58 protein-coding genes, 1 tRNA gene and 1 pseudogene (1 of these 60 running past the window's edge) are annotated in these 54,092 nt (G+C 68.7%); 33 read left to right on the forward strand and 27 right to left on the reverse strand.

Annotated elements, in window-relative coordinates; translation table 11 throughout:
- Positions 1-65: 65 nt before the first annotated feature.
- The 8 genes from rnr to plsY all read right to left on the reverse strand — a co-directional run bounded on the left by rnr (position 66) and on the right by plsY (position 9,462).
- Complete coding sequence (rnr, locus tag ASD79_RS20270) at positions 66-2,393, reverse strand: ribonuclease R (RefSeq protein WP_056724995.1); 2,328 nt, start codon at positions 2,391-2,393, stop codon at positions 66-68.
- Positions 2,394-2,613: 220 nt separating this feature from the next.
- Positions 2,614-2,979 (reverse strand): hypothetical protein, encoded by a 366-nt coding sequence (locus ASD79_RS20275; protein WP_056724997.1) that lies wholly within the window; start codon positions 2,977-2,979, stop codon positions 2,614-2,616.
- Positions 2,980-3,028: 49 nt separating this feature from the next.
- Positions 3,029-5,701, reverse strand: coding sequence for a type I DNA topoisomerase (topA, locus tag ASD79_RS20280; protein ID WP_056724999.1), 2,673 nt, complete (start codon positions 5,699-5,701; stop codon positions 3,029-3,031).
- 189 nt (positions 5,702-5,890) lie between these two features.
- Positions 5,891-6,805, reverse strand: coding sequence for an alpha/beta hydrolase (locus ASD79_RS20285; protein ID WP_056725001.1), 915 nt, complete (start codon positions 6,803-6,805; stop codon positions 5,891-5,893).
- A gap of 226 nt (positions 6,806-7,031) precedes the next feature.
- A complete protein-coding gene (locus ASD79_RS20290; RefSeq protein WP_056725003.1) occupies positions 7,032-7,439 on the reverse strand; it encodes a DUF2442 domain-containing protein in 408 nt (135 codons plus the stop codon).
- Positions 7,432-7,644, reverse strand: a complete 213-nt coding sequence (locus ASD79_RS20295; protein WP_200952335.1) for a DUF4160 domain-containing protein — start codon at positions 7,642-7,644, stop codon at positions 7,432-7,434. Before ASD79_RS20295 ends, ASD79_RS20290 begins: the two co-directional genes overlap by 8 nt.
- Positions 7,645-7,699: 55 nt before the next feature.
- Positions 7,700-8,803, reverse strand: coding sequence for a DNA-processing protein DprA (gene dprA / locus ASD79_RS20300; protein WP_056725007.1), 1,104 nt, complete (start codon positions 8,801-8,803; stop codon positions 7,700-7,702).
- Positions 8,800-9,462, reverse strand: a complete 663-nt coding sequence (gene plsY / locus ASD79_RS20305) for a glycerol-3-phosphate 1-O-acyltransferase PlsY (protein ID WP_056725009.1) — start codon at positions 9,460-9,462, stop codon at positions 8,800-8,802. The genes dprA and plsY overlap by 4 nt, the downstream gene beginning before the upstream one ends.
- 416 nt (positions 9,463-9,878) lie before the next feature.
- On the opposite strand from plsY, the gene ASD79_RS20310 reads away from it, so the two are divergent.
- Positions 9,879-11,912, forward strand: coding sequence for a TonB-dependent siderophore receptor (locus ASD79_RS20310; protein WP_200952336.1), 2,034 nt, complete (start codon positions 9,879-9,881; stop codon positions 11,910-11,912).
- Positions 11,913-11,934: 22 nt separating this feature from the next.
- On the opposite strand, the gene ASD79_RS20315 is transcribed toward ASD79_RS20310, so the two are convergent.
- From ASD79_RS20315 to ruvX, 8 genes are all read right to left on the reverse strand, one after another.
- A complete protein-coding gene (locus ASD79_RS20315) occupies positions 11,935-12,843 on the reverse strand; it encodes an alpha/beta hydrolase (protein ID WP_056725013.1) in 909 nt (302 codons plus the stop codon).
- Between the two features lie 65 nt (positions 12,844-12,908).
- The gene (locus ASD79_RS20320) at positions 12,909-13,499 is read right to left on the reverse strand and encodes a TetR/AcrR family transcriptional regulator (RefSeq protein WP_056725015.1); all 591 of its coding nucleotides are present in this window, start codon (positions 13,497-13,499) and stop codon (positions 12,909-12,911) included.
- The gene (locus tag ASD79_RS20325; protein WP_082585049.1) at positions 13,499-14,314 is read right to left on the reverse strand and encodes an oxidoreductase; all 816 of its coding nucleotides are present in this window, start codon (positions 14,312-14,314) and stop codon (positions 13,499-13,501) included. The genes ASD79_RS20320 and ASD79_RS20325 overlap by 1 nt, the downstream gene beginning before the upstream one ends.
- 342 nt (positions 14,315-14,656) lie before the next feature.
- Positions 14,657-15,121, reverse strand: a complete 465-nt coding sequence (locus ASD79_RS20330) for a hypothetical protein (RefSeq protein ID WP_156400601.1) — start codon at positions 15,119-15,121, stop codon at positions 14,657-14,659.
- Positions 15,122-15,129: 8 nt separating this feature from the next.
- Positions 15,130-16,431, reverse strand: a complete 1,302-nt coding sequence (pyrC, locus tag ASD79_RS20335; RefSeq protein WP_056725020.1) for a dihydroorotase — start codon at positions 16,429-16,431, stop codon at positions 15,130-15,132.
- Positions 16,428-16,571, reverse strand: coding sequence for a hypothetical protein (locus ASD79_RS24120; RefSeq protein ID WP_156400602.1), 144 nt, complete (start codon positions 16,569-16,571; stop codon positions 16,428-16,430). Before ASD79_RS24120 ends, pyrC begins: the two co-directional genes overlap by 4 nt.
- Positions 16,568-17,575, reverse strand: a complete 1,008-nt coding sequence (locus ASD79_RS20340) for an aspartate carbamoyltransferase catalytic subunit (protein WP_056725022.1) — start codon at positions 17,573-17,575, stop codon at positions 16,568-16,570. The genes ASD79_RS24120 and ASD79_RS20340 overlap by 4 nt, the downstream gene beginning before the upstream one ends.
- A 186-nt stretch (positions 17,576-17,761) precedes the next feature.
- On the reverse strand, positions 17,762-18,256 hold the full coding sequence (ruvX, locus tag ASD79_RS20345; RefSeq protein WP_056725024.1) for a Holliday junction resolvase RuvX: 495 nt from the start codon (positions 18,254-18,256) through the stop codon (positions 17,762-17,764).
- A gap of 101 nt (positions 18,257-18,357) precedes the next feature.
- Here ruvX and gatC point away from each other — a divergent pair, with 101 nt between their 5' ends.
- Together gatC and gatA are read left to right on the forward strand one after the other, a co-directional pair.
- Positions 18,358-18,645 carry an Asp-tRNA(Asn)/Glu-tRNA(Gln) amidotransferase subunit GatC gene (gatC, locus tag ASD79_RS20350; protein ID WP_056725026.1) on the forward strand — a complete coding sequence of 96 codons (288 nt, stop codon included), beginning with the start codon at positions 18,358-18,360 and terminating at the stop codon, positions 18,643-18,645.
- Positions 18,645-20,117: an Asp-tRNA(Asn)/Glu-tRNA(Gln) amidotransferase subunit GatA gene (gene gatA / locus ASD79_RS20355; protein WP_056725028.1), complete on the forward strand. Its 1,473-nt coding sequence runs from the start codon at positions 18,645-18,647 to the stop codon at positions 20,115-20,117. Before gatC ends, gatA begins: the two co-directional genes overlap by 1 nt.
- A 90-nt stretch (positions 20,118-20,207) precedes the next feature.
- On the opposite strand, the gene ASD79_RS20360 is transcribed toward gatA, so the two are convergent.
- A complete protein-coding gene (locus ASD79_RS20360; RefSeq protein ID WP_056725030.1) occupies positions 20,208-20,807 on the reverse strand; it encodes a hypothetical protein in 600 nt (199 codons plus the stop codon).
- A 330-nt stretch (positions 20,808-21,137) separates the two neighbouring features.
- Here ASD79_RS20360 and ASD79_RS23550 point away from each other — a divergent pair, with 330 nt between their 5' ends.
- The 3 genes and pseudogenes from ASD79_RS23550 to ASD79_RS25235 all read left to right on the forward strand — a co-directional run.
- Entirely contained in the window at positions 21,138-21,416 is a 279-nt protein-coding gene (locus tag ASD79_RS23550) for an endonuclease domain-containing protein (RefSeq protein ID WP_235524543.1), read from the forward strand.
- A 30-nt stretch (positions 21,417-21,446) separates the two neighbouring features.
- Positions 21,447-22,946, forward strand: coding sequence for an Asp-tRNA(Asn)/Glu-tRNA(Gln) amidotransferase subunit GatB (gene gatB, locus ASD79_RS20365; RefSeq protein ID WP_056725032.1), 1,500 nt, complete (start codon positions 21,447-21,449; stop codon positions 22,944-22,946).
- Positions 22,947-22,972: 26 nt separating this feature from the next.
- Positions 22,973-23,035, forward strand: a pseudogene (locus tag ASD79_RS25235) (hypothetical protein); the annotation flags it as partial.
- A gap of 90 nt (positions 23,036-23,125) precedes the next feature.
- Here the strand turns inward: ASD79_RS25235 and ASD79_RS20370 are convergent.
- A complete protein-coding gene (locus ASD79_RS20370; protein ID WP_056725034.1) occupies positions 23,126-23,476 on the reverse strand; it encodes a hypothetical protein in 351 nt (116 codons plus the stop codon).
- A gap of 178 nt (positions 23,477-23,654) precedes the next feature.
- Positions 23,655-24,191, reverse strand: coding sequence for an RcnB family protein (locus ASD79_RS20375; protein ID WP_156400603.1), 537 nt, complete (start codon positions 24,189-24,191; stop codon positions 23,655-23,657).
- 191 nt (positions 24,192-24,382) lie between these two features.
- Between ASD79_RS20375 and ASD79_RS20380 the strand changes: the two genes are divergently transcribed.
- The 4 genes from ASD79_RS20380 (at position 24,383) to ASD79_RS20395 (ending at position 26,129) form a co-directional block, all read left to right on the forward strand.
- Positions 24,383-25,108, forward strand: coding sequence for a glutathione S-transferase N-terminal domain-containing protein (locus ASD79_RS20380; RefSeq protein ID WP_056725038.1), 726 nt, complete (start codon positions 24,383-24,385; stop codon positions 25,106-25,108).
- A gap of 188 nt (positions 25,109-25,296) precedes the next feature.
- Positions 25,297-25,575: a sel1 repeat family protein gene (locus ASD79_RS20385; protein ID WP_007670856.1), complete on the forward strand. Its 279-nt coding sequence runs from the start codon at positions 25,297-25,299 to the stop codon at positions 25,573-25,575.
- A 47-nt stretch (positions 25,576-25,622) separates the two neighbouring features.
- Complete coding sequence (locus ASD79_RS20390; RefSeq protein ID WP_056725040.1) at positions 25,623-25,799, forward strand: hypothetical protein; 177 nt, start codon at positions 25,623-25,625, stop codon at positions 25,797-25,799.
- Positions 25,800-25,841: 42 nt separating this feature from the next.
- Positions 25,842-26,129, forward strand: a complete 288-nt coding sequence (locus ASD79_RS20395) for a type II toxin-antitoxin system RelE/ParE family toxin (protein ID WP_056725042.1) — start codon at positions 25,842-25,844, stop codon at positions 26,127-26,129.
- 13 nt (positions 26,130-26,142) lie between these two features.
- Here ASD79_RS20395 and ASD79_RS20400 read toward each other — a convergent pair whose 3' ends face one another.
- Positions 26,143-26,883, reverse strand: a complete 741-nt coding sequence (locus ASD79_RS20400; protein WP_056725044.1) for a polysaccharide biosynthesis/export family protein — start codon at positions 26,881-26,883, stop codon at positions 26,143-26,145.
- Positions 26,884-26,969: 86 nt separating this feature from the next.
- On the opposite strand from ASD79_RS20400, the gene ASD79_RS20405 reads away from it, so the two are divergent.
- From ASD79_RS20405 to ASD79_RS20430, 6 genes are all read left to right on the forward strand, one after another.
- The gene (locus tag ASD79_RS20405) at positions 26,970-28,469 is read left to right on the forward strand and encodes a GumC family protein (RefSeq protein WP_056725045.1); all 1,500 of its coding nucleotides are present in this window, start codon (positions 26,970-26,972) and stop codon (positions 28,467-28,469) included.
- Between the two features lie 237 nt (positions 28,470-28,706).
- Positions 28,707-29,408, forward strand: a complete 702-nt coding sequence (locus ASD79_RS20410; RefSeq protein ID WP_056725047.1) for a hypothetical protein — start codon at positions 28,707-28,709, stop codon at positions 29,406-29,408.
- Entirely contained in the window at positions 29,405-30,667 is a 1,263-nt protein-coding gene (locus tag ASD79_RS20415; RefSeq protein ID WP_056725049.1) for an O-antigen ligase, read from the forward strand. Before ASD79_RS20410 ends, ASD79_RS20415 begins: the two co-directional genes overlap by 4 nt.
- Positions 30,668-30,770: 103 nt before the next feature.
- Complete coding sequence (locus ASD79_RS20420; RefSeq protein ID WP_056725051.1) at positions 30,771-31,130, forward strand: DUF1304 domain-containing protein; 360 nt, start codon at positions 30,771-30,773, stop codon at positions 31,128-31,130.
- A gap of 43 nt (positions 31,131-31,173) precedes the next feature.
- Complete coding sequence (locus ASD79_RS20425; RefSeq protein WP_056725053.1) at positions 31,174-31,587, forward strand: LuxR C-terminal-related transcriptional regulator; 414 nt, start codon at positions 31,174-31,176, stop codon at positions 31,585-31,587.
- 121 nt (positions 31,588-31,708) lie between these two features.
- Positions 31,709-32,242, forward strand: a complete 534-nt coding sequence (locus ASD79_RS20430) for a DUF4199 domain-containing protein (protein WP_056725055.1) — start codon at positions 31,709-31,711, stop codon at positions 32,240-32,242.
- A 685-nt stretch (positions 32,243-32,927) separates the two neighbouring features.
- Here the strand turns inward: ASD79_RS20430 and ASD79_RS20440 are convergent.
- The 4 genes from ASD79_RS20440 to ASD79_RS20455 are packed head-to-tail and all read right to left on the reverse strand — an operon-like array spanning position 32,928 to position 37,645.
- A complete protein-coding gene (locus tag ASD79_RS20440) occupies positions 32,928-33,701 on the reverse strand; it encodes a polysaccharide deacetylase family protein (RefSeq protein WP_056725058.1) in 774 nt (257 codons plus the stop codon).
- A gap of 1 nt (position 33,702) precedes the next feature.
- Positions 33,703-34,662, reverse strand: coding sequence for a glycosyltransferase family A protein (locus ASD79_RS20445; RefSeq protein WP_056725060.1), 960 nt, complete (start codon positions 34,660-34,662; stop codon positions 33,703-33,705).
- Positions 34,659-36,116 (reverse strand): lipopolysaccharide biosynthesis protein, encoded by a 1,458-nt coding sequence (locus ASD79_RS20450; protein WP_056725062.1) that lies wholly within the window; start codon positions 36,114-36,116, stop codon positions 34,659-34,661. Before ASD79_RS20450 ends, ASD79_RS20445 begins: the two co-directional genes overlap by 4 nt.
- 11 nt (positions 36,117-36,127) lie before the next feature.
- Complete coding sequence (locus tag ASD79_RS20455; protein ID WP_056725064.1) at positions 36,128-37,645, reverse strand: exopolysaccharide biosynthesis polyprenyl glycosylphosphotransferase; 1,518 nt, start codon at positions 37,643-37,645, stop codon at positions 36,128-36,130.
- 131 nt (positions 37,646-37,776) lie between these two features.
- On the opposite strand from ASD79_RS20455, the gene ASD79_RS20460 reads away from it, so the two are divergent.
- Both ASD79_RS20460 and ASD79_RS20465 read left to right on the forward strand, forming a co-directional pair.
- Positions 37,777-37,867: transfer RNA gene (locus ASD79_RS20460), tRNA-Ser, on the forward strand.
- 316 nt (positions 37,868-38,183) lie between these two features.
- Complete coding sequence (locus tag ASD79_RS20465; protein WP_156400604.1) at positions 38,184-38,699, forward strand: hypothetical protein; 516 nt, start codon at positions 38,184-38,186, stop codon at positions 38,697-38,699.
- A 132-nt stretch (positions 38,700-38,831) separates the two neighbouring features.
- Here the strand turns inward: ASD79_RS20465 and ASD79_RS20470 are convergent, their stop codons facing one another.
- Complete coding sequence (locus tag ASD79_RS20470; protein WP_056725068.1) at positions 38,832-39,641, reverse strand: hypothetical protein; 810 nt, start codon at positions 39,639-39,641, stop codon at positions 38,832-38,834.
- A 511-nt stretch (positions 39,642-40,152) separates the two neighbouring features.
- On the opposite strand from ASD79_RS20470, the gene ASD79_RS20480 reads away from it, so the two are divergent.
- The 10 genes from ASD79_RS20480 (at position 40,153) to ASD79_RS20525 (ending at position 49,281) form a co-directional block, all read left to right on the forward strand.
- Positions 40,153-40,737 (forward strand): hypothetical protein, encoded by a 585-nt coding sequence (locus ASD79_RS20480; protein WP_056725072.1) that lies wholly within the window; start codon positions 40,153-40,155, stop codon positions 40,735-40,737.
- Entirely contained in the window at positions 40,734-41,561 is an 828-nt protein-coding gene (locus ASD79_RS20485; RefSeq protein WP_056725075.1) for a hypothetical protein, read from the forward strand. The genes ASD79_RS20480 and ASD79_RS20485 overlap by 4 nt, the downstream gene beginning before the upstream one ends.
- Positions 41,558-42,082 carry a hypothetical protein gene (locus tag ASD79_RS20490; protein ID WP_056725076.1) on the forward strand — a complete coding sequence of 175 codons (525 nt, stop codon included), beginning with the start codon at positions 41,558-41,560 and terminating at the stop codon, positions 42,080-42,082. The genes ASD79_RS20485 and ASD79_RS20490 overlap by 4 nt, the downstream gene beginning before the upstream one ends.
- Positions 42,058-42,621 carry a hypothetical protein gene (locus tag ASD79_RS20495; RefSeq protein ID WP_056725078.1) on the forward strand — a complete coding sequence of 188 codons (564 nt, stop codon included), beginning with the start codon at positions 42,058-42,060 and terminating at the stop codon, positions 42,619-42,621. The genes ASD79_RS20490 and ASD79_RS20495 overlap by 25 nt, the downstream gene beginning before the upstream one ends.
- Before the next feature lie 82 nt (positions 42,622-42,703).
- A complete protein-coding gene (gene gspD, locus ASD79_RS20500) occupies positions 42,704-44,590 on the forward strand; it encodes a type II secretion system secretin GspD (protein WP_056725080.1) in 1,887 nt (628 codons plus the stop codon).
- 19 nt (positions 44,591-44,609) lie between these two features.
- On the forward strand, positions 44,610-45,248 hold the full coding sequence (locus tag ASD79_RS20505) for a hypothetical protein (RefSeq protein ID WP_156400605.1): 639 nt from the start codon (positions 44,610-44,612) through the stop codon (positions 45,246-45,248).
- A complete protein-coding gene (gene gspG / locus ASD79_RS20510) occupies positions 45,212-45,658 on the forward strand; it encodes a type II secretion system major pseudopilin GspG (RefSeq protein ID WP_056725085.1) in 447 nt (148 codons plus the stop codon). The genes ASD79_RS20505 and gspG overlap by 37 nt, the downstream gene beginning before the upstream one ends.
- A complete protein-coding gene (locus tag ASD79_RS20515; RefSeq protein WP_056725087.1) occupies positions 45,655-46,392 on the forward strand; it encodes an A24 family peptidase in 738 nt (245 codons plus the stop codon). The genes gspG and ASD79_RS20515 overlap by 4 nt, the downstream gene beginning before the upstream one ends.
- Entirely contained in the window at positions 46,380-48,071 is a 1,692-nt protein-coding gene (locus tag ASD79_RS20520) for a GspE/PulE family protein (RefSeq protein ID WP_235524544.1), read from the forward strand. Before ASD79_RS20515 ends, ASD79_RS20520 begins: the two co-directional genes overlap by 13 nt.
- Positions 48,064-49,281: a type II secretion system F family protein gene (locus tag ASD79_RS20525; RefSeq protein ID WP_056725088.1), complete on the forward strand. Its 1,218-nt coding sequence runs from the start codon at positions 48,064-48,066 to the stop codon at positions 49,279-49,281. Before ASD79_RS20520 ends, ASD79_RS20525 begins: the two co-directional genes overlap by 8 nt.
- A 143-nt stretch (positions 49,282-49,424) precedes the next feature.
- Here the strand turns inward: ASD79_RS20525 and ASD79_RS20530 are convergent, their stop codons facing one another.
- Entirely contained in the window at positions 49,425-50,060 is a 636-nt protein-coding gene (locus ASD79_RS20530) for a TetR/AcrR family transcriptional regulator (RefSeq protein ID WP_056725090.1), read from the reverse strand.
- Positions 50,061-50,161: 101 nt separating this feature from the next.
- A complete protein-coding gene (locus ASD79_RS20535) occupies positions 50,162-50,776 on the reverse strand; it encodes a TetR/AcrR family transcriptional regulator (RefSeq protein WP_056725092.1) in 615 nt (204 codons plus the stop codon).
- A 119-nt stretch (positions 50,777-50,895) separates the two neighbouring features.
- On the opposite strand from ASD79_RS20535, the gene ASD79_RS20540 reads away from it, so the two are divergent.
- The 5 genes from ASD79_RS20540 to ASD79_RS20560 form a co-directional block, all read left to right on the forward strand.
- Positions 50,896-51,666, forward strand: a complete 771-nt coding sequence (locus ASD79_RS20540; RefSeq protein ID WP_056725094.1) for a Coq4 family protein — start codon at positions 50,896-50,898, stop codon at positions 51,664-51,666.
- Positions 51,667-51,683: 17 nt separating this feature from the next.
- The gene (locus ASD79_RS20545) at positions 51,684-52,541 is read left to right on the forward strand and encodes a metal-dependent hydrolase (RefSeq protein WP_056725096.1); all 858 of its coding nucleotides are present in this window, start codon (positions 51,684-51,686) and stop codon (positions 52,539-52,541) included.
- Positions 52,538-52,960, forward strand: a complete 423-nt coding sequence (locus ASD79_RS20550) for a DUF2147 domain-containing protein (RefSeq protein ID WP_056725099.1) — start codon at positions 52,538-52,540, stop codon at positions 52,958-52,960. Before ASD79_RS20545 ends, ASD79_RS20550 begins: the two co-directional genes overlap by 4 nt.
- Positions 52,961-53,130: 170 nt before the next feature.
- Positions 53,131-54,072, forward strand: coding sequence for a VacJ family lipoprotein (locus ASD79_RS20555; RefSeq protein ID WP_056725100.1), 942 nt, complete (start codon positions 53,131-53,133; stop codon positions 54,070-54,072).
- On the forward strand, positions 54,069-54,092 hold the 5' portion of the coding sequence (locus tag ASD79_RS20560; protein WP_056725103.1) for a phospholipid-binding protein MlaC. It continues 648 nt past the right edge of the window; the window shows 24 of its 672 coding nt (coding positions 1-24); it begins with the start codon at positions 54,069-54,071; its stop codon lies beyond the right edge, outside the window. The genes ASD79_RS20555 and ASD79_RS20560 overlap by 4 nt, the downstream gene beginning before the upstream one ends.

The raw sequence follows: 54,092 nt of genomic DNA on the forward strand, positions 1-54,092 counted from the left end.
CCCTCACCCTCCCAACCGCTTCGCGGCCGGGCCCCTCCCTCTCCCGCTGGGAGAGGGTTCTACAACTACCGCCGCTTCCCGCGCCGCACGCCCTTGGGCAGCCCGCCGCGCGGCTTGACCGCCGCCTTCGACCGCGCCCCCAGCCTCGGCCGGGGCGCCTTCGGGTCGGCCGGCAGCGGCTCGCTCAGCATCTCGAACAGCAGGCCGCCGGTCACGGGCGTGGCCTCGCGCAGGCGGATATCCACCGCCAGGCCCAGCGGCCAGCGCTTGCCGGTGCGTTCGCCGACCAGGGCGTGCATGCGGTCGTCGTGGACGAAATATTCCTCGCCCAGGGTCGAGACCGGCACCAGGCCGTCGGCCCCCGTCTCGTCCAGCTTCACGAACAGGCCAAAGCGGGTGACGCCGGTGATCCGGCCGGTGAAGGTCGCGCCCACCCGGTCGGCCAGGAAGGCGGCGATGTAGCGGTCGGTGGCGTCGCGCTCGGCGGCCATGGCCCGGCGCTCGGCGTGGGTGATGACCTCGGCGGTGTCCTTGATCTGCGAGATGTCCTGGTCGGTCAGGCCGTCGTCGCCCAGTTTCAGGGCCCGGATCAGCGCCCTATGGACGATCAGGTCGGCATAGCGGCGGATCGGGCTGGTGAAGTGGGCGTAGCGCGCCAGGTTCAGGCCGAAGTGCCCGAGGTTGTCGCTGGAATAGTGGGCCTGCATCTGGGTGCGCAGGACCACCTCGTTGATGATCGCCTGGTGCGGGCTCTCGCGGGTGTCGTCCAGCAGCTTGTTGAAGCGCGCGGTGGTCGGGGCCTCGCCCTTCGACCACTTCACTTCCAGGGTCTGCAGGAACTCGACCAGGCTCATGACCTTTTCCTGGCTCGGCGTGTCGTGAACCCGGTAGATCAGCGGCGTGCGCTTGGCTTCCAGGCTCTCGGCGGCCGAGACGTTGGCCTGGATCATCATCTCCTCGATCAGCTTGTGGGCCTCGAGGCTGGGGCGGCGGGTGATCGAGGCGATCTCGCCGTCCTGGGTAATGATGATCTTGCGCTCGTCGCTCTCGATGGCCAGGGGCGAGCGGATGTCGCGGCCCTTGCCCATCAGGCGGAAGGCGGCCCACAGGGGCTTCAGGATCGGGTCCAGCAGCGGGCCGGCCTTGTCGGCGTCCTGGCCTTCCGGCGGGGCGACGCCGTCGATGGCGGCCTGGGCCTGCTCGTAGGACAGCTTGGCGGCGCTGCGCATCAGCCCGCGCACGAACCTGTGGCTCTTCTTTCGGCCGGCGTTGTCGAACACCATCCGCACGGCCAGGGTCGCCCGGTTCTCGCCTTCACGCAGCGAGCACAGGCCGTTGGACAGCACTTCGGGCAGCATCGGCTCCACCCGGTCGGGGAAATAGACGCTGTTGCCCTTCTCGCGGGCTTCGCGGTCCAGCGTCGTGCCGGGGCGCACATAGGCGGCGACGTCGGCGATGGCCACCCAGACGATCCAGCCGCCCACATTGCCGGCGTCCGGGTCGGGATGGGCGTAGACGGCGTCGTCGTGGTCGCGGGCGTCCACGGGATCAATGGTCACGAACGGCAGGTCGCGCAGGTCGTCGCGGCCTTCCAGCGTCGGCGGCTTGGCGGCGGCGGCCTCGGCCTCGGCCTCTTCGCTGAAGCCGGTGGGGATGCCGTGGCTGTAGATGGCGATCAGCGAGGCGGCGCGCGGGTGGTCTTCGCGGCCGACCACTTCCAGCACCTTGCCGAACTTGGGACCGTAGCGGCCCGAGGCCGTGCCGACCTGGGCCAGCACCAGGTCGCCGTCCTTGAGGTCCTTGGCCTCCTGCTCGTTGAGCAGCAGGCTTTCCTTGGACTTGCGGTCGACGGGCTCGACGCGGGTCTCGCGGCGGTGCTTGCGGATGACACCCAGCACCTTGTGGGCGCTCTGGCCCAGGCGCTTGATCAGCCGGGCCTCGGTGTCGCCGTTCTCCAGCTGCTCGAAACGGACCAGCAGGCGGTCCCCCATGCCCGGCGCGCCGCCGGCGTTGGCGTCGCCCTTGCCGGGGGCCAGGCGGATCAGCGGCAGGTCCTCGCCGCCCTTGGTCAGGCGAACGAACAGGTCGCCGTCGGCGTCGGTTTCGACCACGTCGGCCACGCCGACGGGGGGCAGGGCGCCGGCTTCGGCGAAGCCACGACGACCGCGTTTGCCCAGGGCGCCTTGGGCCTCAAGTTCGCGCAGCATCTCGCGCAGGGCCCGGCGGTCCGCGCCCTTGAGGCCGAAATGGCGGGCGATGTCGGCCTTAGCCGCCTCGCCGGCGTCGCGCAGGAAGGCGATCAGGGTGTCACGGTCGGGCAGACCCGCGGGGGGCTTCACCGCCTTGGAAGCGGCGGGGAACTTGGATGATTTGGGCGAGCGCGGTTTGGCCATGTCCTTCGTCTAACGCGGGACGGGGGGCGATGGGAAAGGGAAATGGGATCGGGGCCTGCTCGCGCGCACGGTCTGCCCTAAAATCCCTGTCATCCCGGACGAGCGTAGCGAAGATCCGGGACCGACGCCTGAGCGCCGCGCTTCCGGCGGTCCCGGATAACGGCTTCGCCGTTTCCGGGATGACAAGTCTTTGAATTGGGAAACTTATCGCCCTTCGACCTCAGTACAGATCCTCGATCCGCTGCGGGATGGACTGTGGCGGCGGCTCCGGCTTCTTCTCGGCGATCGGGGGAGGCGACGGCGCCGTCTCGATCACCGGGGCGGCCTCGTCGGGCGCCTCGACCACCTCGACCGGCTTGGGCTTGGGCGCTTCCACGGGCGGCGGCGGCGGGGCGATCGCCACCACGGGCTGGGCCTCGCGCACCGGCACGCCCGACACCTCGGCCAGGGGCGCGGTGGAGACGGCCTGGCTCTTGTCGCCCTTGTCCATCGCGCCCTTGAGCCCGAACGCGAAGCCGCCGACCGCGATCGCCGACAGGATCACGACCACGACAGGCAGAGGGAGGGGGCGTTCGAGCGACGTCATGAGCCTAGCCTAACCCCCAATCTTTCACTGACCAAGAGACCGAGGCGCGTCACGCCTCGGCTTTGGCTTTCTTGGCGGCGGGCTTTTTCGCCGCCGGTTTCTTGGCCGCCGGCTTCTTCGCCGCAGTCTTCTTCGCAGGAGCCGCGCCATCCGCCGCGACGGCCTTCGCCTTGGCTGGAGCCTTCTTGGTCGCCGCCTTCTTCGCCGGCTTCTTGCCGCCGCCCTTGGCGACGCGGTCGGCCAGCAGCACCACGGCCTCGTCCATGGTCAGGGCGGCCGGATCGGCGCCCTTGGGGACGTTGGCGTTGGTGTCGCCGTGCTTGATGTAGGGCCCGAAGCGCCCCGACAGCACGCGCACCGGCTTGCCGTCTTCCGGGTGATTGCCCAGCTCGGCCAGCGCCGCAGCCTGGCCGCGCTGCGGACGCCCGCCGCCGGCCCGCTTGTCGGCCAGCAGCACCACGGCGCGGTTCAGGCCGATGTCGAACACCTCCTCGGGGTTTTCCAGGTTGGCGTAGGTGCCGTCGTGCAGCACGAACGGCCCGAAGCGGCCCAGGCCGGCGGTGATGGTCTTGCCGTCGTCCGGATGCTTGCCGACCTCGCGGGGCAGGGACAGCAGGCGCAGGGCCTTTTCCAGGTCCAGCCCGGCCGGCGTCCAGCCCTTGGGCAGGCTGGAGCGCTTGGGCTTGTCGCCGCTGTCGGTCGCCGCTGGTTCCTCGACATAGGGTCCGAAGCGGCCGTTCTTCAGCCACACCGCGCGGCCGGTCGCCGGGTTGATCCCCAGCTCCTTGTCGGCGGCTTCGGCCTCGCCGTCGCCCTCGGACGTCGCCAGCTGGCGGGTGAACCGGCATTCGGGATAGTTCGAACAGCCGATGAAGGCCCCGAACTTGCCCACCTTCAGCGACAGCATCCCTGTGCCGCAGGTCGGGCACAGGCGCGGGTCCGACCCGTCGCCCTTGTCGGGAAAGATGTGCGGGCCCAGCGACTCGTTGAGGGCGTCCAGGACGTTGGTGGTGCGCAGTTCGGCGATCTCGCCGACGGCGGCGTGGAAGTCCTTCCAGAAGTCCCGCAGGAATTCCTTCCAGTCCAGCTTGCCGTCTGACACCAGGTCGAGCTTTTCCTCCAGCGCGGCGGTGAAGTCGTACTCCACGTAGCGGCGGAAGAACTGCTCCAGGAACGCGGTGACCAGGCGGCCCTTGTCCTCGGGAATGAAGCGCTGCTTGTCCATGCGGACATATTCGCGGTCGCGCAACACGGTCAGCACCGAGGCGTAGGTCGAGGGGCGGCCGATGCCCAGCTCTTCCATCTTCTTGACCAGGCTGGCTTCCGAATAGCGCGGGGGCGGCTCGGTGAAGTGCTGGTCGGCGCGGGCGTCCAGCACCTTGGCGGTCGCGCCTTCCTCGATCATCGGCAGGCGGGCGGAATCTTCGTCGCCCTCGTCGTCGCGGCCTTCCTCGTAGACGGCCAGGTAGCCGGGGAACAGCACCACCTGGCCGGTGGCGCGCATCCCCGTCTGGCCGTCGGCGCTCTCCAGGTCGACGGTGGTGCGCTCGATGCGGGCGCTCTCCATCTGCGAGGCGATCATCCGCTTCCAGATCAGTTCGTAGAGGCGGGCCAGGTCCGGCTCCAGCCGCAGCGAGGCCGGGTTGCGGTTCAGGCTGGTCGGGCGGATGGCTTCGTGAGCCTCCTGGGCGTTCTTGGCCTTGGCCTTGTAGTAGCGCGGGGTCTCGGGGACGTAGGGCGCGCCGTAGACGTTGCCGATCACGCTGCGCGCCTCGGCGATGCCCTCGGGTTCCACCGACACGCCGTCGGTCCGCATATAGGTGATCAGGCCGACGGTCTCGCCGCCGATGTCGATGCCTTCATACAGCTTCTGGGCCGCCTGCATGGTGCGCTGGGCCGAGAAGCCCAGCTTGCGCGAGGCTTCCTGCTGCAGGGTCGAGGTGGTGAAGGGCGGGGCGGGCGAGCGCTTGCCCGGCTTCTTCTCGACGGCGGCGACCTTGAAGGTCGCCTTCTCCACCGCGGCCTTGGCGGCCAGGGCCGAGCCCTCGTTGTTGAGGTCGAACTTGGTGAGCTTCTTGTTCTCGTGCTTGACCAGCCGGGCGACGAACGGCTCGGCCCCGGCCGTGACGTCGGCCTCGACGCTCCAGTATTCCTGGGTCTTGAAGCGCTCGATCTCCAGCTCGCGGTCGACGATCAGCCGCAGGCAGACCGACTGCACCCGGCCGGCCGAGCGCGAACCGGGCAGCTTGCGCCACAGCACCGGCGAGAGGGTGAAGCCGACCAGGTAGTCCAGGGCGCGGCGGGCCAGATAGGCCTCGACCAGCTCCATGTCGATGTCGCGCGGATGGGCCATGGCCTCCAGCACCGAGGTCTTGGTGATGGCGTTGAAGGTGACGCGCTGGACGGACTTGTCCTTGATCGCCTTCTTCTTCTGCAGCACTTCCAGCACGTGCCAGCTGATCGCTTCCCCTTCGCGGTCGGGGTCGGTGGCCAGGATCACGCCGTCGGCGCCCTTCATGGCGTCGACGATGTCGCCGATCCGCTTGGCGCCCTTGGCGTCGGCCTCCCAGTGCATCGCGAAGTCGTTGTCGGGCTCCACCGAGCCGTCCTTGGACGGCAGGTCGCGGATGTGGCCGTACGAGGCGAGAACCGTGTAGCCGGAACCCAGGTACTTGTTGATGGTCTTGGCCTTGGCCGGGCTCTCGACGACGACGACGATCATTAGGACTCTGGACCTGGGGAGAAGGGGTCTTGTCCCCAGCGCACCTTGGGGGCGAACCTTGGACGAAGCGCCGGAAAGTGGGGGCGGCGCCAGGGGTCTGTCAACGGCGGCTGTGGCGATCGCCGCATTTGGATCGTGGCTCTCTCTATAAGAGAGAGGATTATTTGGCGCCGGATCGCTGCGGAGCGCCTATCGGGCTGGCGGAGATTTTCGGGCCGCATCGACCACCGACCGGACGGCGTAGACCACGACCTGGGGGGCGTCGTCCTGGATATAGTGCCTGGAATCCGGGACCAATCGGAACTCACCCGTGGTCGAACGCGCCGCCAGCTTGCGGTTCAGGTCGTGCTTGATCGCCGTGCCTTTCTTCCAGTCCTCGGGCTCGCCGGGAGGGGGCGCGGGAAAGGACACCAGCACGATCAAGGGCAGGGCGCCGAAGTCACGTTGCTTGGACCCGGCCTGACGGGAATCGACGCTGTCTCCATCGGCGTCGGCCAACATGCTGCGGATTTCCGAGATATTGGCCGCGATGTAGTTCGCCTTGCCCCAGCGCCGATTGATCTCTTCGTGAAAGGCGGGCTCCTTGCCCGGCGGATCTTCCAGGCAGTCGGCGGGATTGTGGGCCGGTGTCAGATCGGCTTCCCGCGCGGCCTTCAGGCAGAGCTCGCTGTCGGCGAGCGATTTCGCGAAGGCCGTCCTGCCCCGGTCCCACAGCGAACCATAGGCGCGGCCATCGCCCGGCTGGGCCGGATCCATCAGCACCAGGCCCGCCACGCGGTCGGGATGCAGGTTGGTGAAATAGGTGGCGTAGAGCCCGCCCAGCGAATGGCCGACCAGCACGACGGGGCCGTCGATCGGCGCCTTGTCGAGCAGCAGCGCCAGGTCGGCCACGGTGTTGTCGGCGTCCGACGCCCGTCGCGCCGCGTCGCTGAGGCCGTAGCCGGCGCGGTCATAGGCGCAGGTTCTCGTGAAGGTCGCGATACGCGCCTGCACCTTGCGCCAGGCCAGGCTGTCGTCGCCCATGCCGGATTCCAGGATCACCGTCGGGGCGCCCTGGCCCAGGCAGACGAGATTGAGGTGGCGGCCGGGTTCGACCGCGACCATCTGACTGGTGGTCGCGTAGAATGCAGGACCAAGACCTTGGTTGGGGGCGGCTTCCGCCGCTTGGGTTGAAACTGGGCCGGCGAGGGCGATTAGCGTAGCGGTCGCGAGAAGGCCGATGAGTTTCATTGAAGTGTCCCGCCCGAAGATCAGTCGAACACTGTCGACGATCTAGGTTCCCGTCAAGGTTGACGGAATTCTGGGCACGAGAACCTGTCCGCGGGTTCGGTCAGGCGGCTCCTGCCTTGCGCGGGCGACCGCCCTTGGCGCCGTTCGCCCGCGCGGCGGCGGCCTTGGCGGGAGACGAGCTTCGCCCGGCGATCCGAGCCATGTGCGCCTTCGTGCCGAAGATGCCGGCGGCCAAGCCCGGGATCGACAGGTCAACGTCCAACGCTTCCCAGTGGAGGCCGTAGCCGGCGCCCAGGACTTCCACTTGGGCCAGCTGTTCGTCGGTGGCGGTCTCGAGACCCTGGCCCAGGCGCGCTGGGAAGGCAAAGGCCGATCCGCTGGTGAGCTCCACGACAATACGACCTGTCGCTTGATCGTATCGAGCGGAGGCGGCTCTCGGCTCAATCAGGGCAAGTTGCTCGCCAAGCGCGGTGGCGGCGTCGATTTCCGCGTCAGTCAGCTCAGCCATGGATCTCGCTCCACCATGCGAGCAGGTCGTCACGCTGTTCTCTCACGATTGCCAGCGCTCGACGAACGTCCGCACGTTTCATGCCCTTGTTCCAAACGAGCCTCGGTGCATCGCCAGGTCCCGAGAGTTCGATTTTCGTCTCACCGTCACCGATCACATGGACATGCGCGGGCTCGTGGTCATCCACGTAGATGACGACGCGCATTCCGGACGCGCGATGGACGGTGACCACCGTCAGAATAACCCATCACGATAGGTTTTCAAGTGCCCGCCACCATCCCGCCCGGCAGCAGCTCCGCCCGCTCGGCCAAGGCCAGCTCCACCAGCGCCGCCATCACCGCCGAGGTCGGGGCGCGGGTGGCGCGGACCAGTTCGTCGCGGGACACGGGGGTGGGGGAGAGCAGGGCGGCCACCGCCTCGCGCAGGGCGTCGTGGTCGAGGTCGGCGCCGTCGTCCTGCGCCGCATAGGGGCGCTCGCGTTCGCGCAAGGAGGCCTGGCCCGACAGCGAGCGCAGCACGTCCTCGACGCTCTCGCAGAGGATCGCGCCCTGGCGGATCAGGTCGTTGGGGCCCTTGGCGCGGGGGTCGAGCGGCGAGCCGGGCACGGCGAAGACGTCGCGGCCCTGCTCGGCGGCCAGGCGGGCGGTGATCAGCGAGCCGGACTTCAGCTCGGCCTCGACGACGATGACCCCCAGCGACAGGCCCGAGATGATGCGGTTGCGGCGCGGGAAGTCCTTGGCGATGGCCCGGCGGTCGCAGGCGCTTTCGCTGACGATGCAGCCGCCCTCGGCCGCGATGCGGGCGTGCAGGCCGGCGTGCTCGGGCGGGTAGATGTCGCTGACTCCGCCGCCCAGCACCGCCACGGTGCCGGTCGACAGGGCGCCCTCATGGGCCGCGCCGTCGACGCCGCGCGCCAGGCCGGAGACCACGACATAGCCGTGCTGGCCCAGTTCGGCGGCCAGTTGGCGAGCGAAGCGCTGGCCGCCGGCCGAGGCGATGCGGGCCCCGACGATGGCCAGGCTGGGCTGGGGCAGCAGTTCGGCGTGGCCCAGGGCCCACAGCACCGGCGGCGGCGGGTCGAGGGCGGCCAGGCGGGAGGGGAAGTCCGGCTCGCCGGCGCAGATCAGCCGCGCGCCCAGCCTGGCGCCGGTTTCCAGTTCGCGAAGGATCTCGTCCTGCGGCGGCGGGCGCAGGGGCGTGGCGCGGCCGGCCCGGCGAGCCAGGTCGGGCAGGGCGGCGAGGGCCCGCTCGGCCGAGCCGAAGCGGGTCAGCAAATGGTCGAAGGCGACGGGGCCGACCGTCTCGGTGCGCGCCAGCCGAAGCCAGGCCAGGCGCTCTTGGTCCGAGAGGCGGCGCGGGCTCACGCGCCCTCGACGGTGTTTGGGGGAGGCGGCGCTTCCGCCGTCTTCTTCTGGCCGATCCGGGGCTCGTCGCCCTTCAGCAGTCGGCTGATGTTGTCCTTGTGGCGGATGAAGATCAGCACGGTCATGAACAGGCTGAGGGCCAGCATCGGATAGGGCTGGTCGGTGGCCAGGGCGAAGGGCGCGGCGAAGGCGGCGGCGACCAGGGCGGCCAGGGAACTGATGCGGAACAGGACGGCCACGGCGATCCAGGTTACCGCCGCCAGCACGCCCACCGGCCAGCAGGCGGCCAGCAGCACGCCGTAGAAGGTGGCCACGCCCTTGCCGCCCTTGAACTTCAGCCAGACCGGGAACAGGTGGCCGGTGAAGGCCGCGCCGCCGGCCAGGGCGACGATCGCGGCGTTGTCGTGGGTCAGCCAGCGGGCCAGCAGCACGGCCACCACGCCCTTGCCGGCGTCGCCCAGCAGGGTGATGGCCGCCAGGTCCTTGCGGCCCGAGCGCAGCACGTTGGTCGCGCCGATATTGCCCGAACCGATCTGCCGGATGTCGCCCGCCCCGCCCAGCCGCGTGGCGATCAGCCCGAACGGGATCGAGCCCAGCAGGTAGCCACCGACGATGGCGATCGCGAGGGTGAGGTAAGCGGCTTGGGCGAGATCTTGCACGTAAATACGACCTATGGATGTGGTGAGGGTGCCGGGCGTAGCTAGGCAGTGGCAAGGGCGAAAACGCCGGTTTCGGCTTTTATAGCGGAGCCGTCGGTAGGGACTCCACCGTTTTCCCTGGCTCCCGAACCGGGCCCCTCCTCAGGCAGGCGCTCGCAGGGTGGGGCGAGGTCGGCTCGCGTCCCCCATTCCGGCCTGCGCGGCGTCCGGTGTCGGGCCTTCGACCTTAGGGGCGAATGACGCGCAATTAGTAATGACAATCATTCGCAATAAAGGTAGCTGAGCCGCCCTAGGCTGAAACCATGGGTGGGTAGACGATGACTCTTCGAAACGCATTGTGCGCTGGCGCTCTTGGCGTGATGGGTTCGGGCTGGTGCGCGTGGGCGCCCGCCGCCGCGGAAACGATCTCTTCCGGCTTGGTCGGGGCGGAGACCGATGAGAACACCGCCTCCGTCAGCGCGGTGACAGTCACCGGGACCAAGGCGAGGCTGGACGCGCCGGCCGAGAACGGCGCGTTGGGCGGCCGCAAGCTCCTCGATACGCCCTACTCCATCACCGTGGTGACCAGCGAGGACATCGAGAAGCGCCAGGCGACGACCATCGCCCAGATCTTCGTGCAGGATCCCGCGGTCTTCTCGTTCGCCGCCGCCGGGACCACCAACTGGTGGGGGACGCGGATCCGGGGCCTGGGCGTGCGCAACTACTACATCGATGACGTGCCGCTGCTGCTGTACTGGGGCGGCGACTTCCCGCTGGAGTCGATCGAGAGCGTGCAGGCGCTGAAGGGCCTGTCGGGCTTCATGTACGGGTTCGGCGCCCCGGGCGGCGTCATCGCCTATAGGACCAAGCGGCCGACCGCCGAGCCCCTGCTGACCACCGAGGTCGGCTACCGCAACGACAGCGTCCTGTTCGCCCACCTGGACGCCGGCGGTCCCGTCGGCCAGGACGGCAAGCTGGGCTATCGGCTCAACCTGGCCGGCGAGAACGGCACGGCCTACAACGGCGCCGGCGTCGATCGCCTGACCGGATCGCTGGCGCTGGACTATGAGATCAGTCCGAATCTCAACTGGTATTCGACCCTCACCGCCGAACGCAGCAACCTGCGGGAGGAGCCGCTCCAGATCTATTGGAGCGCCTACCGCGACAGCGCGCTGCCTCGCCCGACCTATGACTACAAGAATTTCAGGGTCGCCAATTCGTTCTACAAGTCCGACACCGTCGCCTTCGCCACCGGGCTGGACTGGACGCTGTCGGACGCCTGGAGCGCCGACTTCACCTACGGCTACACGCGCAAGAAGCACCGCTCGAACAAGATGTTCGCCAACCTGCTCAACGCGGCGGGCGACTATGACGGCAACGTCTACACCTTCGCGGAGCTGGACCAGAACCACTTCGCCCAGGCTATGCTGAAGGGCGACCTGCGAAGCGGCCCGATCCGGCACGAGATCGTCGCGGGCGCGTCCTACATGATCTCCACCGCCGACTTCGGGGCCGGCTATTACTGGTCCAACGATTTCAACGGCAACATCTATCGGCCGCAGACCTTCACGGCCAACACGGACATCGATTTCAGCACCGATGGCTTGCCGTCTGAAGAGCGCCAGAAGGCGGTGTTCGTCAGCGACACCCTGCATTTCGGGGAGCACTGGCAGGCGGTGCTGGGCCTGCGGCGCACGCAGTACGCGCTGCGGGACCTCGACGGCGATCCGGCGGTCGATTCCGGCTACAAGACCTCGGCGACCAGCCCGACCGTCGCCCTGATCTACAAGCCCGCCGCCTATGTCTCGATCTACGGCAGCTATGTCGAATCCATGGAAGGCGGCACGCGGGTGGGCGGCCAGTACGCCAACGCCGGTGAAGTGCTGGGCGCCACCGTCAGCAAGCAGCGGGAGGTCGGCCTCAAGTACGACCACGGCTCCCTGGGCCTGACGGCCGCGGCCTTCCGGGTCGAGCGCGCCAACCAGATCGACAGCCTGGTCGACGGCCTGCGCTACCTGAGTCAGGACGGCCTGACGCTCTACAAGGGCGTTGAGGTCAGCGGCGACTACCGCGTGACCGAGGATCTGCGGCTGGGCCTGGGCGCGCTCCACCTGGACCCGACGATCACCGATGTCTCGGCGGGCAATGAGAGCCTTCGCGGCAACATTCCGGCCGAGGCCGCGCGCTGGCAGGTCACGGCCAACGCCGAATACGCGGTCGCGGCCGTGGAGGGCCTGAGCCTGCACGGCGACGCCCGCTACTACGGCAGGGCGCCGACCAACGACGCCAACGCCCTGTACATTCCCAGCCGAACCCTGGTGAACCTCGGCTTCCGCTACGAGACCCGGATCGGCGCCCAGCGCGTGGCCTTCACCGGCAACGTCAACAACGTCTTCAACAAGAAATACTGGGGCCTCAGCAACATCGGCGAGGGCGTCAACGGCTCGCTGTCGGCCAAGGTCTACTGGTGAGGCTGGAAGAGGGACCCTCGTTTCAGCCGCCGTTGAGCGCCTCGTCCAGCGCCGTCGTCTGGGCCTTGGTGAAGGCCCGGGAGATGGCGGCCTTCGCTTCGATGGAGTCGAAGTTGTGATAGGCGCCGGGCACGACGTGCAGGGTGGTGGCGACGCCGGCCTGCTGCAGTCGCCGGGCATAGGCGACGTCCTCGTCGTGGAACAGGTCGTTGGTCCCGACGCCGATCCATGCAGGCGGCAGGCCCGAGAGGTCGGCGTAGCGGGCCGGCGCGGCCAGCGGCGGCCCGTCGCCGTCCGCGACGGCGGGGCCGAGGTAGGCGCGCCAGCCGAAGCGGTTGCTGGCCGGGCTCCAGAGGCGCAGCGACCGCGGGTCGATGTCGGTGCGGGTCGTGGTCCGGTCATCCAGCATCGGGTAGGACAGCAGTTGCAGAACCGGACGAATCCCGCCGCGCTCCTTGGTCAGCAGCGCCAAGGCGGCGGCCAGACCGCCGCCGGCGCTGGCCCCGCCGATGGCGATGCGCGCGGGGTCGATGTCGGGTTGGCGGGCCAGCCATTGCAGCGCGGTGTAGCAGTCTTCCAGCGGGGCCGGGAACGGGTGCTCGGGCGCGAGCCTGTATTCCACCGAGACGACGACGATGTTGAGCTGGTCGGCGACGCCGCGGCAGAAGCCGCTGTCCTGCGCCGCGTCGCCGAGCACCATGCCGCCGCCATGGATCCACAGCAGCGCCGGAGACCGAGGACGGGTCGAAGCCGGGCGAAAGACATGCACCGACACATTGGCGTCCACGGAGACGACCTGCGCGTCCGGCCGCCGAGCGATCGCCGCGAGCTTGGTGAGGACACGGAGCGCGGGAAGCGTTCGAGCGGTGATGACCGTGCGGGGAAGGAACCGCGCGGCTCGCAGTTGTGGGTTGAAGGGGTGCGCGGTCATCGTGTCTTCCTGTCCGATGGGGCGCGACGCGCCGGGTGCGCCGGGGCTTGTCGCGGAAATGAGAGTCAGGGTCGGAGCTCGGCGTCCACCAGGGCCAGGGCGTTACGGAGGCCCTGCTCAAGGAGGTCATCGGAGAGCTGCCGGTCGGTCAGGGCGCGGCAGAGCTGTAGTGTCCCGGCCATCAGGCCCAGGAGGCTGAGCGCCTTCACGCGGGCCGAGAGCGGATCTTCGGGCGCCATGCGGGCGGCGAGGCCGTCGATGACGACCAGCACGCCGTCGGTGTAGGCCTGCCTGATCGAGTCCGCGCAGCGCCCGATCTCGTCGAGCAGGGCGGCGTTGGGGCAGCCGTCCCCGGGATTGTCCCGGTGATCGGCCGACAGGTACCAGCGTATGATCTGTTCGAGACCGGCCGGGCCGGGCTCCGTCAGCTCGACGATGCTCGCGTGCAGTGCGTGCAGTTGGTCGGTGACAGCCTCCGCGACGAGGCTGTCCTTGGATTCGAAGTGGGCGTAGAAAGCGCCGTTGGTCAGGTCGGCGTCCTTCATGAGCGTTGCGACTCCGGAACCGTCGATGCCATCCCGCTTGAGCCGCCGACCGGCCGTCGCGATGATCCGCCGCCTTGTCTCCTGCTTGTGTTCGTTCGTGTAACGCACCATCAGCTCGGCATCCGGTTGAATTTGCGGATGACGCGGTCGAAGATCCGGGCCGGGGCGACCCGGTGCACCGCGTTGATGGTCCGGGCGGTCGTACCGGCGGTGCGCCGGAGTTTCGGGTTCCGGTCGATGGCCGCCGCGACGATCACCTTGGCGACGACGGCGGGGTCGTCGCCGCTGCTGAGGTTCTTCTCCAGCAACTCGTCGTAATTGCGCCGTCCCGCCGCGTAGAGCGGCATGGGGCTATCGGCCACCACGCTGTGGCCCGCGAACGGCGTGTTGATCGGGCCGGGCTCGACGAGCAGGACCCGGACGCCTTGGTCGCGAACCTCGTGGTCCAGCGATTGGGAGTAGCCCTCGACCGCGTGCTTGGTCGAGACGTAGAGGGCCATGAACGGGCTGGGGACGAATCCGCTGAGGGACGAGACATTGATGATGCGTCCGCGGCCTTGGGCGCGCATGTGCGGCAGGACCGCCTTGGTCGTCCGCATGACGCCGTAGACGTTGATGTCGAAGATGTCGTGCGTCTGGGCGATCGAGAACTCTTCGGCCGCGCCGGTCGTGCCAACGCCGGCGTTGTTGACCAGGAGGTCGATGCGCCCGAACCGGTCGATCACCTGCTTGACCGCCGAGGCGACGGATTCATCGCTGGTCACGTCGAGGTCGAGATAGGTCACCCCGGCGGGCGCGGTGAGTTGCGCGGTGTTGCGGCCGGTTCCGATCACCTGGAAACCCGCGGCGGCCAAGGCGATCGCCGTGGCCTTGCCGATGCCTGAGGAGGCGCCCGTTACGAGCGCGACTTGCGAAGTAGCTGTCATCACGAGCTCCTGAAACTTTGAATTACGATCATACTATAATGGGAGCTGGATAGTCGCGGGGCAAGGTCTCCCCGGAGATTAAATTATGATCGCACTTTCATGGGGGGGCGAAACGAGGACCGCGGCGGGCCGGACAAGCTCGGTGAAAGAGGGACACGCACTCTTTTTCCGGCGTAGGCGACGGCTTTTCGGCGACTTGCGCGCTCCTGGCCGGAGCAAGGACGGGGACAGGCGCATGCGCCTGTCACCGTCCGGTTCGAAAACGCCTGTTTCGGCTTCTATGGCGGCGCTCGGGGCGGGGACTCCACCGTTTTCCCCAAGTTCGGCGGAATGGGCTGGGCGTCAGGCCGCCTTGGGTTTGACGCGCCGTGCTTGAGCGAGGCCGGAACACAGGCCCGCGAACGCGCCGGCGCAGAGGGACCATATCAGGAGGCCCCGGGATCCGTTCTCCGAGTCCATCATCGCATCGACACGCTCCGCGCCCATGGTGGCCATCGCCAGCAACGGAAAGAACTCCGCGGCCAGGACGCCCGCGCCGACGCCGATGATCATCGATCGCCAAGGCGGCTCGCCGGGCCGGTGAAACGCAGCGGCGAGAAGACCCGCGACGAACGCCGGGACGAGACTGCTCATGACGCCCGTGATCACGGTCATGAAGAGGCTGAATCCCAGGCCCAAACTGGGCCCGTCGTTCATTGCCTCGGACCATACGAAAAAGACGGCCAGTCCGGCGGTGCTGGCTAGGGGATAGACGGCGAAGTAAAGCCACACCGTGCGCCATTCGAAGCGCGGCGGGCGGGCGGCCACGGCCTCCACTAGCCCTCCGCCCGGTGCACCACCCGCCCGTCGACGATCGTCATCAGCACGTGGCCTTGCAGCCGGCGCCCGTCGAACGGCGAGTTCTTGGACTTCGACAACAGCTTGTCGGCGTTGATGATCACCGGGGCGTCGAGGTCGCACAGCACCAGGTCGGCCGGGGCGCCGGGGGCGATGCGGCCCGACCGCAGGCCGATCAGGGCGGCGGGGGCCAGGGTGACGGCGCGGATCAGGTCGATCAGCGGCACGCGCTCGTCGTGATAGAGGCTCAGCAGGGCCGGCAGCAGGGTCTCCAGACCCACGGCGCCGGGCGCGGCCTCGTCATAGGGCAGGCGCTTGTCCTCGGCCGGGGCCGGGGCGTGGGCGCTGACGACGATGTCGATCAGGCCGTCGGCCAGGGCCTCGATCAGCGCCTGGCGGTCGTCCTCGCCGCGCAGGGGCGGGGTGACCTTGGCGAAGGTCCGGTAGTCGCCGATGTCCAGTTCGTTGAACGACAGGTGGTTGATCGACACGCTGGCGTGGATCCGCAGTCCCTTGGACTTGGCGCGGGCCAGGGTCTCCAGGGCGCCGGCGCTGGTGATCTGGTCGACCAGCAGCCTCCCGCCCGTGGCTTCCAGCAGGGCGATGTCACGCTCCAGCATGATCCGCTCGGCCATCGGCGAGATCGAGGGCAGGCCCATGCGGCCGGCGAACTCGCCGCCGGTCGCCGCCCCACCCTTGGCCAGCCACGGGTCCATCGGTCGGTGGGCCAGCAGGGTGTCGAAGCCGCGGGCATAGGTCAGGATGCGCTGCATCACCTTGCTGTCGACGATCGGCCGGTCGGCGTCGGTGACATAGACGCAGCCGGCCTCGCGCATCAGGCCGATCTCGGCCATCTGCTCGCCGCGCAGGCCCTTGGTCGCCGCCCCGGCGCAGAGGATGCGGGCGGCGTCGATGTCGCGCGAGCGACGCAGGATGAAGTCGACGACGCTGGGGTCGTCGACCGCCGGGTCGGTGTCGGGCTGGACGACGAAGCTGGTGACGCCCCCGGCCGCGGCGGCCTTGGCGGCGCTGGCCAGGGTTTCCTTGGTCTCGGCCCCGGGCTCGCCGGTCTTGACCCGCAGGTCTATCAGCCCGGGGGCCAGCATGGCGCCGCCGCAGTCGACGACCCGGACGTTCTTGGACAGCTTGCCGAACTCGCGACCCTTGGCGACGTCGGAGATCACGCCTTCGGAGACGATCACCCCGCCGGGGCCGTCATAGCCGCTCTCGGGATCGACCAGGCGGGCGTTGATCAGGGCCAGGGGCTGGGGGGTGTTCATGCGGCGGTCTCGATCGTGCGCGGTGCGTCCTTCGAGGCCTGCTGTGCAGGCGCCTCAGGATGAGGAACTTTGTTGCGGCTGAATTCCTCATCCTGAGGTGTGAGGCGCAGCCGAGCCTCGAAGGACGCAGGGCCTCTCACTGCCCGTGCTCCTCGAGCCGATGCGCCAGCGAGGCCAGGACGGCCATGCGGGCGGCGACGCCCATCTCGACCTGGTCCTGGATCAGGCTGATCTCTGGATCGTCGGCGACATCGGAATCGATCTCGACGCCCCGGTTCATCGGGCCGGGGTGCATGACCTTGGCCTTGGGCGCGGCCTTGGCCAGTTTCTCGCGGTCCAGGCCGTAGAAGCGGAAATATTCGCGGGTCGAGGGCACGAAGGCCCCCTGCATGCGCTCCAGCTGCAGGCGCAGCATCATCACCACGTCGGCCCCGGCGATGCCGGCCTTCATGTCGTGGTGGACGGTGACGCCCCAGCGCTCGGCCTGGGCCGGCATCAGGGTGGGCGGGCCGACCAGGCGGACGCTGGCGCCCAGGGTGTGGAGGAGGCTGACGTTCGAGCGCGCCACCCGGCTGTGCAGCACGTCGCCGCAGATCGCCACGGTCAGGCCCGAGACTCGGCCGAAGGCGCGGCGGATCGACAGGGCGTCCAGCACCGCCTGGGTCGGATGCTCATGCTGGCCGTCGCCGGCGTTGATGACGCTGCCGCTGACCTTCTGGCTCAGCAGGCTGGCCGCGCCCGACGAGGCGTGGCGCACCACCAGCAGGTCGGGGCGCATGGCGTTGAGGGTGACGGCGGTGTCGATCAGGGTCTCGCCCTTGGTGATCGACGAGGTGCGCGGGCTCATATTGACGACGTCGGCGCCCAGCCGCTTGCCGGCGATCTCGAACGACGACTGGGTGCGGGTGCTGTTCTCGAAGAACAGGTTCATCAGCGTCCGGCCCTTGAGGATGTCGAGGGACTTGGACGTCTGGCGGTTGAAGGCGACGAAGGCGTCGGCCAGGTCCAGCAGGTCAGTGGCCTGCGGGGCGTTCAGGTCGGCGGCCGACAGGAAGTGGCGCCGGGGGAAGGAAAACATGCGCTTGAGGATCGGATCGATCGCTTCAGCGGGGTCATGATGGGCTGGGGGGGCTTTGGCCGTCATGAAACGTGGTCATAGGCGGCTTTGGTCGTCGGTGGAAGGGCGGCGCTCACAAGAACCTCCCCCTGTGGGGGAGGCGGTCGCGTAGCGACCGGTGGGGGGAGTTTGGGATTGTCGATCCAGGGGCCGGCCGTCTGCCGATCATTCCCCCCACCGTCGGCTTCGCCGACACCACAGGGGGAGGCTTGCCTAAAACCCCTTGCCCGCCGCTTCCGCGATGCCCCGCATGCGCTCCAGCGCGCCTTGCAGGATCCAGGCGGCGGCCATCTTGTCGACGACCTCGGCGCGGCGCTTGCGGTTGACGTCGTGTTCGTCGATCAGCACCCGGGTCACCGCCGCCGTCGACAGGCGCTCGTCCCAGAAGGTGATCGGCAGGTGCGGCTGCAGGCGCAGCAGGTTGCGGCCGAGCGCCCGGTTGGACTGGCAGCGCACGCCCTCGGTGCCGTCCATGTTCATCGGCAGGCCGATGACGATCCCGGCCGCCTTGCGGCTGCCCATCAGCTGGAACAGCACCTCGGCGTCCTCGCTGAACTTGGTCTTCTTGATCAGGGCCAGCGGGCTGGCGACCGTCAGGGTGACGTCCGAAACGGCCACCCCGATGGTTTTCTCGCCCGGGTCAAGGCCGACGACCGGCAGGTAGTCGGGGATGGCGGCGGCGAATTCGGCGATGTCTAGAACGGGCATTGCCCCTCATAACACGCCCAAGCGCTCTCCTAACAAGGGAAGCGCTTGTCAAAGCGCCCCTCGCACGGCTAACCCACACGCTCGAATTTCAGGAGGCCCCCATGGCCATTGACGCCGCCACCGTGCGGAAGGTCGCGCGGCTCGCGCGTATCGCTGAACCCGAAGAGCGCATCGAGGCCCTGGCCCAGGAGCTCAACGGCATCATGACGTGGATCGAGCAGCTGGCCGAGGTCGACACCGACGGCGTCGAGCCGATGACCAGCGTCGTCGGGGCCGGCGCCCCGCTGCGCGAGGACGTGGTGACCATGGGCGGCGACGCCGTGGCCATCACCCTCAACGCCCCCAAGTCGACCGGCGGCTTCTTCGTCGTGCCCAAGGTGGTTGAATAATGAACGCCCTGACCTCCCTCACGCTGAAGGCCGCCCTGGACGGCCTGGAGGCCGGCGACTTCACCTCGGTCGAGCTGACCCGCGCCCACATCGAGGCCGTCGAGGCCGCGCGGCCGCTGAACGCCTTCCTGCTGGAGACCCCCGACCAGGCCCTGGCCATGGCCGCGGCCTCGGACGCCCGCCGGGCCCTGGGCGCGGCCGGCCCGCTGGACGGCGCGCCGCTGGGGATCAAGGACCTGTTCTGCACCCACGGCGTGCGGACCACGGCCGCCTCGAAGATCCTCGAGCCGTTCGTGCCGCAATACGAATCCACCGTCACCAGCCAGCTGTGGCGCGACGGGGCGGTGATGCTGGGCAAGCTGAACCTGGACGAGTTCGCCATGGGCTCGTCCAACGAGACCAGCGCCTATGGCCCGGTGATCAATCCCTGGCGCAAGGGCGGCTCCAACCAGGCCCTGACCCCGGGCGGTTCGTCGGGCGGCAGCGCCACCGCCGTGGCCGCCGACCTGTGCCTGGGCGCCACCGCCACCGACACCGGCGGCTCGATCCGCCAGCCGGCCGCCTTCACCGGCACGGTCGGCATCAAGCCGACCTACGGCCGCTGCTCGCGCTGGGGCGTGGTGGCCTTCGCCAGTTCGCTGGACCAGGCCGGGCCGATCGCCAAGACCGTCGAGGACGCGGCCCTGCTGCTGACCTCGATGTGCGGCCACGACCCCAAGGACTCCACCAGCCTGGACGTGCCGGTTCCCGACTTCGCCGCCTTCGTCGGCAAGTCCGTCAAGGGCCTGCGGATCGGCATTCCCAAGGAATACCGCGTCGACAACATGCCGGCCGAGATCGAGAAGCTGTGGGCCGACGGGATCGCCTGGCTGAAGGAGGCCGGCTGCGAGATCGTCGAGGTGTCGCTGCCGCACACCAAGTACGCCCTGCCGGCCTATTACATCGTCGCCCCGGCCGAGGCGTCCTCGAACCTGGCCCGCTACGACGGCATGCGCTACGGCCTGCGGGCCGAGGGCGCCAACCTCACCGAGGTCTATGAGAACACCCGCGCCGCCGGCTTCGGCGACGAGGTCAAGCGCCGCATCCTGATCGGCACCTATGTGCTGTCGGCCGGCTATTACGACGCCTACTACCTCAAGGCCCTGAAGGTGCGCCGCCGCATCGCCGAGGACTTCGACAGGGCCTGGGAAAAGTGCGACGCCCTGCTGACCCCGACGGCGCCCTCGGCCGCCTTCGGCCTGGGCGAGAACAGCAACGACCCGATCGCCATGTACCTGAACGACGTGTTCACGGTGACCACCAACCTGGCGGGTCTGCCCGGCCTGAGCCTGCCGGCCGGCCTGGACGCCAACGGCCTGCCGCTGGGCCTGCAGATCATCGGCAAGCCGCTGGACGAGGGCACGGTGTTCTCGGTGGCCGGAGCGCTGGAGAAGGCGGCCGGCTTCAAGGCCAAGGCCACCAAGTGGTGGTGATACTGAACTCCGCTCATCCCGCGGATTGATTGTGAAAAAAGGGCGGCCCCGCGAGGAGCCGCCCTTTCCTTTTTTACGCCACCGCTACGCTTACATCGGCGTCTCGGGCGTGGGCGTGACCGGGATCACCGGGGCGGGCGCCGGGGCCGGGGCCGGGGCCGGAGCGACCGGGGCGGCCACCACCACCGGCGGCGCGGGCGGCGGCGCGACGGGCGCCGGGACGCTGGCGCTGGCGTTCGACGAGGCCGAACTGGCGTCGGGCGCGCTTTCCGGGGCCGCGCGGCGCGCCGGGGCGGCGCGGCGGGTCGGAGCCGCGCGCGGCGTGGTCTCGGCGCGGGCGACCCGGACGGGCGCGGGCGCCGGGACCGGCGTGGCGGCGGCGGGAACCGGTTGCGGCATGGGGGCCGGCAGGGCGGTTTCCGGCAGCGGCGTCACCTCGGCCACCTGGGCCGGCGGGACCGCGCCGGTAGTCGGAGTCTCGGCCCGCTGGGCCATCAGGCCCCAGGCCAGGGCGCCGACCGCGACCAGGGCGACGGGCGCGCCAATCAGCAGCGGCAGGTTGTGCTTTCTCGAAGTCTTGTGGGTCGCCGTGCGAGCATAGACCGGCGAAGCGGGAAACAATGCCGAGCCGTCGTCCGAATTACTGGGGGCGATGAACGGCTCGTTGGAATTGAGGTTCAGAACAGCCATGATTTCCTCCTGAGCGTTATTCTCATTCGGGGAGTCAAACGGGAGGCGAGTACGGTGGTTCCGCTCGGCGTGAAATGGCCGCTGTGCTGACAAGAATTGGCCGTTTTTTAGATTGGCGAAAATCTTCGTTTCAGTGACGCTTGAGTTTTCACTGTCCCTCCCCCTTGCGGGGAGGGTGGCCGCGAAGCGGACGGGTGGGGGATCACGCCATGAGCATCAAACGGGCGAGGGACTTGCGGAAGACCATGTCGGTGCAGGAGGTTCGCCTATGGGTGAGGCTGCGCGCGCTTAGAGCGGAGGGGCTTCCACTTCCGGCGACAAGCGCCTCTGTTGGGCTATTTTCCCGACTTTGTCTGTCTTGCTCGTCGGCTCGTGGTTGAAGTCGATGGTCCTCATCACGCCGAGCCCGAGCAGGTCGGTCACCATGCTCGCCGCGACCAAGTTTTGCTTCGTTCAGGCTTCCAAACCTTGCGCTTCTCGACCCACAGGGTGCATGAGGATGTCGGCGCGGTGGTAGACGTGATTTGCCGTTCTCTCGACGCCGCGAGCCCCACCCGACCCCTCCGGGGCCACCCTCCCCATAAAGGGGAGGGACGGGATCTGACCTAGTCGGCCGTCCGCGCGGCCAGGAATTGAGACATGACCGAAACCGCCTCTTCCAAACAGATCCAAGGCCGCACCGGCCCCTGGGAAATCGTGCTCGGCCTCGAGATCCATGCCCAGGTCGCCAGCAAGTCCAAGCTGTTTTCCGGCGCCGCCGTCGGGTTCGGCGCGGGCCCGAACCAGCAGGTCAGCCTGGTGGACGCGGCCATGCCCGGCATGCTGCCGGTGCTGAACGGCTTCTGCGTCGAGCAGGCGGTCAAGACCGGCCTGGGCCTGAAGGCCCAGATCAACCTGAAGAGCCGGTTCGACCGCAAGAACTACTTCTATCCCGACCTGCCGCAGGGCTATCAGATCAGCCAGTTCGACCAGCCGATCGTCGGCGAGGGCGTCGTCACCGTCGAACGCGACGACGGCACCACCTTCGACGTCGGCATCGAGCGGCTGCACCTGGAACAGGACGCCGGCAAGTCGCTGCACGACCAGGACCCCAACGCCACCTATGTCGACCTGAACCGCGCGGGCACGGCGCTGATGGAGATCGTCTCCAAGCCGCACATGCGCACCTCGGAAGAGGCGGCCGCCTATGTGAAGAAGATCCGTACGATCCTCGTCTACCTGGGCACCTGCGACGGCGACATGGAGAAGGGCAACCTGCGCGCCGACGTCAACGTGTCGGTCTGCCGTCCCGGCGACTACGAGAAGTTCCGCGAGACCGGCAGCTTCAAGCACCTGGGCACGCGCTGCGAGATCAAGAACGTCAACTCCTACCGCTACATCCAGCAGGCCATCGAGTACGAGGCCCGTCGCCAGATCGAGATTCTCGAGGACGGCGGCAAGATCGACCAGGAGACCCGCCTGTTCGATCCCGGCAAGCTCGAAACCCGCTCGATGCGTTCGAAGGAAGAGGCGCACGACTACCGCTACTTCCCCGATCCGGACCTGCTGCCGCTGATCCTTGACCCGGCCTGGGTCAAGGCGATCGAAGAGACCCTGCCGGAACTGCCGGACGCCAAGAAGCAGCGTTTGCAGAGCCAGTACGGCCTGTCGGCCTACGACGCCGGCGTGCTGATCATCGAGAGCGACCGCGCCGACTATTTCGAGGCCGCCGCGAAAGGCCGCGACGCCAAGCTGGTGGCCAACTGGGTGACCAACGAGCTGCTGGCCCGGCTGTCGGCCGACGGCCACGAGATCGCCGACTCGCCGCTGCCGTCGTCGGACATCGCCCAGCTGGTCGAACTGATCGAGAACGGCACCATCAGCTCCAAGATCGCCAAGGAGGTCTTCGAGCACATGTGGGCCGGCGAGGGGCGTCCCTCGGCGATCGTCAAGGCGCGCGGCCTGGTGCAGATCAACGACACCGGGGCCATCGAGGCGGCGATCGACGCCCTGATCGCGGCCAACCCGGACAAGGCCGCGGCGGTGAAGGAAAAGCCCCAGGCCATCGGCTGGTTCGTCGGCCAGGTGATGAAGGAGACCGGCGGCAAGGCCAATCCGGCCACGGTGAACGCGTTGTTGAAGTCGAAGTTGGGGCTGTAAGGCGTCCCGCGTCCTTCGAGGCTCGCCTGCGGCTCGCACCTCAGGATGAGGAATTCAGCAACAACGCTCCTCATCCTGAGGCGCCCGCGATAGCGGGCCTCGAAGGACGCACGGTGTCAGATACAAGAAGGGCCCGCCGCTCGCGCGACGGGCCCTTTTTCAGGTTCGGGACGCGGCCGTTACGGCTTGGGCGTCTCGGAGGAGGTCCCGGCTTCGGCGGCCGGTTTGTGGTGTTTCTTGGCCTTCTTCTCGGACTTGGCCGCTGGGGCGGCGGGGTCGGTGGCGCTGGGATCGGACGTCGTGGCCGAACTCGGCGTGCCGCTGGAGTCGGCGCTGCTGGCTTCCGGAGCCGAGGTGGCCGCCGGGTCGGTCGCGGTGGTGGAGGACGACGAACTCGGGTCCGCCGGCGCGGCCTGGGTGGTCTGGGCGGAGGGGTCGCTGGCCGGCGCGGTTTGCTGGGCCAGGGCCGATCCGGCGTAACCGGCGACGGCCAAGGCCAGGACGGCGGCCGAGATGCGGAGATTGATCATGGGAGCGTCTTGTTGCTGTCGCGTCGGAAAGTGACACGACCGGAACGCTGGCCCCTGAATGCGGTCGCAATAACCCGTCAATCGGGCGATCTCGCCGCATAAACGGCGACCATGCGGCGAAGGCGGCGCTCCCAAGACCAGCTCAGGAACACCGCCTCGCGCCTCAGGCGAACATCATCTAGTCGTTGATGATGTCGAAGATCAGGCCGGTGGCGATGGCCGCCAGCACATAGTCGTTACCCGTGCGGTACCAGTAATAACCGCGCGGGGGCGACCGCAGGCGATAGCGGCCGTAGTCGTGGATCACATAGCTGTCGCCACGATAGTAGGGTGGCAGGTAACCACCGCGACGCCATGAGCTGTAGCCGGGGCGGAAACCCGGGCGGCCATAGTAATAGGCCGGCGGCGGGCCGTAGCTCCAGCGATTGTTGTAGTAATAGCCATTGTGGCGGCCGTAGTCCCAGCGGTCATGCCGGTCCCAACCGCGGTGGCGGCCATTGTCGTGGCGTCCGTCACGGTCGTCCCAGCGGCCGCGGTCATGGCGACCGTCTCGGTCGCCCCAGCGGTCGCCTCGGTCATGGCGGTCGCCTCGATCGTCACGATGGTCCCAACGGCCGCGATCCTGGGCGGCCGCGTCGTTCGCGACGACGGCCATCGGTCCGGCCACGGCGGCCACGGCGGCCACGGCGGCGATGGTGAGCAAAATGCGCTTCATATCCGACGTCTCCTTGTCTGTCTGGCGATCCTGGGACCGCCAAGTCCCTCGACTTGACGCCAAGTTTCCGCCGACGCGGCTGAACCTGATCTGAACGGCGCCGTCAGGCTACGGTGCAATTGCCGGACGCCGAGCTTGGCGCGGGCGCCGGGCGCGACCATGTTGGACCGGACATCATCAGGGAGCCAAGCATGAGCGGTCCGATCGAACTCCACTACTGGCCCACGCCCAACGGCTGGAAGATCTCGGTGGCCCTGGAGGAGATGGGGCTGCCCTATACGATGATCCCCGTGAACATCGGTGTGGGCGACCAGTTCAAGCCGGACTTCCTGGCCATCAGCCCCAACAACCGCATGCCGGCCATCGTCGATCCCGACGGCCCCGACGGCCAGCCGATCTCGGTGTTCGAGTCCGGGGCCATCCTGCAGTACCTGGGCCGCAAGACCGGCAAGTTCTATGGGACCAGCGAGCGCGAGCGGGTCGATATCGACCAGTGGCTGATGTGGCAGATGGGCGGCCTGGGCCCGATGGCCGGCCAGACCCACCATTTCCGCCAGTACGCGGCCTCGATCGTCAGCGACCAGCGCCAGATCGCCTACGGCGCCGTCCGCTACACCAACGAGACCCACCGGCTCTACGGCGTGCTCAACAAGCAGCTGGCGGGGAAGGATTTCATCTGCGGCCAATTGTCCATCGCCGACTTCGCGTGCTGGGGATGGGTTGTGCCGTGGAAAAACCAGGGCATCATTCTCGAAGAGTTTCCGCACTTGAAGGCGTGGTTCGAGCGCATGGCGGCCCGCGAGGCCGTGGAGCGCGGCTTCAAGCTGGGAGCTGAACTGCGCCGCCCGGCCTTGCAAACACCCGGAAAAGCGCAGGAAGAGGCCCGAAAAGTGCTGTTTGGCCAGCGCGCCCGTTAACGCGCTGTATACGGCGGTTTACATTCAGTAACACCAGTGAACGAGTCATGTATTCATTGCGGGATGCTGGCTCGATTCATGATGTCGGCGCTCTTAACTATATGTTCAGCTGAGAAGGACTTCTCTGTCCCCAGGAGAGCTTGGTGCGGCCATGACGGCGGCGCGGGCTGGGAAGGGGAATTGAAGCCATGCTGATGAGTATCGAACCGCCGACCGCCATCCACGGCATCCCGCTGCCGACCGTCGACACCTCGGGCGACGAACTGTTCCGCATGGGCCTGCTGTACTCGACGGGCCAGGGCGGCGCGCCGCTGGACTATGTCTCGGCCCACATGCTGTTCAACCTGGCCGCCATGCGCGGTTCGGTCGAGGCCAAGGTCTATCGCAAGGAAATCTCGCAGGAGATGGCCAGCGAGGATGTCGCCGAAGCCCAGCGCCAGGCGCGCGAATGGCTGGCCCACGGCTGAATCTGGCCTCCCTGCCATCGTGGTCGCGGTTGTGCTAGATTGACGGCATGAAGCTGGAACCCGCCATCTTTGACGACCTGGATGAAGCCGGCGACGCCGCAGCGATCGCCGAGGCCCGCGCCGAGATCGCGGCGGGCCAGTTCGTGAGCAACGAGGCCGTCGAGGCCTGGTTGTTGTCATGGGGAACGCCGAACAAGCTGCCTCCTCCCCGGGCTGGCGACTAACGCCCTACGCGCCGTGATCTAGCTCTGGGCGAGACTGAACGGATGGCCGACACGTCTCCCCTTCGCGTGATCTGGTCTCCGAGAGCCGTTCGGGATCTCGCCGGTATCGACAGCTACATCAGTCAGTTCGCGCCCCTCGCGGCCCAACGCTTTACGGCTCGGCTGGTCTCGACGGTTCGCAGCCTTGCCACCCATCCAAACCGAGGTCGGCCGATAGGCGATGGCGTTCGCGAGCTGGTCGTGGTGAGGCCCTACCTTGTGGTCTATGAGGTCACGGGCGACCGTGTCGAAATCCTGCACATCAAGCACGGCGCGCAGCGGCCGGCCTGAGCGTTGATCCGCCTCAGTTTCCGCTGACGCCGTTGATCGCGTAGCTGAAGCTGATCGGCAGCAGGTCCCGGAAGTACTGCTGCATGAACAGGCCCGCCTCGGACACCCCGCTGCGCGGCACATAGACGATATCGAACCGGCGTAGCGGCACCAGGTCCGCCTTGCCGCTGGTCATCCCCGACAGCAGATCGGCCGTGCGCAGCATGGCGCGACCATTGGGGCCCCGGCGAATGATCACCACCGCGCTGCGCTTGGACGAATTCTTGAAGCCGCCGGCCTGGATCACCGCCCGCAGGGCGTCGCCGTCGCCGGCCATGTCGTAGACCCCCGGATTGCCGACTTCCCCGCCGACGAACACCTTCAGCGGCGCCGTCGACTTGATCGACACCTGGGCCTGGGGCCGCAGCAGCTGGCTGGAATAGGCCTGGGTGATCGACCCCTCCAGTTCGGCGATCGTGCGGTCGGCGGCCATCACCGGCGCGATCAGCGGCAAAGCGACGCGGCCGTCCGGCTGGACCACCACCGACTTGTTCAGCTCGACCGCCGAGGGCACGCTGACCTCGACCTCGTCGCCCGGATAGAACCGATAGTCCGGCTCCTGGTCGCTCCAGTCGGCATAGCCGATATCGGCGAAATTGGCCGTGGTGCGGGCGGTGGGCGTGATCGGCTCGCCGTCGACATGGCCGCAGGCGCTGAGCCCACTGGCCAGGAAGGGCAGGGCGAAAGCCGCGGTGAGAAGGGTGCGCCTGTGCATGCGACAAGTCTTAACAGGAATGGGTAACGAAGCCTTAAGCGGCGGGCGGCCAGTCTGAGTCCCAAGATTGAACCCATCGGATTCGCATGTCGACGACGAGCGCCTGGACCAGCGTGCCGCACGACCCGCCGTCGCGTAGCGACTGGGCGGCCCGCGCCCGCTATGCGCCGACCGACTTCGTCACCCTGCTGTGGCGCGAGCGCTGGCTGATGCTGGGCGTGTTCCTGGCCATCTTCCTGATCGGCCTGGCCTTCGCCACCACGATGAAGAAGACCTACACGGCCAGTTCCAGCCTGTTCGTCCGCCTGGGCCAGGAATATGTCTACGAGCCCCGGGCCGGCGACGCCGCCCGCGGCGCGGTGCCGGACGTCGACCAGGTGATCCAGTCGGAATCGGAAATCCTCGGCAGCGGCGAGCTGCGCGAGCGGGTGATCCGCAAGGTCGGTTTCGCCCGGATCTTCCCGTCCAGCGCCGCCAAGTACGCCAGCGCCTCGCCCGAGGGGAAGCGCAAGCTGATCGCCGAGGGCCGCGACGCGGTGGCGCGCAGCCTGAAGATCGAGACCGCGCCCGACAACTCGATCATCAGGCTGTCGTACCAGAACGAGGATCCCGAGGTCGCCGAGAAGGTGCTCAACACCCTGCTCGAAGAGTACCTGATCTATCGCCGCAGCCTGCTGATCGGCGGCGACGACAACGGCCTGGAGCGCCAGCGCGACCTGTTCGCCCAGAAGCTGGCCGAGAACGACACCGCCTACCAGGCCTTCCTGTCGGGCAACGACATCGGCGACTTCACCGCCCAGAAGACCGCGCTGACCCAGCTGCAGGCCCAGGCCGAGTCCCAGAAATACGCCACCGAGGCGCAGCTCCAGGACCGCATGGGCCGTCTGGCCTCGGTGCAGGGCGAACTGGCCCGCACCCCGGCCGAGTCCGTGCTCTATCGCGACAGCGACATGTCGGCGAGCGGCAAGCTGGCCCAGCTGAAGCTGGATCGCGAGGGCCTGCTCTCGCGCTACCGTCCCGACGCCCAGCCGGTCCGCGACATCGAGGCCCAGATCGCCCAGCTGGAGCAGGGCGTGTCGTCGGGCCGCACCGCCGGCGACGGCGCCCGCCGCAGCGGTCCCAACCCGATCTGGCAGACCCTGCAGTCCACCCGCAACGATCTGTCGGCCGAGGTTGCCGCCCTGCAGCAGTCGCTGACCGCCTACACCCAGCAGGTCCAGGACGTGAACCAGCGCCTGCTGCGGCTGTCGTCGCTGGAGCCGACCTTCAACCAGCTGTCACGCGACCGCGACGTGCTGTCGACCAACGTCCGCGACTTCACGGTCAAGGAACAGCAGGACCAGGCCCAGCGCCAGATGTCGGCCGAGGGCAGCGACAACATCCGCATCGTCCAGCGCGCCGTGGCCCCCTCGACGGGCAAGAGCCTGAAGAAGCCGATCCTGGTCCTGGCCTTCCTGTTCGCCGGCTTCACCGCCGCCTGCGCCGGCCTGGTGCGCATGCTGCTGCGGCCCGGCCTGCAGACCCCGGCCTCGGCCGCCCGCACCCTGAACCTGCCGGTGCTGGCCACGGCGAGCTACAAGCGCTGAGGCTTGTCGGATTGACCCTGAACTCCGCTCATCCCGGCGAAAGCCGGGACCAGATCCCATGGCGGCGTGGATGATTGGACAAGCTCGGAGCCCTTGGCGTCAGCCCAGAACCATTCCATCTGGGTCCCGGCGTTCGCCGGGATGAGCGGGTGGTAGGCCTGAGCGCTTTCGTCGCCTTTCACGCGAACGGATTTGGGCCTTAAGGTAAATGGACTTCAACGCGCGGCGATTCGGCGAATGGTGGATTTGAACGTCGAGATGGCGGAGCTGTGGGGGTCCTTGGGCGCTCCCGCGCCCGGCCGCGCGCACGTCGTCCAGTTCGTTTCCGCCCGGCGCGGGGAGGGGACCTCGACCGCCGCCCGCGAATTCGCCCGCTTCGCCGCCAAGCGCGCCGGCCGCAAGACCTGGTTGATCGACCTGGACCTGGTCACTTCGCCGCAATACCAGGCCATCGCCGCCGACCCCGAGCGCTACGGCGTGCTGGGCGCGGGGGCTCCGGCCTCGCCCGACGGCTCGGCCTTCTTCACCGTCCAGCCGCCAGCCCCCAAGCCTGGCGGGGGCGTGTGGCCCGACGCCAAGTACCTGACCGCCCACAGCGTCGGCGGCCCGCGCTTCTGGGTGACGCGCTTCAACCGCGAGGCCCTGCGCGGCCGCCAGAAGGTCCATATCCTGCCCGGCGTCGAATACTGGGCCGCCCTGCGCCGCCACGCCGAGATCATCGTCGTCGACAGCCCCTCGGCCGACACCTCGCAGGCCGGCCTGACCCTGGCCCAGCACATGGACCAGACCGTGATGGTGGTCAGCGCCCAGGAGGCCGACGTGCGGCCGCCGGGCCTGCTGCGCGACGCCCTGGCCTCGGCCGGCGGCCGCTGCGCCGGGGTGTTCTTCAACCAGGCCTCGGTCCAGCCGCCGAAGTTCCTGAAGGCCATCCTGCCGTGAGCGTCATGCGCGGGGCGGCCCCAGCCGCGCCGGTCAGGCTGACCTTCCCGCGGATCGCGCTGTTCGGCCTGGCCGTCTTCGCCCTGCTGCTGTTCAGCGGCGGCTGGGAGCTGCCGGTGGTCGGCGAGAACGCCACCGAGAGCGGCTCGGCCATCCTGCGTGTCGCCTATCTGCCGGCCTACGCCGCCGGTTTCGTCCTGATCGCCCTGCGGCCGGGCGCGGCCCTGCGGGTGCTGATCCGCCAGCCGTTCCTGCTGGCCGTGATGGCGATCGCCGTCGCCTCGCTGTTCTGGTCGGTGAACCCCGACCAGACGGTTCGGCGCTGTTTCGCCCTGGTCTGCACCACCCTGGGGGGCGTGGCCCTGGCGGCGCGGTTCCGGTGGCCGCGACTGGCCGAGGTGATGGGCGCCACCTTCGCGGTGCTGATCGTCGCCTGTTTCGTGGTCTGCCTGGCCGTGCCGCGCATCGGGGTGATGACCGAACTGTTTCCCGGCGCCTGGCGCGGCCTGTGGCGCGAGAAGAACGGCCTGGGCGGCATCATGGCCTTCGGCTTCTGCATCCTGTCGGCAGCGGCCCTGCTCAATCCTCGCCGCGCCCGGCTGTGGTGGACCTTCGCCGGACTGGCCGTGGTGCTGGTGCTGATGTCGACCTCCAAGACCTCGCTGGTCTCGCTGATGCTGGGCGTCGGCGCCATCGGCTTCGTGCTGGTGGCCCGCCGGGGCCCGGCCGCCGGGGCCGCCGCCACCTGGGTCGGGGTAACCGGTATCGTCCTGCTGACCGCCTTCATCCTGTTCGCGGCCGACGTGTTCTTCGCCATCCTCGGCAAGGACGCCACCCTGACCGGCCGCACCAAGATCTGGGCGGCGGTGATGCGCGAGGTCCAGGACCGACCCTGGCTGGGTTACGGCTACCAGGCGGTGTGGGGCGACAAGAGCGGCTGGGGCCCGTTCGCCTGGATCAGCAAGAACGCCGGCTTCCAGGCCCAGCACGCCCACAACAGCTGGCTGGAGCAATGGCTGGGCATGGGCCTGGTGGGGCTGATCGCCTGGGGGCTGTTCTACCTGCAGACCATGACCCTGGCGGTGATCGCCGTGTTCCGCGACCGGGGCGGCGCCTTGCTCGCCTTCCCGTTCCTGGTTGTCTACAGCCTGGTGGCCCTGACCGAGAGCATCGCGGTCACCTACAACGACTTCCGCTGGGTGCTGTTCGTGGCCTTCGCGACCAAGCTGGCGTTTCCCGACCGCGAGGTCGAGGCGTAGGGACCTGTGGCGGGGGACGCACACCCATTCCACGGTCTGGACTAGCCTTGCACGAGCTTTGCCGTGAGTGTGTGTCCCCGTCCTACGCCCAGAGAGCTCTCGCATGTTGCTGGCCGCCCAGATCGTCACCGGGATCGTCGCCTTGATCCACGTCTACATCGTCCTCCTGGAGACCGTGCTGTTCGACAGCCGGGGCAAGACGGTGTTCGGCCTGACGGACGAGGCGGCGGCGATCGTCAAGCCGGCGATGTCCAACCAGGGCTGCTACAACGGCTTCCTGGTCGCGGCCCTGGCGCTGGGCCTGTTCTGGCCGGCCCCTGCGGTGGCCAGGGCCTTCGCGGTCTTCGGCCTAGCCTGCGTCGCCGTGGCGGGTGTCTGGGGCGGGCTGACGGTCAAGCGCGTGATCCTGTTGATCCAGACCCTGCCGGCGGTGGTGGGGCTGGGGCTGTGGTGGGCGGCGTAGGGGGACGGTTGACCGCCGCCGTGGATCGCGCACCCTCCAGGCCATGACTCGCACCATCACCCTGTGGGCGCTCGTCCTGGCCGTCGGCGCGTTCGTGCTGCAATGGCTGGAATACCGGTACCTGGCGCGGGCGTTCTCGCGCGAGATCTATGTCAGCCTGATCGGCGCGGCCTTCGCCGTCGGCGGCGTGTGGGTCGGCTGGAAGCTGGCTTCGAGAGCCGCGCCCGTCCCCTTCGCCCGCAACGTCGCGGCGGTGGCCTCGCTCGGCCTCACCGGCCAGGAGGTCAAGGTGCTGGAGCGACTGGCGGCGGGGCAGTCGAACAAGGAGATCGCCGCCGGCCTGGGCCTGTCGCCGAACACCGTGAAGACGCACATCGCCCACCTGTTCGAGAAGCTCGCCGTCAGCCGCCGCACCCAGGCAGTCAGCAAGGCGCGCGACCTGCACCTGATCCCATGACGCCTAGGCTCACGGAGGAGAAAATCGGGCGACCGTCACGATCTCACCCTTTCGGGCGATGGCTTCGAAGGCGATGGCGCGCTCATCCTGATGGTTGTCGCAATCAAAGGACGCCAAGCGCATGACCCGCACCATTCTGACCTATGGCCTGATCTCGGGCCTGATCGCCATCCTCGGCATCATCGGCACGATCATCGGACCCGGCGACCACAGCGTCTGGCTGGGCTACCTGATCATGCTGCTGGCGCTGTCGGCGGTCCTGTTGGGCGTGAAGCAGCACCGCGACCGGGTTCTGGGCGGCGTCATCAAGTTCTGGCCCGCCTTCCTGGTGGGGCTGGGCATCGCCGTCATCGCCGGCCTGGTCTATGTGGCGATCTGGGAGGCCTATCTGGCGCTCACCCACTATACGTTCATGGATGGCTATATCGACAATATCCTGGCGGCCAAGCGCTCGGCCGGCGTCACCGGCGCCGCCTACCAGAAGCTGGCCGCCGAAATGGAGGCCATGCGCCGCAACTATGCGAACCCGCTGTTTCGCATGCCGATGACCTTCGTCGAGATCTTCCCGGTCGGTCTGCTGGTCGCTCTGGCCAGCGCCGCCCTGCTGCGGAACCCGCGCTTTCTGCCGGCGCGATCACGGCCGACGGCGGCCTAGGGGCGGGGGCTGGAAGATCGGTCTATCCTCGGCGTGTCCGGAATGAAGCTCGGCGAAATCAAGGCTCTAGAATTTCTCGATCTTTTTCGTCCTCACCCCTTCCAGCCTCGCGGATACTGCTCCCACCTGGAGGCACGGGGAGGGCGCACGTACGGCGACCGATGCGGCTTTCGGGGGTGGTCGAGCGGGAAGCGCTCGCCGGTGGTCTTTGGTGACGCCTTCGCGGCGGCCCAGGGCAGGTTCCCTGCAACATGGGACGAAGCCCTGGCGGCGGAGGATCGGCGGACGCGGCAGGTGTGGGCTGAAATCGCCCGCACGGTCCGGAAGGTTCGCTAACCTTCCGCCCGCCGGGGGCCTCCATCGGAGCGGGTTAAAAATCCGCGATCCGAAGGCTCTCGTCCGAAGACCACGCGAAGCGCTCGTCTTCGTCGAAACGGTATTCAAACTGCAAATCATCCGGGCGAGGCCCGGGCGCTTCGCACCCTCCCCACCAACTCAGCGAGAGATCGCGTGAGGCGGCGAAGCCGCGCGTCCCAAGTCCTCCCCCCGTGGGGGAGGTGTCGGCGAAGCCGACGGTGGGGGGAGAGATCGGCCGATGGCCACGACCCGGATCGACGATCCTAAAACGCCCCCCACCGATCGCTGCGCGATCGCCTCCCCCATAGGGGGAGGACCTGAAATGCGCCTACAGCCCGATCCGCCGCGCGCCCTCGGCCACCGTCACCACGTCGAACCCGGCCAGGATCGCCCCGTCGACCAGCCGCTCCAGCGCCCCGGTCGTGCAGCCCCAGGGCGACGGCTCCAGAGCCACGTCGTGGGTGTAGAGGATCAGCCAGGCCTTGCGGGCGTGGGCCTTGTCCAGCCAGTCCAGGGCCACGGCCTCGCCGTCCTCGCCCTCGATGCCGACGGCGGGGGCCTGGTTGAGGTCGGCGCCGTCGGCGATCAGGCCGTGGTGCAGGGCGCGCAGGGTCTTGAAGCGGCCGGCCAGGGCGGTCTTGGCCGGACTGGCGACGTCGCCATAGGGATAGGCGAAGCTGACCGGAACGCCCGTGCCCCACGACGCCAGGGCCGCGCCGTTGCGGTCGACGTCGGCCAGGGTCTGGTCCCGCGAGGACTGGCCGCAATCGAGGTGCGAGAAGGTGTGGCAGGCGATCTCGTGGCCGGCGGCGTGCAGCCGGGCGGCGTCCTCGCCGGTGGCGAAGCGGCCCATCGGACCCTCGCGGCCGGTCAGGCCAGCGGCGAAATAGTAGGTGCCGCGCAGGCCGCGCGCTTCCAGGACCTTGGCTCCAGCCTCGCAGGCCGTGGCCGGGGCGTCGTCGAAGCTGAACGAGACCATCGGCCGCTCAAGCCTGACCTTGGCCGGCCGGCGGTGGGCCAGACGGATCAGCCGCCGTCGCAGCTTGCCCTTCAGGCCGCGGTCCGGCTCGTAGGCGTCGACCTTTTCCATGGAGATCTGCATGTCAGACGGCGTCCGAATAGAGGGCGGCCCGGTAGAGCCGCATGGCGAAGGCGCGAAGCGGCGTCGGGGCCGCCTCGGCCAGGGCGAGGGACTTCAGCATCGGCCGCCAGCTGGCTCGCAAAGGCAAGGGCTTCAGCGCCTTGGCCACGCGATAGCTGGGATAGCCGCTGACCACATCGAAATGGCTCTTCACCACCCGGGCGAAATTGGCCGCCGACTGCTCGTACTTGGCCGCCAGGGCCGGCGCGGTGTCGAGGCCCAGATGGGTGGCGGAGTTGTCGATGTGGGCGATCGGATACAGCCGGGCCACCCGCATGGCCCACTCGACGTCCTCCCAGCCCCAGCCGGCGAAGCCTTCATCGAACCCGATGGTTTCGAAGACGTCGCGGCGGACCAGCAGGTTGGACGTGAAGACGTGCTTCTCGGGAGCCCTGGCCCGCTCCGGGGCCGGGGTGCAGTCGCTCTTCAGGGCCATGGCCCTGTGCAGTTCATGCTCGGGCCGGCGAGGGGTCTGGTCCAGGGTGAAGCCGCCGAACGCCACGGCGGTGTCGTCGCTTTCGGCCAGGGCGGTCCAGCGGGCCAGGAAGCCGATCGGGTCGGGCAGCATGTCGCTGTCGAGGAACAGCAGGTGGCGGCCCCGGGCGTGGCGGGCCAGGCGGTTGCGGCCCTTGGCGCGGCCCTCGTTGGACGACAGGGTGATCAGCCGGGCGGGCAGCTTGAGGCGCTCGATCCGCGTGGCCATGCGCCGGGCCAGGGCCTCGTCGCCGCCGCCGTCGTCCAGCAGCACGATCTCGGCGTGGACCCCCGGTTCGTCCAGGGCCTTGAGCAGGGCGCCGGGGTCGTCGCGGAAGGTCGGGATCAGCACCGACAGGCGGGGTTTGGCCCCCTTCTTGTCAAAAGCCGCCCAGGCGACGTTGTCGGTCAGGGTTTCGCCGATGGGGTTCTGTACAATGGCGGTCATGCGGGCCCCTCGCTGGCGGTTCCGAAACGGCGCTGGACGATCTCGGTAAGGCGGCCCCGCAGGCCACCGGCGTCGAGGCCTAGGACGACCAGGCCGTAGACCAGGGCGCCGAGCGAGGCCTTGACGATCAGTTCGGCCACGCCGCCGAAGGCGGGCGTGGCCAGCACGGCGGCGGCCATCAGGGCGCAGGCCAGGCCGGCCTTCAGCAGGCTGGACCATGGCACGGGCAGGCGGCAGGCGCGTCGGCCCAGGATCGCGGCGCCGATCGCGCCGATCCCGTAGCTGGCGGCGGTCGACCACAGGGCCCCGTCCAGGCCGAAGCGCGGGATCAGCAGCAGGTTGAGGGCGACGTTGGCGCCGGCCGGAATGGCCATGCAGGCGATCAGCATCATCGTCCGCTTGCCCAGGGTGAAGGCCTGCAGCAGGTAATAGGTCGTCACGCCCGACAGCCAGCCGGCCAGGGCGATCCACGGCACCACCGCGCCGGCCCCGGCGCTGAGCTCGGCCCCGACCATCACCTGCGCCAACGGACGGCCGACCAGGGCCAGGCCGACGGCGGCCGGCAGGGTCAGCAGCACCATGAAGCTGGCCTGTTCCTGGGCGGCGTCCTTGAGGGCCGTGTGGCCGCCGCGCTCCAGGGCCGCCACCATGGCGGGCCCGCCGGCCATGCCCAGCCAGATGAACACCACGTCCAGCGTGCGGCTGCCCAGCGAATAGCTGGCGTGATAGACGCCCACCGCCTGCTCGTTGAGGAAGGCGGCCAGCAGGAAGCGGTCGGTGGTCGACAGCACCAGGGCCAGGATCAGCGACAGCGCCACCGGCAGGCCATAGGCGGCGTAGGCCTTGGCCATCGCCGGGTCATAGCGGCCGCCTTGGGCGCGACGCAGGTCGGCCGGCAGCACGAACACCAGGCACAGCAGCGAGATCGCCCCCATGCCCAGCAGCGGCGCGGCGCCGCCCAGGCCGACCAGGGCCAGGACCAGGCCCAGCAGGAAGCCGCCCACGGTCTGGACGATGTCGAGCAGGGCCGCGCTCGAAACCTCGCCGGCCGCGCGGCGGCGCTCTTGCGACAGTTTGGTCAGGCTCTTGACCACCACGGCGGCGAAGGCGGCGGCGACGGCGACCTTCAGCGGGGCCGACAACGGCGCGAACCGCAGCACCAGGGCGGCGGCGACCGGCACGACCAGGGCCAGGGCGAACCACAGGCGATAGAGGGTGGCGAAGTGGTCGGGCAGCCGGCCGTCCTCGTCCTGCCGGGCGTGGAAGCGGGCCATCGAGGCTTCTGTCCAAGTGAGCAGGATGGTCTGGGTCAGGCTGAGGGCCGAGAAGGCCAGGGCGTAGACGCCGTACTGCTCCGGCGTCAGGACGCGGGTGAACAGCACGATGGTGAGCAGTCCCACCACGCCTTGGGCGATATTGACCGGCAGGTATCCGAGTACGCCACGCCAGAACATGTTGGGGGCCCTCAGCGCACCGCCGACCGATCCCCCAGCAGGCAGGGGACGGTCATGGCGATGATGTAGAGGTCCAGCCAGAACGACTGGCGCTCGATATAGTCGACGTCCAGGGCGACGCGTTCCTGCACCAGCTGCGCGGTGTCGACCGGACCGCGCGAGCCGTTGATCGCCGCCCAGCCGGTGACGCCCGGCTTCATGCGGTGGCGGTGGGCGTAGTGGGCGACCAGCTTGGCCGACTCCACGTCGCCGCTTTTCATGCCGATGGCGTGGGGGCGGGGGCCGACCATCGACATCTCGCCCTTCAGCACGTTGAACAGCTGGGGCAGTTCGTCGAGGCTGGTCTTGCGGATGAACTTGCCGATCTTGGTGACGCGGTCGTCGTCGGCCGTGACCTGGCGGGCGGCCTTGGCGTCGGCCATCTCGTGGCGCATCGAGCGGAACTTCCAGACCCTGATCGCCTCGTTGTTGAAGCCGTGGCGACTCTGGCGGAAGAACACCGGGCCGGGGCTGTCCAGCTTGATGGCGAGGGCGGTCAGCAGCATGATCGGCGAGGCGACCAGCAGGCCGAGACCTCCGACGACCAGGTCCTGGGCGCGCTTGGCGACGGCCCGGCGGGCGTCGGTGGTCGCGCCCGACAGGTCGACGAAGCGGGCCAGGGACGCGTTGCGCTCGGCCTCTCGGCCGACGTCGACGAACAGGCTGACGGGATTGGGCAGCACTTCCAGGCGCTCGACCAACTGGCGGACGCGGATCTGGGCGGTCGAGGTCACGGCGATGATGACGCGGTCGACATAGGGCATGATGCGGTGGTCGATCAGGGCGTTGGTGTCGCCGAGCACCGGCACGCCCATCACTTGGGACGGGGCGCGGCCGGCGCGGTCGTCGAAGACGCCCAGCACGTTGACGTCGCCGGTCGCCAGGGCGGCGCGGATGAAGCGCTCGGCATTGACCGTGGCGCCCACCACCACGACGTTGGGGGTCAGGCGACCTTCGCGGCGGCCATGGTCGATGATCCGCCACCAGGCGGCATGCAGCAGGCAGATGACGGCGATCACGCCCAGGCCCCAGCCGGCGACGATCCCAGTGGCGCGGACCTGGTCGAAAACCAGGTTGGCGACCAGGACCACCAGGGCGGCGGCGCCGAACGCCGCCAGAACGCGCAGGCCGTGTCGCTGGAAGGTGTCGCGCCGATGGAAGGCGTAGGCCTCCAACCCATAGAGCGCCGGAGCGAGGGCAAGGGCGCCGAGCACCAGCGGCGCGAAGGCCCCGGCCGTCAAACGCGCGGCGACGATGACCGCGACGGTCACCGCGCCGACGGCGACGGCGTCGACGACCCGGAAGATTCTTGAAAGGCTGCGGACCTGCATGCGGGCCCGGGCCGGAACCAGTCGACCAGGCCGGAACGGCCCGCGCCGGCCGACGCCGACCGCGTCGTCGTCCTCGACCACCGAGCGTTGCGACGCCGCCTGGACGTCAGCCACGCGGACGTCTTCGGTCTCAACAGGATGTGCGATTGCCGACGACATGAGCCCCGAGCCCGTTGCAGAACGGGGTTCATCCTAGTCCCACGGTCTGAGCTTCACGTTAACGCGGATTTTTCCGACAGCTCGATTGTCACGACGCGGCGAACAGGCTATCGAACCGCTCCCTCTCAGGAGGAGACGTGGCCGAGAGGCTGAAGGCACCGCTTTGCTAAAGCGGCATACCCCAAAAGGGTATCGAGGGTTCGAATCCCTCCGTCTCCGCCAACCCCCTCAACATGATCGAGCCGCTTCGTCGGTGCGGGGACAATTGGACGCCAATGACGGCGCTGGCCTTGGCCGCTTCGGCCCCCTTGTCGGCCCGGTCGGTCCACTTTGCGTAGACCTTGAAGACCATGGCCATGGTCGAATGACCGAGCTGTTTGGCGATCCAGGCTGGGTTGACGATCGGCGCCCCGCTCGAAGTTGACTTATCATTTCGCTTGCCGTCCCCTCGGGTTGCGCATCGTGGAACCGCGCACGGGGCGAGGGGCGTATGTCCGGTTGGAACCAAAGGGTTAGGTTCGGGGCGTTGCTGGCTGTCTTGGCGGTGCTGTCGAGCGGTTTCGCGCCGGCCGAGCCCTACACCAAGCCCACGGCCCATCAGGTCAAGAGGTTCGACACGGTTGGCCGCCTCGTCGCCGAGGCCCCGTGGTGCGAGCGCCTGGGCTTCATCGTCGATCGCGTGAAGATGGACGCCGCGGTCAGCGCGGCCATCGTCGAGGCGCAACGGGCCGGGCTCGACTATCTCGCCGGCGATGATCTGCTGAACACCGCCATGCGCGCCAATATGGATCGGTTCCAAACCGAGGACGTCGTCGCCTATGAGGCCGCCGGCTCATCTGCCGCAGCGCTACGGAAGGCCGTTGATGGCTTGGTCGCCGCGCACGCGTCCAGTTGCGCCGCGTTCGTTGGCGATGAGTTTGCTGGCGGCGCCTTGACCGGACCTGCCGGCGATGTCCTGGCGATCCAGAAGCAAAAGCAGATCGCCGATCTCATCGTCCGTCGGGAGGCGTGGAGCCGCATACGCCAAGCGGCCCTCAGGCAAGGTCCGACCTAGGTTACCCGCGCCGGCGGAGCCGTCCTCACCTGTAGCTGCGATGCGGCGGGAAATCGCACGTCGCAAACTGTCACGGGGGTCAATCGTGTCCCCGTTGCGAGCGGCGACAGCGTCTCGACCAACCCACCACGTTTATCGCGACGCCGCGAACCCGACTGTGATTGGCGCGCCGTTGGCGCCGTCCGGGCCTCGGTAGGGCAGGCACCCGCCCAGGGCCGCCAGGGCCCGAGCCTCGGCGACGAGGCGGGCTTCGTCGGGCGCGGCGCCTGAGGGGCGAACGATCTTGGGCGGCGTTGCGATCATGCCCCGCGCATCCAGGACCACCTCCAGCGTGACCGGAACGGTCGATCGGCCCGGCAGCTTGCGCCAGCACGGCTCCAGAAAGCCCCAGAGCGATCCCGATCCAGCCGAGGCCTTGACGTCGCTGTTGGCGGAAGAACGCGGACCGGCCTTGTCCAGTGGCTTGGCGTCGGGCGCGCGGGCGTCGGCGCCCCGGCCGCCGTCGTCACGATCGGACTTGCCGGACGCGGCGGCGTCACGCGCCGCCCGGTCTCGCCGCACGGCGTCGAACAGCGCGCCGAGGCTGGGTTTCTGCGGCGTGGTCGCGCTGGCGATGACCACCTCGGGCTGGGCCTGCCGCATCCGGGCCATCATGGCCGCCAATATCGCCGCATCCTGGGACGCCTGCGTGGTCGAGGTGTCGGTGGCCTCCGGCCGGCGTAGGCCCGAAAGCGACAAGACGATATAGGGTTCGACGGCCTCGGCTCCTGCCTGGCCGCCAGCCGCAAGGACGCCGCCAGGGGGGGAGCCGAGGAAGGCGCAGAGCAGCGCTATGTGCAGGGCGACCGCTCCGCCGAAGGCCGCCAGGCGACGGTTGCGGCGTCCGGCGCGCGAATCGTCGAAGGCGACGACCCGGAAGGGAGGAAACTGGGTCGGTCTCATTGTCGACGCGCCAATTAGTACTGGTTGCATCCCCTGCATATATGATAGTTTAAGGTGATCAAATACTGACGCTTGATGGGGCGGCGTCGCGCTGAAATCGGCGTGCGTCGGGGGTTGAGATTTCGCTTATACGTGCATCGCGCCGTCCTGCAGGCGGCACGGCGGGCTTTGCCGCCGTCGACGCCCTGGTCGCCCTGGTCATCCTGTCCAGCGCACTGGGGTTGAGCCTAGTTGCGACCCAGAGCGCCCGCAAGGTGGCCGCCCAGGCCGCGCAGACCCGGCGGACCGAAGCCCTGTGCCGATACCTCCTGGCGACCGGCGCCGGCGTCGTCGGTGTCACCGCCGGCCGGTCCTCGGGGCTGGACTGGCGGTTGGAGGTCAAGCCGGTCTCGTCCAGCCCTCACGCTCCGGAGTCGCGGCTGTGCGACGCTTCAGTGGCCGTGCGCGCGCCAGGCCGCGGACAGACTTTCGTCATGTCGACCACAGCGGTCTGCCAAGAGGAGCCAGCGGCATGAGCCAGGACGGCTACACCTTGGCTGAGACCATGGCCGCGCTGGTGATGATCGGCCTGGCCATCGGTGGACTGGGCCAAGCCACATTCCTGATTGGTCGCCTCAACCGCGCGACCGGCGCGCAGGTCGCCGCCGATCATCATCTGGGCGCGGCGCAACGGACGTTGGACGACTTGCTGGGCAAGGCCGGCCCGTTCCGTGTCGGCGACAGCCAGGCGTTCAACGGCCGGGCCCAGAGTTTCGATTTTTCCTGTGACGCGGATCGCATCTGCGGCGCCGAGTTGGTCACGAGCGAAGCCCAGACCACGCTGGTCGTTCGCCGCAGAGGGCGGGCGACGGCCGCACGGTCGCTGGGCCGCGTGCGCAACGCGCGCTTCCTCTACGGCGACACCCGCGGTTTGCATGGGGCTTGGCCGGCGGAGAGTGACGGATCTGGCGGCAAGCCGCTCTTGAGCACGGTCGTGCTGGTGGAGGGGCGAGACGATCCGGGCCGGCCGCTGGCGGTCGCGGCCGTCTGGGCGCAACAGGCGGCGACCTGCCAGTTTGACTCCATCTCGGGCGAGTGCCGGGAAGCCACGCCATGAACCAACCCGGAAATCTGCGGCTGATCCTCGATAGCGATCAGGCCGAGGCATCGGAACCGTTCGGCGCGGCGGCGCCCGCCGAACCCAAGATTTTCGTGCGGACCGTCGCCGCGCCGCCAGGCTGGCCCTGGGACCAGCGGCGCGTGGCGATCCTGGACGCGCGTCATGGCGCGCCTCTGCCGCTGGGCGAGGTGGCGATGCAACTGCGCCGGATCGAGTCCTGGCGGCCGGGGCAGGCCGGGCGCTATGCCGCCTTCTATGTTCGGCGCGGCGACGTCCACGGACGTCTGGAAACCGAACTTGAGGTCGCCGGCCAGTCCCAGCGCGTGGTGTTCCTGGCGCCAGGCGAGCATCAACGCGTCGCGCGAACGCTCGGCCTTGCGGCTTTCGCGACCTTTGTCGTCGTGGCGGTGATCGCCCTATCGACCGTCAACGCTGTCCTGAGCCGGGGGCGGGCCGAAGCCCAACTCCAGGCCGCCGAGGCCGCCGCCGCGACGAAGCTGCGTCAGGCGCAAGCCATCCGCGCGTCGAGAGCGCAGTCCGAAGCGCTGGACGCCGTCGATCGCGGCGAGCGCCTCGACACCGTATTGACCGACCTGGCTTGGGCCTCGACCGCCAAGGCTCCCGGTGCGCGCATCGAAGCGTGGCGTTGGCAGGGCGGTCTGATGGCCGTCGAAGTGCGGGGGGAGGCCTCGCCGTTCACGGCGACGGACCGCATCATCCAGAAGGCGCCCAAGCCGCTGCGCAAACGCGTCTGGCTGTGGGGCGTGGGACCCGCCTCCCGCGAGCGTCCTGTCTCCGCGTCGCCGAGCGCGGCGCGATGAGGGCGGGCAAGCTGCCGGGGCCGGCCATCGCGCTGGGCGCGACGATCATCGCGGCCGTCGGCGCTCTGACCTTCAGTTGGGGGCTTGCGGCCATGGCCCGCCCCAAGGACCTCAAGGAACGCGTCGTCGCCCTCGAAGCCTATGCCGAACGGACCCAGACCCTGCTGCGGCGACGCGGCGGAAACGCCGACTACCCGGCGGGCGCGGTCTGTCCTGGTCTGTCCGACGCGCAGTTGGAGCCGATCCGCCAGCGCCTGGGCGCGGTCGCCTCGGGCGCGCAGCTCAGCCTTGAGAAGGTTTCCGTCACGCGATCACAAGGTCCGAGCTTCGACCCGATCGCGGCCGTCGATGTCCGCATCGAGGCGACCGGCGCCTATGAACCGACGCTGCTGATGCTCGACAACCTCTCTCGTCTCACGCCGCTGATCTATGTCGACACAGTCGACCTGCGACCGCACACCGACACCGTCACCCTGCAACTTTCTGGACGATTCTATTGCTGGACCTCCGCGCCTCGTTGATCTTCGCCGCCGCCGCGCCCGTCGGTCTGGTTCTCGGCGCCGCGGCCTGGACCCTGGCCGGCGGCGCGGGGTTCGCCGAGGCGTCCGTCGCCTCCGCGGCTGGCCAGTTTCCGACGATCCGCACGCGGAGCGCCGTTGGCGCGGCCAGTTCGAGCGGCGCGGCGCGGGCGATCAGCGCGCCGCTGTTCGCGCTGCTCGGCGGCAAGGGCGCCGTCGCCGACCCCGTGATCCGACTGGAGGGCATCGCCCGATCGCCCGGCCGCGTCGCGGCCTTGCTGACCATCGACGCCAAGCCCTCGGCCTGGTTGGGCTTGGGCGAAACCCGCGACGGCGTCACCCTGGTCGAGGTCCTCGGATCGAAGATCACGGTCGACACCGCGATCGGCGTCAAGGAGGTTCGCCTGGGCGAGGCCACGACATCGGTGGCCGGCGTCGCCGGATCGCCGACCTTGGCGATGGCGCAGGATACGCCGCCGCCGGGGTACCGCATGCCGCCGGCGCCGGCCAGCGCCCCCGCCATGTCGGCGCCGTCACAGTGATCGTTTTCCTGGAAAGAGCTCTCGCGTGTTGAGTTTGAAGCGCCCCGCGCGCGGTGGTCTAGTCCTTCTGTGCGCGGCTCTGGTGAGCTTGACGGTTCATCCCGTCCTGGCCTTCCAGGCCCGCCCGACCGCGGCGACGCGGGCGGAGTCCTATACCTTCGCTTTCCGCGACGCCGATGTCGCGCAGGTGGTGGAGGAGGTGGTGGGCGGCGCGCTGGGCGTCACCTACACCCTGGACCCGGCGATCACCGGCAAGATGTCGTTCCGCATCGACCAGCGGCTGACGCGCCCGCAGCTCTTCGAGGCGATCGAAGCGGCCCTGGCCGCCAACGACATCGCCTTGGTCCGCGAGGGCGAGTCCGTGAGGATCGTGCCGCGCGCCAAGGCCAGGATGTCGTCGAACATCCGAGCGGTCGGCGACGTGGGGCGTCGGGCCGGATACGACGTGGTCGCCGTGCCGCTGTCCTATGCCTCGCCCTCCGAGGTCGCCAAGGCGCTGGAGTCGATGACCGCGTCCAACACGGTGCTCTACACCAGCGACAAGCAGGGCCTGCTGATCCTTGGCGGCATCGGCACGGAACTGCAGTCGGCGCTCGAGACCATCAAGGTCTTTGATCGCAGCGCCTTCGAAGGCTCGCGCATCCGCTGGTTCGAGCTTGGCCAGGCGCCGGCCGTTACGGTCGCCGGCGAACTGGATCGCCTGCTGCAGGCCGGTGGCATGGGCAGCGTCACGATCGTGCCGCTGAAGCGACTGAACGGCCTCATTGTCTTCGCCCGCACCACCCAGGCCTTGGACGATGTCGGTCGTTGGGTGACCCGGCTCGACGTGGTGTCGCGCGAGAGCGCCTCCTCGCTCTATGTCTACAGGCCACGCAGTTCGTCGGCCGAGGATCTGGGCGCGACGCTGGGCTCGGTGATCTCTGGACAAAACAACGAAGTCGACAACGGAGCCAGGGGAAACGCCGCGCTTGGCGAGACGGCGGGGACGACAGCCTCTTCGTCGACCGCCGCCGCCGCGCCGCCCGGAACTTCTGGCGGCGCCTGGTCGAGCGGCCGGGCCGACGGCGATGACGCCGTCCGGATCGGCGTCAACAAGGCCTCAAACTCGCTGCTGATCTTCGCCGCGCCATCGCGCTGGATCCAGATTCAGCGGATTCTCGACGAAATCGATCGCCCAGCCAGCCAGGTGCTGATCGAGGCGTCGATCCTTGAAGTCCGCCTCAGCAACGATCTCAAATACGGGGTCGACTGGAGCGTCCTCGGCGACTCCGGTAAGCTGGGCGTCAACTCGATCTACAACGACAAGGGCGCGATCGGCCCGTCGTTTCCCGGCTTTTCGGTCACCTACCTGACCGGCGACATCAAGGCCGCCGTCTCCGCCTTGGGATCGAAGACCGATGTCGAGGTCGTCTCCGCGCCGAAGATCGTCACGCTCGACAACCACCCCGCCAAGCTTCAGATCGGCGATCAGGTGCCCATCGTCACCCAAAGCTCCCAAAGCACCGCCGGCGGCACGCCGGCCCTGATCAACACCGTCGATTACCGCAACACCGGCGTTATCCTCAACGTGACGCCGCGGATCACCGGTGACAACCGCGTGGTGCTCGATGTGGCGCAGGAGGTCAGTTCGGTCGCGAAGACCATCACCTCCGGCATCGATTCGCCGACCATTCAGCAGCGGAAGTTCGAAAGCACCCTCGTGCTCGACAATGGATCGGTGGTCGCCCTGGGCGGACTGATCAGCCGCTCCCGCACCCACAACGACGTCGGCATGCCGGGCCTCAGCAAGGTTCCCTATCTGGGCGCGCTGTTCAAGTCCGACAGCCGCGACGAGGCTCGCTCGGAACTGATCGTGCTGCTGACCGCCAGGATCATCACCGATCAGACCAGTGCTGATCGAACCATGGCCAACCTCCTGGCCGACCTGCATGAGATTCAGACCCGTGGCCTCGTTCCCAGTCGACAATAGCACCGACGGCTATGCGAGTGTGGCGGCCATCGCCGTCAGTCTTTCGCTGGCCGTCGTCGCGACCGCTCTCATGGCCCGCAGCATCGGGACTCTGCGGGCGGCGCGGGCGGACTTCGAGCGGACCCGCGCCGAGTATCAGTTGGCGGGCGTTCAGCAGCGGGCGGCGCTCGCGCTGATGATGGGCTCCGGTTCGGGCTCCGTGATCGCCGAGCGCGAAGCGGCCAAGATCAGCGTCGCGACGGCAGCCGACCTGGACAGTGGGACGCTGTCGCGTTTCGGCGTCAAGAATCCGGAGCGATTGACGGCTTGGCTGCGCGACGCGGCGGCGGCGGGGCCGACCCCGCCCGCCGACCTGGTTGCCGCCGACCAGGCCGCGGGTTGGAGGGCATGCGCGCCGGCGATGATCTCGGCCTTTGGTCGTGCGGCTAGCTTGAATCCACCGCAAGATGGTTCGCGGATCGAGACGGGTGTCAAACCGGGTTTGGGTGAGGTCTGGCGTCTTCGCGCCAGTACGCCGAAGGGTTGGACGGATGAGCGGATCGTGAGATTTACCGGTGTGTCCCAACGGCCCGCCTCGGTGATCTGGCGGCGTTTTTATCGGTCCGTGGGAGAGGGGAAGTCATGCGCAGCGATCTTCGTACAACCAAAGCACGGTTGAAGGCCGAGGCAGGCTATACGCTGACCGAAATGCTGGTGGTGATCGCCATCATCGGCCTGATCGCCGCCGTGCTGACGCCCAGCCTGATGGGGCAGCTCGGGCGTTCGAGGGTCAAGGCCGCCGAGTTGCAGCTCGATACGGTCGCCTCGGCGATCGAGGCCTTCCGGGCCGACGTGGGGCGCTATCCCAGCAAAGACGAGGGGCTGTCGGCCCTGGTCACCGCGCCGGCCGACGCCGAGACCTGGACAGGGCCCTATCTGAGAGGCGCCAAGGCGATCGTCGATCCCTGGGGAAAGCCGATTCTGTATCAGCCGGCCGACGACGACCACGACTACGTAGTGATGAGCTACGGCGCTGATGGCCGGGCGGGCGGAAGCGGCGTCAAGCGCGACCTTCGAGCGGGGCAATGAACGAAGCCTGGTTCCTGTCCGCGGCCCTGCCGATCGGCGCGACGATCGGCAGCTACGCATCAACCGTGGCCCTGCGCGCCGGACGCGGCGAACAGGCGACCCTGGGCCGCTCGCGCTGCGACGGCTGCGGACGGGGCCTCGGCTTTCTGCAGACCATTCCCGTTCTGTCGTTCCTGCTGCGGCGCGGCGCCTGCGAAACGTGCGCCGCGCCGATCGCGCGCATCCATCTGATCGGCGAAGTGCTGGGCGGGGCCGCCGTGGCCCTGGCCTTTCTCGTGGCCACGCCTTGGCGCGCGGGCCTGCTTAGCGTGCTGGGGCTGGCCTTGCTGAGTTCGGCGCTGATCGACGCCAGGACGCGGCGGCTGCCAGACCTGCTGACGGTATTGATCGCGGCCGCCGGCGCGACCTTGGCCTGGACACGCGCTCCGACCGACCTGGCGCTGGGCGTCGTCGCCGCGATCGCCGCTTTCGGGCTGCTGCAGTTCGTCCGCCTGGCCTTCCGTGCCCTGCGGGGTCATGACGGTATGGGCTTTGGCGATGTGAAACTGATCGTCGCGCTTTGTCTATGGTTGGGTCCGGCGATGGCGTGGGCGATTGTCATCGCCGGCCTCGTCGGTCTGGCGGCGATCGCCGTGATCCGTCCGCGCGACCGGCGCGCGCCGTTCGGCCCGGCCATCGCACTGGGCGCCTGGTCGGTCGGTCTGCTGCTGGAGGCCGGGGTATGGCCCGCATGACACGCGCCCGTAACGCCGATCCGGGCGCCGACCAGAGGCGCGAGTTGATCGAGGCTCTGCTGGACGCGGGCCTGATCGACGGCGCGGCCCTGGGGCGGGCGGAACTGGTCTCGACCCGCACCGGCCAACCCGTCGAGCAGGTGCTCAACCAGCTGGGCGCGTTGTCGGACGATGACCTGGTGGCGGCCTATGCCAAGGTCTCCGGCTGCGAGGTCTGGGACCCGCGCGCCGCGCCGATCGCCGCCGATCCCTTCGCCTTGGGCGTTTCGGCCGAGTTCCTGCGGCGCGGCCGGATTTTGCCGATCCGCCAAACCAAGGCGGGCCTGGTTTGCGCCGTTTGCGATCCGCTGGACAACGAGACCCTGTCGGGTCTGGTCTTCGCCACGGGCCTGTCCTTGAGCCTGCTGGTGGCCCGCCCCAGCGACTGGCGGCGTGGTTTCGAGGCGCTGTTCGCCGAGGGCGGCGGCGAACCGGCCCACCTGGACGAACGTCGGCTTGAACGCGAAATCGATCAGGTTTCGGACGGCGCTTCCGAAGGCGCCGGGGCGCGATTGGTGGCCAGTGCTTTCGAGGCCGCTATCGCCCTGGGCGCCTCGGACATCCATTTCGAGCCGCGCCGCAATGACCTGGCCGTGCGTCTTCGGGTCGATGGGCGGATGGTCGACCACCAGGTCGTCTCGGCCGACCTGGCCCCGCCGGCCGTGTCGCGCATCAAGGTGATCGCCAACCTGAACCTGGGGGAGCGCCGTCTGCCGCAGGATGGGCGCACCACCTTCGTGATTGGCGGTCGATCGGTCGATGTCCGCGTGGCGACCTCGCCGACGGTGTTCGGGGAGTCGGCCGTGCTGCGTATTCTCGATCGCGCCGCCGTGCCCCTTGACCTGAACCGCCTGGGGCTGAGCGCCGACGTGGTTTCCGTCCTGTCGCGCGCCGCGCGCACGCCCCATGGCCTGTTCCTGGTCACCGGCCCGACCGGCAGCGGCAAGACCACCACGCTCTATGCCTTGCTGCAAACCTTCGCCGGGTCCAGCAAGAAGGTCCTCAGCATCGAGGATCCTGTCGAATACCATTTCGAGCATGTGTCGCAGACCCAGGCCGCGCCGCATCTTGGCCTGACCTTCGCCGCGGCCCTGCGATCATTCCTGCGCCAGGACCCTGACGTGATCCTGGTGGGTGAGATTCGCGATCCGGAAACCGCCGCCGTCGCCATCCAGGCGGCGATGACCGGGCACCTGGTGCTGGCCTCGATCCACGCCAACGATGCGCTGGCCGTGGCTCCGCGCCTGCGGGACATGGGTATCGAGCCCTACCAGTTGGCCGCCGGCTTCCGCGGCGCGATGGCCCAGCGGCTGGTGCGACGGCTGTGCCCTGACTGCCGCGTGGAGGACGCCTCCGGCCAGTCGGCCGGCTGGGTCGAAGGTCGGGCGATTGCGCGGCGCTTCCATCCGGTCGGCTGCCCCAAGTGCAAGGGTATGGGCTATCGCGGACGGGTTCCGGTCAGCGAAGGCTTTCTGGCCGATGACGACCTGCAGCGAGCCTTCGCCGAGCAGGGCTCGCCAAGCGAGCTGGCCAGGATGGCCAAGGCGCTGGGATTGGTCGGCATGCTGAACGACGGCCTGGACATGGTCGAGGCGGGGATCACCAGTCTCGAGGAAGTGCTGGCGGCGGTCCATGGCTGAGCCGATCCGCGAGTATCGCTACACCGGCCTTGAAGCTTCGGGCCGGCGTGTGCGGGCGACGATCACCGCGCCCAGTGAAACGGCGGTCTACGAGCGTCTGCGCCGCGACGGCGTGACGCCGATCAGAATCCGTGAGGTCCGCGCCGATCAGACGGCGGCCGAGGGGCGGGGCGCAAACCTTGGCGATCGTGAAACCGCTGAGATCCTGATCAATCTGGCCGACCTGCTGTCGGCTGGCGCCGACATCCGTTCGGCGCTCGCCATTCTCGCGGCGCGCGCCGAACGTCCCGCCGTGCGCGATGTCTGCCGCAGGCTCACCGCCCAGATTGGCGGCGGCGAGGCGGTGGACCAGGCGTTCTCGAAAAACCTGGCCCGGGGCAACGCCTTCGTTTCGGCCCTGATCGCCGCCGGCGAGACGTCGGGCGACCTGCCGGGAGGCATGCGTCGAGCTGGCGAGCTTTTGGAGGCGCGGGTCAAGCTGCGCGAACAGCTGATCTCGACCCTGTCCTATCCGATGTTCGTGCTGGTCAGCACGATCGCCGCGGCGGCCGTCATTCTTCTGTTCGTCGTTCCCTCGTTGGCGCCTTTGGCCGAGGAGGGCGAGGGGCGGGGGCCGCTCGTGCTGGCGACGATGGTCGCCGTCAGTCTGTTCCTTCGGACGCATCTGATCCTGATCATCGGGGGGCTGGCCGCCGTGCTTGTCGCCTTGATTGCCGCCGCCCGCGCGGGTTTTCTGACCGATCCGATCGACCGCTTTCTGCATGTGGGACCGGGGCGACGGATCATGTCGGGTCTGACCTTCGGCGGTTTCGCGATCGCCTTGGGCGGCATGCTGACCTCCGGCGCGCCCATGACGGACGCCCTACGTTTGGCGATCCGGGGCGTGGATTCCAAGCTCGCGCGCCTCAGGCTCGAACCGGTGGCCCAGGCCGTCCGCCAGGGCGTGTCGCTGTCTGTCGCCCTGCAAGGCGTGGCGGGCTTTCCCGGCGCGATCACCCGACTGGTCGCCGTGGGTGAAGCCTCGGGGGCGCTGGGGCCGATGTTGGCGCGGTCCGGCAAGCTGGAGGAGGCGGCGGCGATCCGGCGGATCGAGATGGGCGCCAGGATGCTGGGACCGATCCTGATCGTCGGCTTGGGCGGCATGATCGGGTTGCTCATGGGCGGCTTGCTGTCGGGTGTCACCGAACTGGGGCAGGCGGCGCTACGCTAGCCGGACCCCGGGAAAGGCGACGCGTCACCCATGGCGAGAACGCTGGGCGCGTTTAGTCATGGTCGGCGCCGGCGTAGCCGGCGGCGGGCGTGTAGGTCAGGCCCGTGCCGCCACCGGCGATGGCGACGATTGCGTTCGAGCCATCAATAGTTGTTGGCGTTGGTGTTGATCTGGTCGAGGAGGTTGGGCAGCAGGTGGGCGGCGATGCGCCGGGCGGACTCGGCGTCGCGGCCCAGCATCCCGCGCAAGGGGCCTCCGATCATGGCGTCGCCGAAGGCGCACAGGGTCAGCAGCAGCAGGGCGGATGGGATGTGCTGGGGCGCGCCGTCCGTGGCGCGGACGGTTTCGTCCAGGGCGGCCACCAGATCGCCCACGGCCTCGCGCACCGGCTCCAGGTGCTCGTAGCGGTTGGAAAGGGCGAGCCACGCCGCCAACTGGCCCGCGCCGCCTTCGTCGAAGGCGTCGAAGACGATGTCCACCAGCGCTCTTGGCGCATTGGCGTCCGAGCGGACATGGGTCACCGCCGTTTGCAGCGCCTTGGCCAGGTCGCGGACCATCGCCCCCATCAGGGCCGACTGAAGTTGGGCCGCCGACCCGAAATGATGGATCAGGTTGCCGTGGGTGACGCCGATCTCGCGAGCGACGGCGTTCAGGGTCACGCCGGTGGGGCCGTGCTCGATGAGCAGCTGTCTGGCGCAGGCGATGGCCTGGGCGCGAGCCTCGTCGGGGGAGCGCCGGCGGCGGGTCTTGACGTACGCCGGAGGCGCTTCGCTCTGCACCTTGCCTTCTCCATATTTATATCAATGTAAATGTCACCATGGCGTGGTTCGGAAAAGGATGCAATCAGGCGAGGGGTTCGGCGACCGCCAATCAACCCTGATTAGAGTAGGAAGCTGGGCAGGAGGCGAGCGACGATCTTGCGGCCGCTGTCCTCGTCGCGATCCAACATGTCGCGCAGCGGAGCGCCGATCACCGCGTCGCCGAACGCGCAGAGGGCGATGAACAGCACCGCGGAGGTGATGCGGTTGTGGGTCTGCTCGCCTTCGGCGGAGAACTTCTCGTCGATGGCCTTGACCAGGTCCTGGACGGCGGCCCGCACCGGCTCCAGATGCTGCAGGTCGCCCGAGAGCGCGATCCAGGCGGCGAGCCGCCCGGCGCCGCCGCGGTCGAAGGCGTCGAAGACCGCGTCGACCAGAGCCCGCGGCGCGCCGGCGTCGGAGCGCAGCTGGTTGACCGCCGCGTCGAGGGCGTCGGCCAGGTCGCGGACCATGGATTCCATCAGCGCCGACTGCAGTCCCGCCGCCGACCCGAAGTGATGGATCAGGTTGGCGTGGGTGACGCCGATCTTGTCGCCGACCGCCTTGAGCGTGATCGCCGTCGGGCCGGATTCGATCAGCAACCGCCGGGCGACGACCAGCGCCTCGCGCCGGGCCTCGTCGGGCGCGCGTCGCCGACGCTTCGGGATTTCGACCACGGCTTCATCGCGTATTGACATTAGTGTCACTTACATCTATGTAGATATCGTCGAGCGTCGATATATTCCGCGTTGGACAGCCTCCAGCTCCACCGGAGTCGGTCGCCCTATTGACAGGAAGTTTAGGAGATAGCGTCGCCTTGGCCCAGACCTTTCATGTCGATGTCGAGCGCCGGTCCGCGACGCTTCGTCGCAAGCACGCGATCGACCCGTTGCGGGCCGTGCGCGGCTTTCGCCGCCTGGTGGCCGACAAGGAGGACACCGAGCAGGTTTTCGAGATCATGAGCGCGCTGTCGGGTCGATCGATTCCCAACGGCTACATGCGGCTGCTCGATTCGGAGGAAGGCGGTCGGCAGGCCTATCTGGCCGTCGAGTTCGCCCACCGCCTGGACGATAGAAACTGGCTGGCCAGCTTGCCTGAGGGCAGCGTCGGAGCGGCCTATCGCGACTTTGTCGCCGCGCGCGGCTTCACCGCCCAGGGCCTGGCCGAGGAAAGCCGCAAGGTCGCCGACACCGAGATCGACGCCGCCCATCCCAACGGCTGGTACGCTCGCCGCCTGCGCGACGTCCACGACGTCTGGCACGTGCTGACCGGCTACGGAACCGACGCCCTGGGCGAGGCCTGTGTGGTGGCGTTCTCCCACCCTCAGACCCGCAGCGCGGGTTTCGCCTTCATCGCCGCCGGCGCGGCGCTGGAGTTCGGGAAGCTGGGCAAGGGCCATCCCTACGGCCGCGCCATCTGGCAGGCCTGGCGCCACGGCCGGCGAGCGGCCTGGCTGCCTGGGCTCGACTACGAAGCGCTGCTGGCCCAGCCGCTCGACGCCGCCCGCGCCCGCCTGCGCATCGCCCGCCCCACGCTCTACGAGGCCGTGCCGCAAGAGGCGCGCAACGGCTACCGCTTCGACAATTGACGGTCGGGAGACCTTTGATGACCCAGTCCAGCAAGACCCCGCCCGACCTCACCATCCAGCCGCGCGACATGGCGTTCGGCCGCGACGCGCCCAGCAGGCGCTGGTGGCTGGGCGGGGATCCGGTCGGCACGGCGTTCTACAACGCCCTGTCGGCGACGTTCCCGCTGGGCGAGCGATTCTTCATGGACAGCGTGCGCCGCTACCGCAACGCCGCGCCGGCCAAGCTGAAGGCTCAGATCGCCGGCTTCCTGGCCCAGGAAGCGATGCACACCCGTGAGCACATCTTCTTCAACAAGCAGATCGCCGACCATGGCTTCGATATCGCGGCCATGGAGGACCGGACCCGGGCGCGGCTGGATTTCGCCCGCACCCGTCCGCCGCTGCAGCAATTGGGGGCCACCATCGCCCTCGAGCATTTCACCGCCATCCTGGCGCACGCGCTGCTGGCCGATCCACGCCACCTGGAAGGCGCTTCCGACGAGGCCAGGGCCATGTGGCGCTGGCACGCGATCGAAGAGGTCGAGCACAAGTCGGTGGCCTACGACGTCTACATGGCGGCCGCCGCGTCCCTGCCGGCTCCGCGGCGCTGGACGCTGCGGGTGCTGACCATGGTGGCGGCCACCCATTTGCTGTTCGCGGTGGTCGGTAGCAACATCGCCGACATCTTCACCTCGGACGGCATCAACAATGGCCGCACCTGGCGGCGGCTTTTCCACTTCATGCTGGTGCGACCTGGCATGTTGCGCCAGGTGATGGGCGGCTACTTCGCCTACTTCCTGCCCGGCTTCCATCCATGGCAGCACGACAACCGGGCCTTGGTCAGCGAGGTGGAGCAGACCTTGGCGGCGACCTATGGCGTCGGGGCGCCGGCATGATCGCCGGCCTCGCTCTGGTCGCCGGACTGGCCTCGTCCGCGACCGCGACGTCCGAGGACGTGAAGGGCCTGTGGCGCACCCCGACCGATGGCGGATCGCTGGTGCGGCTGGCGCCCTGTGGCGACGGGATCTGCGGCCGCATCGTCAATTCGCCGCGCCTGCGGATCGCGCCGGACCAAAAGGACGTCCACAACCGTGACGTCGCCCTGCGCGGCCGGGCGTTGCGCGACCTGACCTTCATGAAGGTCAGGTCGACCGGCCCGGGGACCTGGGGCGACGGCTGGGTGTACAATCCGGAAGACGGCGGCACCTATAAGGGCGTCATGGAGCTGAAACCGGATGGGACCCTGCGCCTGACCGGCTGCATCGTGCGGCCGTTCTGCAAGACCCAGATCTGGCGCCGCGCCCAGGCCGACTGAACCGGCGACGCTTCGTCGGCTGATGGCGCGTCGCGACTTGGCGATAGCCGCCCCGATTTGAACCGTCGCGCTGCTTCTGTGCACGGATGACGTTCAGGAAGGGGTCTGGCCCTTGCTTAGCTATCTCAGGCGCCTACATGCCTCCTGCCGGGTTCCGGCGGGAGGCTGGAATGATCGGCGCGTCGGTGAAGCAAGTTTCGAAGGTGTCCATGGTCGAGGTGCGACCCGCGCATGCGCGGCGCCACGCCGGATTGGCGACGACGGCGTTGGGCTTGATCGTCGCGGCCGGCCTCATGGCGGCCGCCTCGTCCACGCTCGCCCAGACCGCCGTCGAGCCCGCCGCCGCGCCTTCGCAGGACACGGCGCCGCTCGTGGACGCCCCCCAAGTCCGGGATCCCGGGCTCGCGGCCTATGATCCGCTCGAAGGGTTCAATCGGGCCAGCTTTGGCGTCAGCATGGGCCTGGACCGCGCGGTCATCGGCCCCATAGCCCACGGCTACACGGCCGTGACGCCCAAGCCTGTCCGCAACCGGGTGAGCTCGGTGATCTACAATCTGGGCGAACCCAGCACGGCGTTGAACGACGTCCTGCAGGGACATCCCAAGCGCTTCGGCGTGACCACCTCGCGCTTCGTGATCAATTCGACCATCGGCCTGTTGGGGCTGTTCGACGTGGCGGCCGGCATGGGCCTGCAGGGGCATGGCGCCGACTTCGGCCAGACCTTCGGACGCTATGGCGTCAAGCCGGGTCCCTATCTCTATGTCCCGGTCATGGGTCCCTTGAGCTTCCGCGAGGGCGTGGGCCGCGCGCTCGACTTCGCGACCGATCCCGTCGGGATCATCGGCGGCGGTTACAAGAGCACCTTCGGGGCGACGCGCCTGGGCGTCGGTGTCGTCGACGTCCGCGCCAGGGCCGACGGCGCCTTCCGGGCGCTGGACGACTCCGTGGATCCTTATGTGACCGCGCGTTCAGCCTATGGGCAGTACCGGGAATCCTTCCTACGCGAGGCCACGGGCGAGGTTCAGGCCTTGCCTGATTTCGACGACGCGCCGTCAACGTCTCCCGAAGTCCCGCCGTCCGTCCCGGCGCCCGGCGCGGGCGAACCCCAATGACCTATCTGGAACCGACCATG

Source organism: Caulobacter sp. Root655, assembly GCF_001427665.1.
Classification (GTDB): domain Bacteria; phylum Pseudomonadota; class Alphaproteobacteria; order Caulobacterales; family Caulobacteraceae; genus Caulobacter.

What these genes read in the sequence shown, in the direction of transcription:
- rnr (WP_056724995.1), bottom strand. Translation starts at nt 2,393, where the DNA reads ATGGCCAAACCGCGCTCGCCCAAATCATCCAAGTTCCCCGCCGCTTCC.
- ASD79_RS20275 (WP_056724997.1), bottom strand. Translation starts at nt 2,979, where the DNA reads ATGACGTCGCTCGAACGCCCCCTCCCTCTGCCTGTCGTGGTCGTGATC.
- topA (WP_056724999.1), bottom strand. Translation starts at nt 5,701, where the DNA reads ATGATCGTCGTCGTCGTCGAGAGCCCGGCCAAGGCCAAGACCATCAAC.
- ASD79_RS20285 (WP_056725001.1), bottom strand. Translation starts at nt 6,805, where the DNA reads ATGGTCGCGGTCGAACCCGGCCGCCACCTCAATCTCGTCTGCCTGGGC.
- ASD79_RS20290 (WP_056725003.1), bottom strand. Translation starts at nt 7,439, where the DNA reads ATGGCTGAGCTGACTGACGCGGAAATCGACGCCGCCACCGCGCTTGGC.
- ASD79_RS20295 (WP_200952335.1), bottom strand. Translation starts at nt 7,644, where the DNA reads ATGCGCGTCGTCATCTACGTGGATGACCACGAGCCCGCGCATGTCCAT.
- ASD79_RS20315 (WP_056725013.1), bottom strand. Translation starts at nt 12,843, where the DNA reads ATGACCGCGCACCCCTTCAACCCACAACTGCGAGCCGCGCGGTTCCTT.
- ASD79_RS20320 (WP_056725015.1), bottom strand. Translation starts at nt 13,499, where the DNA reads ATGGTGCGTTACACGAACGAACACAAGCAGGAGACAAGGCGGCGGATC.
- ASD79_RS20325 (WP_082585049.1), bottom strand. Translation starts at nt 14,314, where the DNA reads ATGACAGCTACTTCGCAAGTCGCGCTCGTAACGGGCGCCTCCTCAGGC.
- pyrC (WP_056725020.1), bottom strand. Translation starts at nt 16,431, where the DNA reads ATGAACACCCCCCAGCCCCTGGCCCTGATCAACGCCCGCCTGGTCGAT.
- ASD79_RS20340 (WP_056725022.1), bottom strand. Translation starts at nt 17,575, where the DNA reads ATGACGGCCAAAGCCCCCCCAGCCCATCATGACCCCGCTGAAGCGATC.
- ruvX (WP_056725024.1), bottom strand. Translation starts at nt 18,256, where the DNA reads ATGCCCGTTCTAGACATCGCCGAATTCGCCGCCGCCATCCCCGACTAC.
- gatC (WP_056725026.1), top strand. Translation starts at nt 18,358, where the DNA reads ATGGCCATTGACGCCGCCACCGTGCGGAAGGTCGCGCGGCTCGCGCGT.
- gatA (WP_056725028.1), top strand. Translation starts at nt 18,645, where the DNA reads ATGAACGCCCTGACCTCCCTCACGCTGAAGGCCGCCCTGGACGGCCTG.
- ASD79_RS20360 (WP_056725030.1), bottom strand. Translation starts at nt 20,807, where the DNA reads ATGGCTGTTCTGAACCTCAATTCCAACGAGCCGTTCATCGCCCCCAGT.
- gatB (WP_056725032.1), top strand. Translation starts at nt 21,447, where the DNA reads ATGACCGAAACCGCCTCTTCCAAACAGATCCAAGGCCGCACCGGCCCC.
- ASD79_RS20370 (WP_056725034.1), bottom strand. Translation starts at nt 23,476, where the DNA reads ATGATCAATCTCCGCATCTCGGCCGCCGTCCTGGCCTTGGCCGTCGCC.
- ASD79_RS20375 (WP_156400603.1), bottom strand. Translation starts at nt 24,191, where the DNA reads ATGAAGCGCATTTTGCTCACCATCGCCGCCGTGGCCGCCGTGGCCGCC.
- ASD79_RS20380 (WP_056725038.1), top strand. Translation starts at nt 24,383, where the DNA reads ATGAGCGGTCCGATCGAACTCCACTACTGGCCCACGCCCAACGGCTGG.
- ASD79_RS20385 (WP_007670856.1), top strand. Translation starts at nt 25,297, where the DNA reads ATGCTGATGAGTATCGAACCGCCGACCGCCATCCACGGCATCCCGCTG.
- ASD79_RS20390 (WP_056725040.1), top strand. Translation starts at nt 25,623, where the DNA reads ATGAAGCTGGAACCCGCCATCTTTGACGACCTGGATGAAGCCGGCGAC.
- ASD79_RS20395 (WP_056725042.1), top strand. Translation starts at nt 25,842, where the DNA reads ATGGCCGACACGTCTCCCCTTCGCGTGATCTGGTCTCCGAGAGCCGTT.
- ASD79_RS20400 (WP_056725044.1), bottom strand. Translation starts at nt 26,883, where the DNA reads ATGCACAGGCGCACCCTTCTCACCGCGGCTTTCGCCCTGCCCTTCCTG.
- ASD79_RS20405 (WP_056725045.1), top strand. Translation starts at nt 26,970, where the DNA reads ATGTCGACGACGAGCGCCTGGACCAGCGTGCCGCACGACCCGCCGTCG.
- ASD79_RS20410 (WP_056725047.1), top strand. Translation starts at nt 28,707, where the DNA reads ATGGTGGATTTGAACGTCGAGATGGCGGAGCTGTGGGGGTCCTTGGGC.
- ASD79_RS20420 (WP_056725051.1), top strand. Translation starts at nt 30,771, where the DNA reads ATGTTGCTGGCCGCCCAGATCGTCACCGGGATCGTCGCCTTGATCCAC.
- ASD79_RS20425 (WP_056725053.1), top strand. Translation starts at nt 31,174, where the DNA reads ATGACTCGCACCATCACCCTGTGGGCGCTCGTCCTGGCCGTCGGCGCG.
- ASD79_RS20430 (WP_056725055.1), top strand. Translation starts at nt 31,709, where the DNA reads ATGACCCGCACCATTCTGACCTATGGCCTGATCTCGGGCCTGATCGCC.
- ASD79_RS20440 (WP_056725058.1), bottom strand. Translation starts at nt 33,701, where the DNA reads ATGCAGATCTCCATGGAAAAGGTCGACGCCTACGAGCCGGACCGCGGC.
- ASD79_RS20445 (WP_056725060.1), bottom strand. Translation starts at nt 34,662, where the DNA reads ATGACCGCCATTGTACAGAACCCCATCGGCGAAACCCTGACCGACAAC.
- ASD79_RS20450 (WP_056725062.1), bottom strand. Translation starts at nt 36,116, where the DNA reads ATGTTCTGGCGTGGCGTACTCGGATACCTGCCGGTCAATATCGCCCAA.
- ASD79_RS20455 (WP_056725064.1), bottom strand. Translation starts at nt 37,645, where the DNA reads ATGTCGTCGGCAATCGCACATCCTGTTGAGACCGAAGACGTCCGCGTG.
- ASD79_RS20470 (WP_056725068.1), bottom strand. Translation starts at nt 39,641, where the DNA reads ATGAGACCGACCCAGTTTCCTCCCTTCCGGGTCGTCGCCTTCGACGAT.
- ASD79_RS20480 (WP_056725072.1), top strand. Translation starts at nt 40,153, where the DNA reads ATGAGCCAGGACGGCTACACCTTGGCTGAGACCATGGCCGCGCTGGTG.
- ASD79_RS20485 (WP_056725075.1), top strand. Translation starts at nt 40,734, where the DNA reads ATGAACCAACCCGGAAATCTGCGGCTGATCCTCGATAGCGATCAGGCC.
- ASD79_RS20490 (WP_056725076.1), top strand. Translation starts at nt 41,558, where the DNA reads ATGAGGGCGGGCAAGCTGCCGGGGCCGGCCATCGCGCTGGGCGCGACG.
- gspG (WP_056725085.1), top strand. Translation starts at nt 45,212, where the DNA reads ATGCGCAGCGATCTTCGTACAACCAAAGCACGGTTGAAGGCCGAGGCA.
- ASD79_RS20515 (WP_056725087.1), top strand. Translation starts at nt 45,655, where the DNA reads ATGAACGAAGCCTGGTTCCTGTCCGCGGCCCTGCCGATCGGCGCGACG.
- ASD79_RS20520 (WP_235524544.1), top strand. Translation starts at nt 46,380, where the DNA reads ATGGCCCGCATGACACGCGCCCGTAACGCCGATCCGGGCGCCGACCAG.
- ASD79_RS20525 (WP_056725088.1), top strand. Translation starts at nt 48,064, where the DNA reads ATGGCTGAGCCGATCCGCGAGTATCGCTACACCGGCCTTGAAGCTTCG.
- ASD79_RS20535 (WP_056725092.1), bottom strand. Translation starts at nt 50,776, where the DNA reads ATGTCAATACGCGATGAAGCCGTGGTCGAAATCCCGAAGCGTCGGCGA.
- ASD79_RS20545 (WP_056725096.1), top strand. Translation starts at nt 51,684, where the DNA reads ATGACCCAGTCCAGCAAGACCCCGCCCGACCTCACCATCCAGCCGCGC.
- ASD79_RS20550 (WP_056725099.1), top strand. Translation starts at nt 52,538, where the DNA reads ATGATCGCCGGCCTCGCTCTGGTCGCCGGACTGGCCTCGTCCGCGACC.
- ASD79_RS20555 (WP_056725100.1), top strand. Translation starts at nt 53,131, where the DNA reads ATGATCGGCGCGTCGGTGAAGCAAGTTTCGAAGGTGTCCATGGTCGAG.